This window comes from Actinocorallia aurea, from assembly GCF_054783995.1.
The window spans coordinates 673,740-727,418 of record NZ_BAAGPQ010000012.1; the positions used below are offsets into that span (position 1 = coordinate 673,740).

The 53,679-nt window shown below is 72.1% G+C and carries 56 protein-coding genes and 2 pseudogenes (2 of these 58 running past the window's edge); 28 read left to right on the forward strand and 30 right to left on the reverse strand.

Features of this window, described 5'->3' with window-relative positions:
* A protein-coding gene (locus ACYVOM_RS15660; RefSeq protein ID WP_460304087.1) for an NAD(P)/FAD-dependent oxidoreductase crosses the window boundary here: on the reverse strand, positions 1–155 show its start. Its footprint begins 814 nt before the window's first position; 155 of the gene's 969 nt are visible here — the first part of the coding sequence; it begins with the start codon at positions 153–155; the stop codon falls past the left edge of the window.
* Between the two features lie 398 nt (positions 156–553).
* Between ACYVOM_RS15660 and ACYVOM_RS15665 the strand changes: the two genes are divergently transcribed.
* Entirely contained in the window at positions 554–1,129 is a 576-nt protein-coding gene (locus ACYVOM_RS15665) for a recombinase family protein (RefSeq protein ID WP_460304088.1), read from the forward strand.
* A 130-nt stretch (positions 1,130–1,259) separates the two neighbouring features.
* Here the strand turns inward: ACYVOM_RS15665 and ACYVOM_RS15670 are convergent, their stop codons facing one another.
* From ACYVOM_RS15670 to ACYVOM_RS15685, 4 genes are all read right to left on the reverse strand, one after another.
* Positions 1,260–2,327, reverse strand: a complete 1,068-nt coding sequence (locus ACYVOM_RS15670) for an alkene reductase (RefSeq protein ID WP_460304089.1) — start codon at positions 2,325–2,327, stop codon at positions 1,260–1,262.
* Between the two features lie 126 nt (positions 2,328–2,453).
* Positions 2,454–3,458: an NADP-dependent oxidoreductase gene (locus ACYVOM_RS15675; protein ID WP_460304090.1), complete on the reverse strand. Its 1,005-nt coding sequence runs from the start codon at positions 3,456–3,458 to the stop codon at positions 2,454–2,456.
* Positions 3,459–3,568: 110 nt separating this feature from the next.
* Positions 3,569–4,624, reverse strand: coding sequence for an aldo/keto reductase (locus ACYVOM_RS15680; RefSeq protein WP_460304091.1), 1,056 nt, complete (start codon positions 4,622–4,624; stop codon positions 3,569–3,571).
* Between the two features lie 49 nt (positions 4,625–4,673).
* Positions 4,674–5,360 carry an SDR family oxidoreductase gene (locus ACYVOM_RS15685; protein ID WP_460304092.1) on the reverse strand — a complete coding sequence of 229 codons (687 nt, stop codon included), beginning with the start codon at positions 5,358–5,360 and terminating at the stop codon, positions 4,674–4,676.
* A gap of 112 nt (positions 5,361–5,472) precedes the next feature.
* Between ACYVOM_RS15685 and ACYVOM_RS15690 the strand changes: the two genes are divergently transcribed.
* Complete coding sequence (locus ACYVOM_RS15690; protein WP_460304093.1) at positions 5,473–6,033, forward strand: TetR/AcrR family transcriptional regulator; 561 nt, start codon at positions 5,473–5,475, stop codon at positions 6,031–6,033.
* Between the two features lie 387 nt (positions 6,034–6,420).
* On the opposite strand, the gene ACYVOM_RS15695 is transcribed toward ACYVOM_RS15690, so the two are convergent.
* The 3 genes from ACYVOM_RS15695 to ACYVOM_RS15705 form a co-directional block, all read right to left on the reverse strand.
* Entirely contained in the window at positions 6,421–7,692 is a 1,272-nt protein-coding gene (locus ACYVOM_RS15695) for a DUF4158 domain-containing protein (protein WP_460304094.1), read from the reverse strand.
* Between the two features lie 218 nt (positions 7,693–7,910).
* Positions 7,911–8,555 (reverse strand): response regulator transcription factor, encoded by a 645-nt coding sequence (locus tag ACYVOM_RS15700; RefSeq protein ID WP_460304095.1) that lies wholly within the window; start codon positions 8,553–8,555, stop codon positions 7,911–7,913.
* Positions 8,533–10,491 (reverse strand): histidine kinase, encoded by a 1,959-nt coding sequence (locus ACYVOM_RS15705; RefSeq protein ID WP_460304096.1) that lies wholly within the window; start codon positions 10,489–10,491, stop codon positions 8,533–8,535. The genes ACYVOM_RS15700 and ACYVOM_RS15705 overlap by 23 nt, the downstream gene beginning before the upstream one ends.
* 142 nt (positions 10,492–10,633) lie before the next feature.
* Between ACYVOM_RS15705 and ACYVOM_RS15710 the strand changes: the two genes are divergently transcribed.
* Entirely contained in the window at positions 10,634–10,933 is a 300-nt protein-coding gene (locus ACYVOM_RS15710; RefSeq protein ID WP_460304097.1) for a hypothetical protein, read from the forward strand.
* Positions 10,934–10,991: 58 nt separating this feature from the next.
* On the forward strand, positions 10,992–11,579 hold the full coding sequence (locus ACYVOM_RS15715) for a helix-turn-helix domain-containing protein (protein ID WP_460304098.1): 588 nt from the start codon (positions 10,992–10,994) through the stop codon (positions 11,577–11,579).
* Here the strand turns inward: ACYVOM_RS15715 and ACYVOM_RS15720 are convergent.
* Positions 11,576–11,827 carry a DUF6343 family protein gene (locus tag ACYVOM_RS15720; RefSeq protein ID WP_460304099.1) on the reverse strand — a complete coding sequence of 84 codons (252 nt, stop codon included), beginning with the start codon at positions 11,825–11,827 and terminating at the stop codon, positions 11,576–11,578. The genes ACYVOM_RS15715 and ACYVOM_RS15720 overlap by 4 nt on opposite strands.
* A 165-nt stretch (positions 11,828–11,992) precedes the next feature.
* On the opposite strand from ACYVOM_RS15720, the gene ACYVOM_RS15725 reads away from it, so the two are divergent.
* Positions 11,993–13,231, forward strand: a complete 1,239-nt coding sequence (locus ACYVOM_RS15725; protein ID WP_460304100.1) for a sensor histidine kinase — start codon at positions 11,993–11,995, stop codon at positions 13,229–13,231.
* Here ACYVOM_RS15725 and ACYVOM_RS15730 read toward each other — a convergent pair.
* Positions 13,228–14,253 carry a chitinase gene (locus ACYVOM_RS15730; RefSeq protein ID WP_460304101.1) on the reverse strand — a complete coding sequence of 342 codons (1,026 nt, stop codon included), beginning with the start codon at positions 14,251–14,253 and terminating at the stop codon, positions 13,228–13,230. The two genes, ACYVOM_RS15725 and ACYVOM_RS15730, sit on opposite strands and share 4 nt — an antisense overlap.
* Before the next feature lie 209 nt (positions 14,254–14,462).
* Between ACYVOM_RS15730 and ACYVOM_RS15735 the strand changes: the two genes are divergently transcribed.
* From ACYVOM_RS15735 to ACYVOM_RS15785, 11 genes are all read left to right on the forward strand, one after another.
* On the forward strand, positions 14,463–15,503 hold the full coding sequence (locus tag ACYVOM_RS15735) for an NAD-dependent epimerase/dehydratase family protein (RefSeq protein ID WP_460304102.1): 1,041 nt from the start codon (positions 14,463–14,465) through the stop codon (positions 15,501–15,503).
* Between the two features lie 112 nt (positions 15,504–15,615).
* Positions 15,616–15,864, forward strand: a complete 249-nt coding sequence (locus ACYVOM_RS15740) for a hypothetical protein (protein ID WP_460304103.1) — start codon at positions 15,616–15,618, stop codon at positions 15,862–15,864.
* The gene (locus ACYVOM_RS15745) at positions 15,824–16,288 is read left to right on the forward strand and encodes a DUF2795 domain-containing protein (RefSeq protein WP_460304104.1); all 465 of its coding nucleotides are present in this window, start codon (positions 15,824–15,826) and stop codon (positions 16,286–16,288) included. Before ACYVOM_RS15740 ends, ACYVOM_RS15745 begins: the two co-directional genes overlap by 41 nt.
* A gap of 6 nt (positions 16,289–16,294) precedes the next feature.
* The gene (locus tag ACYVOM_RS15750) at positions 16,295–16,531 is read left to right on the forward strand and encodes a hypothetical protein (protein WP_460304105.1); all 237 of its coding nucleotides are present in this window, start codon (positions 16,295–16,297) and stop codon (positions 16,529–16,531) included.
* A gap of 70 nt (positions 16,532–16,601) precedes the next feature.
* Positions 16,602–17,222: an HAD-IA family hydrolase gene (locus ACYVOM_RS15755; protein ID WP_460304106.1), complete on the forward strand. Its 621-nt coding sequence runs from the start codon at positions 16,602–16,604 to the stop codon at positions 17,220–17,222.
* Between the two features lie 114 nt (positions 17,223–17,336).
* Positions 17,337–17,762, forward strand: a complete 426-nt coding sequence (locus tag ACYVOM_RS15760) for a hypothetical protein (protein ID WP_460304107.1) — start codon at positions 17,337–17,339, stop codon at positions 17,760–17,762.
* A gap of 71 nt (positions 17,763–17,833) precedes the next feature.
* Positions 17,834–18,175, forward strand: a complete 342-nt coding sequence (locus ACYVOM_RS15765) for a YciI family protein (RefSeq protein WP_460304108.1) — start codon at positions 17,834–17,836, stop codon at positions 18,173–18,175.
* Between the two features lie 4 nt (positions 18,176–18,179).
* Positions 18,180–20,144: a DUF6596 domain-containing protein gene (locus ACYVOM_RS15770; RefSeq protein ID WP_460304109.1), complete on the forward strand. Its 1,965-nt coding sequence runs from the start codon at positions 18,180–18,182 to the stop codon at positions 20,142–20,144.
* A gap of 227 nt (positions 20,145–20,371) precedes the next feature.
* Entirely contained in the window at positions 20,372–21,019 is a 648-nt protein-coding gene (locus tag ACYVOM_RS15775; RefSeq protein ID WP_460304110.1) for a hypothetical protein, read from the forward strand.
* 148 nt (positions 21,020–21,167) lie between these two features.
* Positions 21,168–21,695 (forward strand): RNA polymerase sigma factor, encoded by a 528-nt coding sequence (locus ACYVOM_RS15780; RefSeq protein WP_460304111.1) that lies wholly within the window; start codon positions 21,168–21,170, stop codon positions 21,693–21,695.
* Positions 21,692–22,822, forward strand: coding sequence for a hypothetical protein (locus ACYVOM_RS15785; protein ID WP_460304112.1), 1,131 nt, complete (start codon positions 21,692–21,694; stop codon positions 22,820–22,822). Before ACYVOM_RS15780 ends, ACYVOM_RS15785 begins: the two co-directional genes overlap by 4 nt.
* Before the next feature lie 169 nt (positions 22,823–22,991).
* On the opposite strand, the gene ACYVOM_RS15790 is transcribed toward ACYVOM_RS15785, so the two are convergent.
* A complete protein-coding gene (locus tag ACYVOM_RS15790) occupies positions 22,992–23,441 on the reverse strand; it encodes a DNA-binding protein (RefSeq protein WP_460304113.1) in 450 nt (149 codons plus the stop codon).
* Positions 23,442–24,054: 613 nt separating this feature from the next.
* On the opposite strand from ACYVOM_RS15790, the gene ACYVOM_RS15795 reads away from it, so the two are divergent.
* Positions 24,055–24,825 carry an aldo/keto reductase gene (locus ACYVOM_RS15795; RefSeq protein WP_460304114.1) on the forward strand — a complete coding sequence of 257 codons (771 nt, stop codon included), beginning with the start codon at positions 24,055–24,057 and terminating at the stop codon, positions 24,823–24,825.
* Here the strand turns inward: ACYVOM_RS15795 and ACYVOM_RS15800 are convergent.
* The 3 genes from ACYVOM_RS15800 to ACYVOM_RS15810 all read right to left on the reverse strand — a co-directional run bounded on the left by ACYVOM_RS15800 (position 24,769) and on the right by ACYVOM_RS15810 (position 28,293).
* Positions 24,769–27,153, reverse strand: coding sequence for an FdhF/YdeP family oxidoreductase (locus ACYVOM_RS15800; protein ID WP_460304115.1), 2,385 nt, complete (start codon positions 27,151–27,153; stop codon positions 24,769–24,771). The genes ACYVOM_RS15795 and ACYVOM_RS15800 overlap by 57 nt on opposite strands.
* A 104-nt stretch (positions 27,154–27,257) precedes the next feature.
* Positions 27,258–27,980 (reverse strand): GNAT family N-acetyltransferase, encoded by a 723-nt coding sequence (locus tag ACYVOM_RS15805; RefSeq protein ID WP_460304116.1) that lies wholly within the window; start codon positions 27,978–27,980, stop codon positions 27,258–27,260.
* A gap of 49 nt (positions 27,981–28,029) precedes the next feature.
* On the reverse strand, positions 28,030–28,293 hold the full coding sequence (locus ACYVOM_RS15810; protein ID WP_460304117.1) for a helix-turn-helix domain-containing protein: 264 nt from the start codon (positions 28,291–28,293) through the stop codon (positions 28,030–28,032).
* A gap of 53 nt (positions 28,294–28,346) precedes the next feature.
* Here ACYVOM_RS15810 and map point away from each other — a divergent pair, with 53 nt between their 5' ends.
* The gene (gene map / locus ACYVOM_RS15815; RefSeq protein ID WP_460304118.1) at positions 28,347–29,114 is read left to right on the forward strand and encodes a type I methionyl aminopeptidase; all 768 of its coding nucleotides are present in this window, start codon (positions 28,347–28,349) and stop codon (positions 29,112–29,114) included.
* A 39-nt stretch (positions 29,115–29,153) separates the two neighbouring features.
* On the opposite strand, the gene ACYVOM_RS15820 is transcribed toward map, so the two are convergent.
* Complete coding sequence (locus ACYVOM_RS15820; protein ID WP_460304119.1) at positions 29,154–29,726, reverse strand: TMEM165/GDT1 family protein; 573 nt, start codon at positions 29,724–29,726, stop codon at positions 29,154–29,156.
* Positions 29,727–30,104: 378 nt separating this feature from the next.
* Between ACYVOM_RS15820 and ACYVOM_RS15825 the strand changes: the two genes are divergently transcribed.
* Positions 30,105–31,547: an MFS transporter gene (locus tag ACYVOM_RS15825; protein WP_460304120.1), complete on the forward strand. Its 1,443-nt coding sequence runs from the start codon at positions 30,105–30,107 to the stop codon at positions 31,545–31,547.
* 31 nt (positions 31,548–31,578) lie between these two features.
* Here the strand turns inward: ACYVOM_RS15825 and ACYVOM_RS15830 are convergent, their stop codons facing one another.
* Positions 31,579–31,884 (reverse strand): GNAT family N-acetyltransferase, encoded by a 306-nt coding sequence (locus ACYVOM_RS15830; protein ID WP_460304121.1) that lies wholly within the window; start codon positions 31,882–31,884, stop codon positions 31,579–31,581.
* Between the two features lie 186 nt (positions 31,885–32,070).
* Here ACYVOM_RS15830 and ACYVOM_RS15835 point away from each other — a divergent pair, with 186 nt between their 5' ends.
* Complete coding sequence (locus ACYVOM_RS15835; RefSeq protein ID WP_460304122.1) at positions 32,071–33,624, forward strand: long-chain-fatty-acid--CoA ligase; 1,554 nt, start codon at positions 32,071–32,073, stop codon at positions 33,622–33,624.
* Positions 33,625–33,883: 259 nt separating this feature from the next.
* On the opposite strand, the gene ACYVOM_RS15840 is transcribed toward ACYVOM_RS15835, so the two are convergent.
* From ACYVOM_RS15840 to ACYVOM_RS15850, 3 genes are all read right to left on the reverse strand, one after another.
* Positions 33,884–34,306, reverse strand: a complete 423-nt coding sequence (locus ACYVOM_RS15840; protein ID WP_460304123.1) for a nuclear transport factor 2 family protein — start codon at positions 34,304–34,306, stop codon at positions 33,884–33,886.
* 163 nt (positions 34,307–34,469) lie between these two features.
* Entirely contained in the window at positions 34,470–34,919 is a 450-nt protein-coding gene (locus ACYVOM_RS15845) for a nitroreductase family deazaflavin-dependent oxidoreductase (protein ID WP_460304124.1), read from the reverse strand.
* Positions 34,916–35,365, reverse strand: coding sequence for a DUF6069 family protein (locus ACYVOM_RS15850; RefSeq protein ID WP_460304125.1), 450 nt, complete (start codon positions 35,363–35,365; stop codon positions 34,916–34,918). The genes ACYVOM_RS15845 and ACYVOM_RS15850 overlap by 4 nt, the downstream gene beginning before the upstream one ends.
* A gap of 120 nt (positions 35,366–35,485) precedes the next feature.
* Here ACYVOM_RS15850 and ACYVOM_RS15855 point away from each other — a divergent pair, with 120 nt between their 5' ends.
* Positions 35,486–35,947, forward strand: a complete 462-nt coding sequence (locus tag ACYVOM_RS15855; RefSeq protein WP_460304126.1) for a MarR family winged helix-turn-helix transcriptional regulator — start codon at positions 35,486–35,488, stop codon at positions 35,945–35,947.
* A 248-nt stretch (positions 35,948–36,195) separates the two neighbouring features.
* Positions 36,196–37,136, forward strand: a pseudogene (locus ACYVOM_RS15860) (Tn3 family transposase).
* Positions 37,137–37,228: 92 nt separating this feature from the next.
* Here ACYVOM_RS15860 and ACYVOM_RS15865 read toward each other — a convergent pair.
* The 3 genes from ACYVOM_RS15865 to ACYVOM_RS15875 are packed head-to-tail and all read right to left on the reverse strand — an operon-like array spanning position 37,229 to position 38,437.
* Entirely contained in the window at positions 37,229–37,921 is a 693-nt protein-coding gene (locus ACYVOM_RS15865) for an NADPH-dependent F420 reductase (RefSeq protein WP_460304127.1), read from the reverse strand.
* Positions 37,922–37,953: 32 nt separating this feature from the next.
* Complete coding sequence (locus ACYVOM_RS15870; RefSeq protein WP_460304128.1) at positions 37,954–38,064, reverse strand: NAD(P)-binding domain-containing protein; 111 nt, start codon at positions 38,062–38,064, stop codon at positions 37,954–37,956.
* A gap of 10 nt (positions 38,065–38,074) precedes the next feature.
* Positions 38,075–38,437, reverse strand: a complete 363-nt coding sequence (locus tag ACYVOM_RS15875) for an ArsR/SmtB family transcription factor (RefSeq protein WP_460304129.1) — start codon at positions 38,435–38,437, stop codon at positions 38,075–38,077.
* Between the two features lie 191 nt (positions 38,438–38,628).
* Here ACYVOM_RS15875 and ACYVOM_RS15880 point away from each other — a divergent pair, with 191 nt between their 5' ends.
* Entirely contained in the window at positions 38,629–39,366 is a 738-nt protein-coding gene (locus ACYVOM_RS15880) for an NADPH-dependent F420 reductase (RefSeq protein WP_460304130.1), read from the forward strand.
* Positions 39,367–40,610: 1,244 nt separating this feature from the next.
* Here the strand turns inward: ACYVOM_RS15880 and ACYVOM_RS15885 are convergent.
* The 3 genes from ACYVOM_RS15885 to ACYVOM_RS15895 are packed head-to-tail and all read right to left on the reverse strand — an operon-like array spanning position 40,611 to position 43,967.
* Positions 40,611–41,456: an alpha/beta fold hydrolase gene (locus tag ACYVOM_RS15885; protein ID WP_460304131.1), complete on the reverse strand. Its 846-nt coding sequence runs from the start codon at positions 41,454–41,456 to the stop codon at positions 40,611–40,613.
* 31 nt (positions 41,457–41,487) lie between these two features.
* Positions 41,488–42,396, reverse strand: a complete 909-nt coding sequence (locus ACYVOM_RS15890; RefSeq protein ID WP_460304132.1) for a VOC family protein — start codon at positions 42,394–42,396, stop codon at positions 41,488–41,490.
* Between the two features lie 29 nt (positions 42,397–42,425).
* Positions 42,426–43,967, reverse strand: coding sequence for a bifunctional 3-(3-hydroxy-phenyl)propionate/3-hydroxycinnamic acid hydroxylase (locus tag ACYVOM_RS15895; protein ID WP_460304133.1), 1,542 nt, complete (start codon positions 43,965–43,967; stop codon positions 42,426–42,428).
* Positions 43,968–44,122: 155 nt separating this feature from the next.
* Between ACYVOM_RS15895 and ACYVOM_RS15900 the strand changes: the two genes are divergently transcribed.
* Positions 44,123–44,773, forward strand: a complete 651-nt coding sequence (locus ACYVOM_RS15900) for a TetR/AcrR family transcriptional regulator (protein ID WP_460304134.1) — start codon at positions 44,123–44,125, stop codon at positions 44,771–44,773.
* Between the two features lie 126 nt (positions 44,774–44,899).
* Here ACYVOM_RS15900 and ACYVOM_RS15905 read toward each other — a convergent pair whose 3' ends face one another.
* Both ACYVOM_RS15905 and ACYVOM_RS15910 read right to left on the reverse strand, forming a co-directional pair.
* Positions 44,900–45,652, reverse strand: coding sequence for an IS630 family transposase (locus ACYVOM_RS15905; RefSeq protein WP_460304135.1), 753 nt, complete (start codon positions 45,650–45,652; stop codon positions 44,900–44,902).
* 44 nt (positions 45,653–45,696) lie between these two features.
* Positions 45,697–45,924: pseudogene (locus ACYVOM_RS15910) on the reverse strand (Tn3 family transposase); the annotation flags it as partial.
* Positions 45,925–46,077: 153 nt separating this feature from the next.
* Here ACYVOM_RS15910 and ACYVOM_RS15915 point away from each other — a divergent pair.
* Positions 46,078–46,203, forward strand: a complete 126-nt coding sequence (locus ACYVOM_RS15915; protein ID WP_460304368.1) for a hypothetical protein — start codon at positions 46,078–46,080, stop codon at positions 46,201–46,203.
* Between the two features lie 4 nt (positions 46,204–46,207).
* Here ACYVOM_RS15915 and ACYVOM_RS15920 read toward each other — a convergent pair whose 3' ends face one another.
* Positions 46,208–47,800: a GMC family oxidoreductase gene (locus ACYVOM_RS15920; protein WP_460304136.1), complete on the reverse strand. Its 1,593-nt coding sequence runs from the start codon at positions 47,798–47,800 to the stop codon at positions 46,208–46,210.
* A 173-nt stretch (positions 47,801–47,973) separates the two neighbouring features.
* On the opposite strand from ACYVOM_RS15920, the gene ACYVOM_RS15925 reads away from it, so the two are divergent.
* Both ACYVOM_RS15925 and ACYVOM_RS15930 read left to right on the forward strand, forming a co-directional pair.
* On the forward strand, positions 47,974–49,398 hold the full coding sequence (locus ACYVOM_RS15925; protein ID WP_460304137.1) for a hypothetical protein: 1,425 nt from the start codon (positions 47,974–47,976) through the stop codon (positions 49,396–49,398).
* A gap of 188 nt (positions 49,399–49,586) precedes the next feature.
* A complete protein-coding gene (locus ACYVOM_RS15930; protein WP_460304138.1) occupies positions 49,587–50,099 on the forward strand; it encodes a DUF6790 family protein in 513 nt (170 codons plus the stop codon).
* Here ACYVOM_RS15930 and ACYVOM_RS15935 read toward each other — a convergent pair.
* On the reverse strand, positions 50,090–51,358 hold the full coding sequence (locus ACYVOM_RS15935; protein WP_460304139.1) for a metallophosphoesterase: 1,269 nt from the start codon (positions 51,356–51,358) through the stop codon (positions 50,090–50,092). The genes ACYVOM_RS15930 and ACYVOM_RS15935 overlap by 10 nt on opposite strands.
* 406 nt (positions 51,359–51,764) lie before the next feature.
* Here ACYVOM_RS15935 and ACYVOM_RS15940 point away from each other — a divergent pair, with 406 nt between their 5' ends.
* Positions 51,765–52,367, forward strand: a complete 603-nt coding sequence (locus ACYVOM_RS15940; RefSeq protein ID WP_460304140.1) for an SMP-30/gluconolactonase/LRE family protein — start codon at positions 51,765–51,767, stop codon at positions 52,365–52,367.
* Here the strand turns inward: ACYVOM_RS15940 and ACYVOM_RS15945 are convergent.
* Positions 52,360–53,679 carry the 3' portion of a heavy metal translocating P-type ATPase gene (locus ACYVOM_RS15945; protein WP_460304141.1) on the reverse strand. 918 nt of this gene lie beyond the right edge of the window, so the window shows 1,320 of its 2,238 coding nt (coding positions 919–2,238); its start codon lies off the right edge, out of view; it ends in the stop codon at positions 52,360–52,362. The genes ACYVOM_RS15940 and ACYVOM_RS15945 overlap by 8 nt on opposite strands.

Below are 53,679 nucleotides of genomic sequence, written 5' to 3' on the forward strand. Positions count from 1 at the left end.
GCCCCGGCCGGCGCGTTGCGCGGGGCCCCGCCGTCGATGACGGCGACGGACCGCCGTGCCCGTCCGAGCATCAGCCCGGCGCTGAGTCCCGCCGCTCCCCCGCCGACGACGACCACGTCATAGGCCGCGCCGAGGGTGTCGAAATGATCGTTCAAGTCGTGTGTCCGCATGCCCCCACTGTGCGCGACCCGCGCCGAAGCAGGCAAACTCCCTTGCCGAACCGGCAAATCTCAGGGAGACGGGGCTTGACGAACGTCGGAACGAAAAGTCCCGCTAAGCGGGCGGCGTTGGGCTCGTTAGCGTGACTTTTCGTTCCGACGTCGCTGGGGGCGGGATCGGTGCAGGTCGCGGTGGGGTGGTTGTCCGGAGGGGGCGGGCGGGGCGGGGTGTTCGTTTAACGGTCGTTTGATGAACACGAACACCTTTCCCCGCCGAACCCTGGCGGCGGTGTGCGGCGTCCGGTTCGGGCGTTCATTTTCCCGTTCATCTTCGTCGGATCCTGCTACCGTTCGGATTCCCCGCACGAGACGTTTGATGAACGGGAGGCCGTCGGGTGGCGCTCATCGGTTTGGTCCGGGTCAGCACCGACAAGCAGAAGACCCGGCGGCAGCACGACGCCCTCACCCCGATCTGTTGGAAGGTGTTCGAGGAGAAGACCAGCGGGAAGCTCGCGACCGCCGACCGGCCCGACCTCCTGGTCGCCCTGTCCTACGTCCGTGAGGGCGACATGCTCTGCGTCCAGGAGGTCGACCGGCTCGGACGCAACCTCCTGGAAGGACTCATCGTGTTGAACGACCTGTTTCAGCAGGGCATCGGCGTGAAGGTGCTAGAGGGCATCGCCGCCGGGGAGCACACGGAGCGGTCCTTCCTCCTCGACCTCGCGCTCGCCCTCGCCGAGGACCGGCGGCGCGACATCGTGAAGAAGACCCTCAACGGTCTGGAGGCCGCTAGGCGTCAGGGCAAGGTCGGCGGGCGCCGCCCTGTGGTCGACGATGACAAGCGCGCCGCGATCCTCGACCGCCACCGGCGCGGCGAATCCATCCGCACCATCGCCGCCGGCGTGAAGGTCTCCATCGGCGTCGTCCACAAGACCATCACCGAGGCCCGCGCCGCGGACCAGCCGACCTGACCCGCTCGTCACCGAACCGACATAGCCTCAGCCCTCTACCGCCATAATCCTTTCCGATCCTCCTCGCGGGCGTGGTGGCGGTGTTCCTCAGGTCCGTTCAGGGGAGCTTCGGGTGTCGTGTGTGCTGAGGTCAGGCGGCGTTGGTGGGGTAATCGGTGTAGCCGGCTTCGCCGCCGCCGTAGAAGGTGGCGGGGTCGGGGGTGTTGAGGGGTGCGCCGGTGCGGATGCGGTGGGGGAGGTCGGGGTTGGCCAGGGCCATGGTGCCGACGCTGATGATGTCGGCGAGGCCGTTGTCGATGTCCTTGGTGCGGGTGGCGATGTCGGTGCCGGCCCGGTTGAGGATCAGTGCGGTCGGCCACAGGTCGCGCAGGGTGGCCAGGAGTTCGTCGTCGCGGCCGTGGGCGAGGTGGAGGTAGGCCAGGTCGAGGGAGGCGAGGGCGCGCAGGAGGTGGGGGTAGAGCTCGTGGGGGTCGCTCTCGGTGAGGCCGTTGAGCTGGAAGGGGTTGCCGGGCGACAGGCGGATGCCGGTGCGGTCGGCGCCGATCTCGTCGGCGACGGCGGTGGCGACTTCCACGGCGAAGCGGATGCGGTTGTCCAGGGAGCCGCCGTAGCGGTCGGTGCGCTGGTTGGCGGCGGGGAAGAGGAACTGGTTGACCAGGTAGCCGTTGGCTGCGTGGATCTCGACGCCGTCGGCGCCGGCCGCGACGGCCGCCGCGGCGGCGTGCCGGAAGTCCTCGACGGTCGCGGCGACCTCCTGGGTGGACAGCTCCCGCGGCACCGGCATCTCGCGGGGGCCCGCGGCGGTGAAGATGGCGCCTTCGGGCCTGATCGCGGACGGTGCGACCGGCTGCCGGTGGTGGGGGGTGTTGTCGGGGTGGGCGATGCGCCCGGTGTGCATCAGCTGGATGACGATGCGCCCACCGGCCGCGTGGACGGCGTCGGTGACCTTGCGCCAGCCCGCGATGTGCTCCTCGGTGTGGATACCGGGGGTCGCCGGGTAGCCCTGGCCGTCGGCGGAAGGCTGGGTGCCCTCCGTGATGATGAGCGCGAGCGAGGCGCGCTGGGCGTAGTACTCGGTGCTCAACCCGGTCGGCACGCCGTCGGGTGTGGCCCGGCTGCGGGTCATGGGGCCCATGGCCAGCCGGTGCGGCAGGGAGATCGCTCCGGCGGCGGTGGGGGTCCACAGGACGTTGGACATGGGTGACTCCTCAATTCGTGGATGGTGAATGGTGGCTCGCCGCGAAGTGCGGCAGGACACGGGCAGGCGCGGGATCTTCCCGCAGGCCGGGAAGCTCGTCGCCTTGCGTTCGGTGAGGGCGTGGGCTCACGTCATCGAGACGATGACCTTGCCTGCCTTCGCGCGGCCTTTCTCGACGTGCTCGATGGCCTGCGGCGTTTCCTCGAACGGGAAGACGCGGTCGAGGACGGGGCGGATCGTGCCGTCGTCGATGAGGGGCGTGAGCGCGCGCAGCTGCTCCCCGCCGGCCTTGACGAACAGGAACGAGTAGGTCACGCCGCGGCGCTCGGCGCGGCGCCGGGTGGTGAAGCTCAGCGCGCTCATCACCGCGCGCAGCACGGGGCCCAGGCCGAGTTCGCGGGCGAAGGCCGCGTCGGGAGGGCCCGCGATGCCGATGGCCTTCCCGCCTGGCTTGAGCACCCGCAGGGACTTGTCGAGATTCTCGCCGCCGAGGGTGTCCAGGACGACGTCGTAGCCGTGCAGGACCGTCTCGAAGTCCTGGCGGGTGTAGTCGACGACGACGTCGGCGCCGAGTCGCCTCGCCAGGTCGACCTTGCCAGTGCTGACGGTGGTGGCCACGTGCGCGCCCAGATGCCTCGCGAGCTGGATCGCGACGTGTCCGACGCCGCCGGCGCCGGCGTGGATCAGGACCTTCTGGCCTGGCCGCACCTGTGCCCGCTCCACGAGCGCCTGCCACGCGGTCAGGGCCACCAGGGGAAGCGAGGCGGCCTCCTGCATCGTGAGCGACGCGGGCTTGGGCGCGGCGTCGTCCTGGTGGACGGCGATGAGCTCGGCGAAAGCACCGATACGGTCGGTGCCGGGCCGGGCGTACACCTCGTCCCCCACCGCGAAGCGGGTGACGGCCGATCCCACCTGGACGACCTCGCCCGCCAGGTCGTTGCCCAGGACGAGCGGGAGCCGGTACGGCAGGAAGGCCTTGAAGTCCCCATCGCGGAGCCTGAGGTCCAGCGGGTTGACGCTCGCCGCGCGGACCCGGACCAGGATGTCGCCCGCTCCCACCTGGGGGTCGGGCATCTCGGCGGCGTGGACCCCGTCCTTGTCGCCGTACCGGTCGATCACGAAGGCCTTCATCATCGTCTCCTTCCCGCCCCGTGGTGGGTGCGGGATCCGTGCCCGCCCCCGGAGCAGCCCAGGGGCAGGACTTCGTGCGGTGCGCCCGGTGGCGCCCGTTCTCCGGGGTGTCAGGCCACCGGCGGGGCCGGGGTGGCGAAGCGGTCGGCGGCGCCTCCCTGGATGCCGTTGAGGGTGAAGCCGATCCCCTCGTGCGGGATGCCGAGGGGCACCCGGCTGACCTCGGACAGGCGATCGAACTGCTCAGGAGCCAGGGCGACGTCCAGGGCGTCGAGATAGCCGTCGAGCTGGGCGAGGTTGCGGGGGCCGATGATCGGGACGAGGGCGGTCGCCGAGCGGGCGGCGCGCTCGCGCAGCCAGGCGATCGACACCTGGGCGGGCGTCGCCCCGGTCTCCTGGGCGACGGCCAGGACGGTGTCGACGACGGCGGTCTTCTGGCCGGTGTCCTCGGTGTGGATGACCGCGCCCAGGTCGCTCAGCCGCCCTTCGGCGCTGCTCCGGTACTTTCCGGTGAGCAGCCCGCCGCCGAGCGGGGACCACAGGGCGGCCCCGAGTCCCAGGCTCTCGGCCATCGGGAGCAGCTCGCGGTCGGCGGTCCGCTCCACCAGGCTGTACTCGACCTGAACGCCCACCAGGGGGGCCCAGTCCTTCAGGTCCGCGAGGGTCACCGCCCGTGCGACGCGCCAGGCGGGGAAGTTCGACAGGGCGGCGTGGTGGATCTTGCCGGAGGCCGTCAGATCGTCCAGGCCGCGCAGGATCTCCTCGATCGGGGTGAGCTGATCGGGGAAGTGCACCCACAGCAGGTCGATGTGGTCGGTGCCCAGCCGCTTCAGGCTGGCCTCCACCGAGGCGACCATGTTCTTGCGGCTGTTGCCCGTCCTGGACACGTCCGGATGCGGGGACGCGCCGAGGGAGAACTTGGTGCCCAGGACGAAGTGGTCCCGGTCGGCGGAGACGAACTCGCCCGTCAGCTGCTCGGACTCTCCCACCTGGTAGACGTCCGCGGTGTCCAGGAAGGTGCCGCCGGCTTCGGCGAACCGGTCGAAGATTCGGCGTGCCTCGTCCGGCTCGGCGCCCGCGCCCCAGCCGGTGCCGAAGTTCGCGGTGCCGAGCGCGTACTCGGACACGCGCAGCCCGGTCCGGCGCCCGAAAGTCGTATAACGCATCAGGATTCCTTGCCTCGGAAGATCGATGGGAGGAGATCGCGGAGCGGTCTCAGCCGACGTTCGGCGGGGCGCCCAGGCTCTGCTTGACCAGGCGGGTGATCTCGTCGGCGAGGATCTCCGGCAGCCCTGCCTCGATGCCGTCCAGGGCCTGCGCGGCGACGGCGGCGGGGGAGGTCTTCTGGTCGGCGGGGACCTCCGCGGCCATGTCGGTGTCCATGTAGCCGACGTGCAGTGCCGAAACGGCGATGCCGCGGGGCGCCAGCTCCTCCCGGGCGGCGTTGGTCAGCGCCCACCCGGCGGCCTTGGCGGCGGCGTAGGAGCCGAGGGCGCCGGGGTGCAGCCAGGACAGGACCGACAGGACGTTGAGGACGGCCCCGCCGCCGTTGCCCTCGATGACGGGAGCGAAGGCCCGGGTCACGTTGAGCGGGCCGAAGAAGTTGGTCTCCATCTCCAGGCGCACCTTCTCCAGGCCGCCGGAGATCAGGGCCGCGCCGGTGGAGATCCCCGCGTTGTTCACCAGCAGCGTCGCGTCGGAGGCGATGAGGGCAGCCTCGCGGATCGAGGCGGGGTCGGTCACGTCCAGCCGCAGGGCGACGGCGCCCGGCAGGTCGATCGTCTCGGGGCGGCGGGCCGCCGCGTACACCTTCGCCCCGCGCTCGAGGAGCTGCGCGGCCAGCTCCCGGCCGAGCCCCCGGTTCGCGCCCGTGACCACCGCGACCGCGTCCTTCAGTTCCATGCCCGCTCCCTGCGTCGTGGGCGCCGCCCACCGGCGCCCTCTTTAGATTACGACTAGCATCTAACCCGAAGAGTAGGATAGATGCCAACCGACATCCAAATGGAGGTGAACTATGGGCCGCGTATCGCAGGCACAGGCGGAGGAGAACCGCCGACGGGTCGTGGAGACCTCCTCCCGGCTTTTCCGGGAGCAGGGCACCCACGTCAGCGTGGCCGACCTCATGAAGGCGGCCGGCCTGACCCACGGCGGCTTCTACAAGCAGTTCCCCTCCAAGGAGGCGCTGATCGACGAGGCCACCGCCCACGCCTTCGGCGAGCTCACCCGGATCCACACCGACGGCCTGGAGCAGCACGAAGGGCAGCGCGACGCCGCCCAGCGGGCGCTGATCAGCACCTACCTGTCCACCGAGCACCGCGACGGCCCCGCGGACGGCTGCCCCGCCGCCGCGCTCGCCTCCGACATGGCCCGCGCCACGGGCGACCGCGAGGCCCGACGCGTCTACACCCAGGGAGTCCGCGACTTCGCCGCGTTCCTGGCCACCGACGACGAGGACGGCCTCACCCGGCTCAGCACGATGATCGGCGCACTCATCCTCGCCCGCGCCACCCAAGGCTCCCCCCTGTCCGAAGAGATCCTCACCACCGTGCGCACGGCCCTGACCACGACCGCCTGACCGCCCTCTCGCAGAAATGGCCACTTCCGCGAACCGCACACCGTCACCACAACTGCGGACGCCACCGGCCCGCGAAGCACGCCCGCCTGCAGACACCTCGCTGCCGACCCGCTAACGCCGTCCGTTCGGTTGCAGCTCAAGCCCCGAAGCCACCCAGATCGTGCTGAAGGCCGCCGGGCCAGCCCGGACCATGCCTTGCGGGTGTGGGTACTGATCCACAAGCAAGCCGAAGGCACCTGGGGCGCAGGAGGCACGATCATCCGCTTCGCCGACCTCAAGGCCCTGTCCAAAGCCTCCAAGGAGCCAGAACTCTGAGCCCCTCCACCGTGTCCTCCCCTCACGTGGGAGGACACGGAACATCACGCCGCTGACCGTTGCCCCGCAGCCTTAGTCCTCACCCTCATCATCCTGGCCGGGGTCGCGCAGCGGGCGGATCCCGGTGGGACCGAGGTCGGGCCGGGTGAAGGAGTAGGTGCCGTTGACGTTGATGTGCGCGCGGACGAACGGCGACAGCCGGGCCACATCTTCGTCGCGCACCGGGTAGCCCTGCCTCTTGAGCTCTGCGAGGGCGGTGTCGATGTAGAAGGTGTTCCACAGGGTGACGCAGTTCAGGACGAGGCCGAGCGCGCCGAGCTGGTCTTCCATGCCCTTGTAGTAGAGCTCGCCCTTCTTGCCGTGGAAGATCCTGCTCGCGAGGGCGTGGCGGCTCTCCTGGAGGTTGCGGATGCCCTTGATGTCGCGCCGGTAGGGCTCTTCGACGGCGTAGGTGAGGATGTGGAGGGTTTTGAAGATGCGGCCGTAGTGGGCGATGGCGTCTCCGAGCGGGGTGGGGGTGCCGTCGCGCTGGATCATGCGCAGGACGTCGTGGGCGCGGACTTCGCCGGTGTAGATCGACACGACCCTGCGGTACGGCACCTCCGGTGGCAGCACCAGCTGCCCCGCACCCACCGACAGGATCTCCCCCGCCCGCTCCAGTGCCTTCTCCATGTTCCGGCCCGACGGCACCGACAGGCCCCTGCGCCACCGCTCCAGATCAGAGGCCCGGCGGCCGTCCGGCACCTCCAGCAGCAGTTCCAGCACCGCCCGCTGCCGCGACGTCAGCACCCCGTAGAGCGCCTGGTGCAGCCGGTCGGTCGCCTCGTCCCGTACCCACGCCACCAGCCGCGCCAGCGTCGAGACCCCCGGCAGCAGGACCTTCCGCTCCCGCAGCCACACCACCCCTTCGTGGAACAGGAGCTTCTTGCCGTTGCCCGTCGTCCACGCCCGCGCGTCCACCCACGCGGTGAACTCGGCCTCCACCTCCCCGAACTCACGCAGCCCATAGGCCTGGCGGATCTTGTCCTGATGCTCGAACGGCGTTGCCCGCCGCTCGGCGTACCGCTGGAACAGCGAGACGTCCCCGATCCCCAGCTGCCCGGCCACATACGCCACGACCTCGGGCGGGACCTCCAGCGGATCGGTCAGGAACCGGCCCACGAACCGGGCCGTGCACACCTGCAACGCCCACCCCAAGCGGTTGGGCGCACCACGCCGCTCAGAGACCAGCGCCCGGTCCGCATCATCCAGGAAGAAGAACCGCTCCAGCTCCGCCCGCGACGGAACCCCCGAGAACCGGCCATACGCAGCCGCCTCGACATCACTCAAGAACTCAACAGGCATAAGCCCAGAAAGTAGAGCGCACCCGAGCACCCGCCCGGCCCGAAGATCGAACTGTTACGCACCCACCCGCCCCACCACACCCCACACGCCGCGAACGCCCAGCTCACAGCTATGAAAGCAACTCTGAAACGAGCTCCCAGCGACGACCGCCCTTAGCGGGACTTTTCGTTCCGATGTTCGTCATGCCCCGAGACGGCCCCGCTCAAGCCCCATGCCTCTCACGCCCCGTGCCGCTCGCCGGACAGGTAGGCCAGGACCGCTTGGACCCTGCGGTGGCCGGAGCCCTCGTCCAGGCCCAGTTTGGTGAGGATGGAGCGCATGTGGGTCTCCACCGTCCGCTCCGCCAGGTGGAGCCGCGCGGCCACTCCGGCGTTGGTGTGCCCTTCGGCGACCAGCCCCAGCACCTCCCGTTCCCGCGCCGACAGCGCGGCGAGGCCGCCGTGCGCGGGGGCCAGCAGCGCCGCGACGATCTCGGGGTCCAAGGCCGAGCCGCCGTCGGCGACCCGCCGGAGCGCGTCGAGGAAGTCCGCGACGCGCAGGACGCGGTCCTTCAGCAGGTAGCCGAACCCGCCGGTGGCCACGAGGGGAACGGTGTGGCGTGTCTCCACGTGCTGGGACAGCAGCACGATCGGCAGCCCGGGGTGGTCGGCGCGCAGCGCGGCCGCGGCGACGGCTCCGTCGTCGGTCATCGTCGGCGGCATCCGCACGTCGATCAGGGCGAGGTCCGGGAGGTGCTCGGCGACGGCGGCGTGCAGGGCGGGGGCGTCGCCGACGCCTGCGGCGACCTCGTGGCCCGCCTCGCGCAGGAGCCGGATCAGGCCCTCCCGGAACAGGACCGAGTCATCGGCCACGACCAGCCGCATCGGGGATCACCACCTTGACCGTCGTGCCGCCGCCGGGCGGGCTGTCCACCTCCATGGTGCCGCCCACCGAGGCGACGCGGTCGCGTACCGAGACGGGTCCGGTGCCGGCGCCGCCCGCGCCGTCGTCGCGGACCTCCACGCGGAGCGCCCCGTCGGCGTCCATCGCGACGCTGATCGCGACGCTGTCGGCGCGGGCGTGCTTGAGCACGTTGGCGTAGGACTCGGCGACGGCGAAGTAGACGGTCGTGGCCAGGACCTCGCTGACGGGCGGGTCGGCGACGCGCAGGGTGACGGGGAGGGGCGCGTCGGCGAGGAGGCCGTGCAGGGCGGCGGGCAGGCCGTCGTCGAGGCGGACGGGCCGGATGCCGTGGGCGAGGCGGCGGAGTTCGGCGATCGTCGCCTCCAGGGCGGCGACGATCTCGTCGACGTCGCCGTGGACGGAGTCCGGGAGCCTCCGCTGCAGGGAGCGCAGCCGCATTCCGACGGCGACGATCTGCTGCTGGGCTCCGTCGTGCAGGTCTCTTTCCAGGACGCGGCGCTCCTGGGCGGCGGCCTCGACGATGCGGGCGCGGCTGGCGCGCGCGTCCTCCAGCGCCTCGCGCGACTCCAGGCGCAGCCGCGCCACCTCGATGGGCAGGCGCGCCCAGCGGGCGGCGTCGGCGGCGCGGCGCAGAGCGCGCGCGCCGGTGTCGCCGCAGACGATCCAGCCGACGTCGGTGCCGCCTCCGCGCAGCGGCAGGACGCCGGGCCCGTGCGGGGCGGGGTGGTCGCCGGCGGGCTCGGCCGGGTCGCGGACCCGGCCGCCGGGCAGGGCGACGAGCAGGCGCAGGTCCGGGTCGTCCAGGGTGCGGGCGAGGACGTCGCGGACCTGTTCGGGTTCGGCGGCGCCGTCGCGCACGGCCGCGGTGAACCTGCCGATCTCGGCGCGCGTCACGTAGCGGTCGCGGTCGACGATCCTGCCGACCCGCGCGTCGATCCTGCGGTGCAGTGGGAGCAGGAGCAGGGCGGTGGCGAACGCGCCGCCCGCGGCGCCGCCCGGGCCGTCCGACCCGAGCAGCCGTCCCGCGGCCAGGACCACCGCCGTGAAGAGCGCCGCGGACACCGCGGTGGTCGCCAGCCAGGCCAGGGAACCGCTGAGGAGGCGGTCGATGTCGAACAGGTCGTGGCGCAGGACCGCGACGGCGACCGCGGCGGGCACAGCCACGAGGATCGCCAGCAGGAACCACGTGTAGGCGGCGACGGGAGGAGCGCCGAGTTCCTCGGCGTACCAGCCTCCCACGAGCAGGACGGGCACGCTGCCCGCGCCGAGGACCAGCCACCTCAGTTGGGCGCGCTCACGCGGCCCGGCGCGGCGGTGGCGCAGCGCCGGGCACAACGCGGCCGCGCCGACGACGAGGAGGAGCGGCCCGAACACCGCGGCCGACAGGAGCAGGGAGGCCGGGCCTTCGAGCCGCCCCTCGTGGCCGCGGAGCACGCCGACCAGGACGGTCTCGGCGACCGCGACGCAGGGCGCGGCCCGTGCCAGAAGCTGCCAGCGGCGTCCTGGCGGGAGGCCGTCGGGGAACACCAGGCACAGCGCGACGAATCCCGCGAGGTGCCAGATCCAGGAGCCGAGCGCCGCGGTGTGCAGGGGTGCGGGCAGCGGCCAGTGCGCGGGGCCGGACGCGGCGGCGTCCCAGTTCTCGAGGGCGGTGACCGCGACGGGGGCGGCGCCCACCCAGCACAGCGCGGGCCCGACCGGTGTGCGCGGGGCGCGCAGGGCGACGAGCACACCGAGGGCGAGCGGCAGGAAGGCGACCGCTGCGCCGACGGCGGTCTCGACGGCAGAGGCGGCACCGGCCAGGCTCGCGGCGGTCTGGATCGCGGCCGAGGCGGCCCACACCGCGACGGGGGCGATGACGGGAAGGCGCGGGGGCGGGGCCGCGGGGGTGGCCATGGCCCCATGATGGCGGCCGCCGGGCCCGGCCGGTATCCGTGCGGGCACGTAGCCGGGATCCGGTGGCAGCCGCGAAGCGCCGTCCGGCCCGCGGCCCGCACACTCGGGGGCACTCGCACCTTCGACAGAAAGCTGACCCCTCATGGAAGTCCTCCTGCTGCCGGTCGCCCTGCTGCTCGGCTTCGCCGTGCGCGACAGGACTGCCGCGTTCCTGTCCTACGTCGCCGTTCACGGTTTCGTGTTCACGTTCCAGACCATGACGCTGCTGCGGGCGTGGGTCGGCGGCGACCGCTCGGCGTTCCCCGCCGATCCCGACTCCCCCGCGTGGAGCTACGCCCTGGTCAACGCCGTGATCTACGGGGCAGGTCTCGGCCTGGTGTTCGCGGGCTCGCGGCTGCGTGCCCGCCGGGCGGCCCGGCGCGCGGCCGTCGATCTGGGCTGAGCCCTGGCGTGGCGCCCGGCACCGGTCGCGGTGCCGGGCGTAGGGCAGACTCGGGTGGGTGGACGAGGATCTGGACAGGGCGCTGGGGGCGGTGGGGCCTCGGTTGCGGGTGCTGCGGCGGGAGCGGGACAAGACGCTGTCGGAGGTGGCGGCCGAGACGGGGGTGTCGGTGAGCACCCTGTCGCGGTTGGAGTCGGGGGCGCGCAAGCCGACGCTGGAGTTGCTGCTGCCGCTGGCGCGGGCCTACGGCGTCACCCTGGACGAGCTGGTGGACGCGCCCGAGACGGGTGATCCGCGGGTCCATCTGCGGCCGGTGTCGCGGAACGGGATGACGATGCTGCCGCTGACGCGCCGGGCCGACGGCATCCAGGCCTTCAAGCTGGTGATCGCGGGCGGGGCGCGGGGCGAGCCCGATCCGCAGACCCACGAGGGCTATGAGTGGCTGTACGTCCTGAGCGGGCGGCTGCGGGTCGTGCTGGGCGAGCACGACCTGGTGCTGGCGCCGGGCGAGGCCGCCGAGTTCGACACGCGCGTCCCGCACTGGTTCGGCGCGGCGGGGTCCGAGCCCGTGGAGATCCTCTCCCTGTTCGGCCGCCAGGGCGAGCGGGCGCATCTGCGCGCCAGGCCGAGGTCGCGGCCGTCCTAGCCGCGCATGCGCCGGCCGATCACCACGAGGTCGATCGCGGCGACGAGGGCGGTGGCGGCCGTGATGGCGGCGATCACCCAGGGGGCCGCGCCGGGGCCGTCGCCGTGCATGGCGCGCAGGGCGAAGACGACGGTGGCGACGACCGAGGCGACCAGCGCGATCGAGGACAGGACGGCGCGCAGCCGCAGGGGGCTGCGGGCGGTGACGGGTTCGGTGCCCGCCCGCCGCGGAGTGTCCTTTCTGCCCATACCGGTCCGGTTTCCCGTGGTGGGCGGGTGAAACCGGCCGACCGGGCCCGGCGCCGAGCGGGCTTGGTCCCGACGCGGGTCCGTCTTGACGCGGCGGTGGCCTGGAAGTGGGGAGGTCTCCAGGGGCGGACGGGTGCGCACCCGTCCCGGGGAGGGGAAGGGGCCATGGACGGGGTCGATGTGGAGGGGGTCGATTTCGCCGCGGTCTTCGACGCCATGCCGATCCCCACGACCGTGCTGGCGCCCGACGGGACGTTCCTCGCCGTCAACCGCGCGTTCGAGAAGTCCTCGGGCCGCACCCGGGCGGACCTGATCGGCGCGAAGATCTTCCAGCGGTTCCCCGGAGGCCCGGCCGACCAGGGCGTGGACAGGCTGCGGGCGTCGCTGGAGCGGACCGTCGCCGAGCGCCGCGTCGATGTGATGCCGCTGCTGCGCTACGACGTGGAGTCTCCCGAGGGGGTCGTGGAGGAGCGGTACTGGAGCTGCATGAACGCGCCCGTGATCGGTGAGGGCGGCGAGGTGAGGTACGTGATCCACCGGGTCGAGGAGGCGACCGCGTTCGTCGACCAGGTGCGCAGGCGGGCCGCGGTGGCGGCGGGCGGCACCCTGTTCGGCCTGGAGGCGCGCATGCAGGTCATCGAGGCCGACCTGTTCGCCCGCACCGCCGAGCTCCAGGCCGACAACCTGCGGCTGCACGGCGCCCGCGAGCGCGACACGCAGGACGCGGAGCGGCTGCGCACCCAGATGGAGGAGCAGCGCAAGGCCGTCGCCGACACCTCCCATGACCTGCGCGGCCCGATCACCGGCCTGCAGACCCGGTTGCAGGTGGCGCTGGAGGATCCGCTGGCCGATCCGCAGGACATCCTGCGGGCGGCGCTGCTGGACGCCGAGCGGCTGGGCGACATCGTGGCGGATCTGCTGGAGCTGGCGCGGTTGGACGCGCGGGCGCCGACGAAGACCGCGCCGGTGGACCTGGCCGAGGTCGTGCGGGGCTGCCTGGGGCGCCGGGGCGCCGACGGACCGCGGATCGAGGCGCGCCTGGCGGAGGGCCTCGTGGTGACGGGGTCGGAGGTGCGGTTGGCGCGGATCGTCGACAACCTCGTGGCGAACGCGGTGCGGCACGCGCGGTCGCGGATCGACGTGGAGGGGCTGGCCGAGGACGGGCACGCGGTGCTGCGGGTGCGCGACGACGGCCCGGGGATCCCGGAGGAGGACCGGGAGGCGGTGTTCACGCGGTTCTTCCGGCGGGCCGACGCGCGCAAGGCCGATCCGGCGGGGACGGGGCTGGGGCTGCCGATCTGCCGGGAGATCGCGCACGCGCACGGCGGTTCGGTCCGGGTGGCCGACAGCGAGGCCGGCGCGCTGCTGGAGGTCCGGATCCCGCTGGCGGACGCGGCCCGCTAGAACCCTGCGGTGATCTTGGTGAACTGCCAGGGCTGCTGGCCGGTTCCGCTGCAGTTCGTGACGGGGTCGCCGCCCTTGGCGCAGGGGCGGTCGCGGTTGAGCGACCAGAACGACAGCCGGCCGAGGCCGCGCTGGGACGCCCAGTCGCGGATGCGGGTCCAGGTGGCGGGGGTGGTGACCTCCTTGTCGTCGGTGATCCCGCCCATGCCGGAGATGCCGGACCTGCGGTAGGCGGTGGCGGCGTTCCAGCCGTTCGCCTTCATCAGCCGCTTCCTGAGGTCCTCGGCGGCGGCGACGGTGTCGGTGTACATGTCCTTGCTGCCGCCGAAGTTGAACGGCATGACGGTGTAGTTGTCGACGGGCGCCTTCAGGGCGGCGGCGCGGTCCAGGAGGCGCTGCCCCCACTGGTCGAGCCCCTTCTTGCCGGTGCTCGTGGTGAGGATGAGCGCGACCTTGGGGTTGTCCGCCTTGATGATCTTCATGGCCCTGAGGATGCGGTCCTGGACCGCGGCGTTCTGCAACTCGTCCCGGTTCTCGATGTCGAAGTCCAGCGCGGTGGGCGCCAGCGCGTCGATGACCTTCTGCACGGCCTTCGCGTACGCCTCGGGCGTGGTGCAGCGGGGGCCGAGCTTGCGGCCGGACCAGCCGCCGAACGACACGTGGACCTGCCCGCCCGCGGCCCTGATCGCCCGGGCGGTCCTGTCCTCGGCACCGCCCTTGAGGCGGCGGCCTCCGTCGAACGCGGGCGCGCACTTGCCGTCGGACAGGGCGAAGGACAGGGTGAAGGCGGTGATGCCGGTCGCGGCCATGACCTCGCGGACCTTGGGCGGACTGCCCCAGCCCAGGTGCAGGTAGGGCGCGGAGGCGATGATCGGGCCGCCGGATCCCGCGACGCGCACGGCCTCCTCGCTCGCCGACGGCGCCGGACGGGGCCCGTCCCCGCCGGAGGCGGCGCAGCCGACGCACAGCACCCCCGCGGTGAGGCCGGAGGCGATCCCGATGCCCAGGTGCACGCCCTTCATGCGCTTGACTCCTCCGCCTGCCGCAGCGGCGTGCCCGGTGCCGTCGGGGCGGTCCCCGTCGCGTCCTCGGGGCGCGCCCACGCCCAAAGCCTAGAGGGCTCCCGGCCCGGCGGGCACCGGGGATGCGTCCCGGTTCGCCGCGTTTCCCGATCACGGAGGCGGGGAGAGAGCTCATAATTACTCTCAGTAACGAAACGGAGGGGGTCGGGATGCGGGTCGTCGTCATCGGCGCCACGGGCAACCTCGGGCTGGCCACCATGCGGGCGCTGGCCGCCGAACCCGGCGTGACCTCCCTGCTCGGCGTCGCACGGCGCCGACCCGACCTGGAGATCGAGGGCGCGGGCTGGGCGCGCGCCGACATCACCTCCGACCGGCTGGACGGCCTGCTGGCGGGCGCGGGCGCCGTCGTCCACCTCGGATGGGCGTTCCATCCGGCGCGCGACCCTGTGGCGACGTGGCGCACGAACGTCCTGGGCACGACCCGCGTGCTCCAGGCGGCGGCCCGCGCGGGCGTCGGCGCGGTCGTGTACGCCTCGTCCGTCGCGGCCTACGCGCCGGGCCCGCCCGAGCGGCGGGTGGCCGAGGACTGGCCGACGTTCGGCTACCCGACCTCGGCCTACAGCCGCGAGAAGGCCTATGTGGAGCGGCTGCTGGACACCTTCGAGGCCGATCAGCCGGGCATCCGGGTGGTGCGGCTGCGGCCGGGCCTGGTGTTCAGCCGCGGGGCCGCGTCCGCGCAGCGGCGGATCTTCGCCGGGCCGCTGCTGCCGACGGTGCTGCTCAGGCCCGGCCGCGTCCCGGTGGTCCCGGACGTGCCCGGCCTGCGGTTCCAGGCATTGCACTCCGACGACGCCGGGCGGGCGTTCGCCCTGGCGGCGCTGCGGCCGGTGCGGGGCCCGTTCAACCTCGCGGCCGAGCCCGTCCTGGACGGCCCCGCCATCGCGGCGGTCCTGGGCGCGCGCACGGTCCGGATGAGCGCCGGGGCCGTGCGGGCGGTCCTGGCGGCGGCCTACCGGCTGCGCCTGGCGCCGATCGGCCCTGAGCTGTTCGACGTGGTCATGCGCCTGCCGCTCATGGACACCGGGCGGGCACGGGCGGAGCTGCACTGGACGGCGCTGCGGTCGGCGGCCTCGGCCCTGCCCGAGCTGATCGAGGGCCTCCACGAGGGGGCGGGCGACCGGACGCCGGTCCTGCACCCGTCGTCGGCGGCGTCCCGGGCGCGGGAGCTGTGGTCGGGCGCGCGGGGCTGAGGGCCCGCCAGGTCACGGCCGAGCCCTCGCCGGGGCCAAGTTCTGTGTTCGGGCTTGGCGGGGGCCGGTAGATCTCCCGTTGGGGGCGGGATTCGCGGGGTAGGGCTGAGATATGGATGAGTCGGACAAGCGATGGGAGCCGGAGGAGACCCACGACAAGTTCTTCGCCCCCGTCACCCGCGGCGGGGACGCACGCGGCCGCACGGTCCCCTCCGAACGCGACAAACCAGGGGTGAGCGGCACCGGGGTGCCCGGTGTCACCCGGCCGGCCCCCGATTCCGGTACCGCCGACGAGGCGGGCGTGCGCGCGGCCGAGGAGCATGACGCGTCCCGCCGCCACCGCCCTCGCGCCGCCCCCTGACCCAGAAAGGCAGCAGACCATGGACAAAAGCGGCAACAAGCACGGTGCCCGGCTGGACGAGGAGATGCGCCGCGAGAGCGAGGGCCTGACCCGCAGCGGCGGCCCCGTGCGCGCACGCCCCTGGGACGACCCCGAGCCGATCGACACCGACACCGGCCGCGACCCCACCGCGACCCTCGACGACCGGCGCGGCGCCCCGCCCGGGCTGACCCCGCGCGAGGTCGAGGAGCGCAGCGAGTTCGCCGCGGCGCTCGCGGGCGTCCAGTACCCGGCGAGCCCGGGGACGCTGGCCGAGCACGCGCGCGGGTCCGGCGCCCCGGACGGCGCGGTGGACCGGCTGGCGCACCTGCCGGACCGGTCCTACCAGGCGCTCCCGGAGGTCGTGCGGGACCTCGGCATCGGCCACGAAGACCGCCGCGTCTAGGCCGCCATGGACCACGGACCCGACCGCGAACCCGGCGCCGGCGGCGAACCCGACGTCGCACCCGACGTCGCACCGGACAATCGGACGATGGCCGACCGGCGCGCCGCGCTGGGCCTGCCGCAGGAGGAGGACGAGCCGGACTTCGCCGAGGAGCACGCGCCCGGCCCGTCCTTCCCGCCCATCGCGCCCGCCGACGGCCGCGGCGGGCAGGACGAGGGCTACGAACCGCAGACCCGCGTCTGACCGGACCCGCGTCCGACTCTGGCGCCGCCTTGCGGGCGGGGCGGCGCCGCCGGTTCGTAGACTCGGGTCCATGGACCTGGCGACGATCGACGCGATCCTGTTCGACATGGACGGCACCCTCGTGGACTCCGACGCCTCGGTGGAGCGGTCGTGGGCGGTGTGGTCGGCCGAGCAAGGCGTCTCGGTGGAGCGGGTGCTGGAGGTGGCGCACGGCAGCCCGTCGGAGGTGACGATCCGGGGCCTGTTCCCCGGCTGGGACGCCGAGGCGGTCTCGGTGGCGGCCGCCCGCCAGTTGGCGCTGCAGTACGACGACCTGCACGATGTGGTCCCGACGCCCGGGGCGCTGGACCTCCTGGCCCGTCTGGGCGAGATCGCCATGCCGTGGGCGGTGGTCACCAGCGCCGACCAGCGGCTGGCCAAGGCCCGCCTCGGCGCGTGCGGGATCGTCCCTCCCCTGCTGGTGACCACCGATGAGATCAGCCGGGGCAAGCCGGATCCCGAGGGGTTCCTGCGCGCCGCCGCCGACCTCGGCCTGTCTCCCGCCCGCTGCCTGGTCGTCGAGGACTCCGCGCCGGGCATCGCCGCCGGCCGGGCCGCGGGCTGTCCCGTCGCGGCGCTGAAGGGCCTGCGCGCCGATCTTGATCTTCCGGGCGGGCTCCCGGATCTCCTGGCGCTGCTGCCGTCGTGCTGACGCCGCTTGGGGGCGTGTTGGGCGGACCGTTCCGCTCGCGTGGCGCGAGCCGGGGTATGCGCGGAGGTGAGACGCGGATTTCCGGGAGGGGACTGCCATGCGCAGGGGTGTGCGGTGAAGGCGGGGCACGTGCCGGGGCGGATCGCCGCGGGGGCCTACATTCTGCATTCGGGGCTGGGCAAGTGGAGCGGCGGCGAGCAGGAGGCGGCCGGGGTGCACGGGATGGCCGCCAGCGCCTACCCCTTCCTGGGCAAGGTGCCGCCGCGCAAGTTCCTGAAGGCCGTCGCGGCGGCGGAGATCGCGACGGGGACGCTGCTGCTGACGCCGTTCGTGCCCGCTCTAGTCGCCGGGTCGGCGCTGTCGAAGTTCTCGGCGTCGCTGCTCGGCATGTACTGGCGGACCCCCGGCATGCACAAGCCGGGCAGCATCTGGCCGACCCAGGAGGGCATGGCCGTCAGCAAGGACGTGTGGCTGCTGGGCATCGGCCTGGGCCTGGTCGTCGACGGCCTCGCCGGCTGCCGGGCCCGATCCCGTTCCTGAGGGGTACGATCCGGGTTCCCCCGGGCGCGTTCCCTGTCACATCGCGGTGGCGTCGTCCGAGTGAAAGACACATGACGACGAAGGGAAACACCCCGATGCGCTACCTGATGCTGTCCGAGGCCGGAAGCAACGCCCCCGACGAGAAGCTGTTCGCCGAGATGGGCGCGTTCGTCGAGGAGATGACGGCCAAGGGCGTCCTGCTCGCGACCGGCGGCCTGGCCCCCGCCCCGACGGTGGTGTCGTCGCTCGGCGAGGAGATCACCGTGACCGACGGGCCGTTCGCCGAGTCCAAGGAGGGCGCGGTCGGGTTCGCCCTCGTCGAGGTGTCCTCCCACGAGGAGGCACTGGAGCTGGCGCGCCGGTTCCGCCTGATCGTGGGCGACGGCCGCAGCACCGTCCACCAGGTCTTCTGACCCGGTGGACGGGGTCCGGGCCCGGCTGGACGCGGTCTGGAAGCTGGAGTCCGCGACGATCGTCGCCGCCGCGGCGGCGATCGTCCGGGACGTCGGTGCGGCCGAGGACTGCGCCCAGGAGGCGCTGCTCGCGGCGCTGAACACCTGGCCGGAGTCCGGAGTTCCGGACAATCCCGGCGCGTGGCTGACCGCGGTCGCCAAGCGCCGGGCCCTGGACCACCTGCGGCGGCTGCGCCGCGCCGAGCCCGACAGCGACCGGGTCGCCCTCGCCGGCGACGCCGCGGCGTCCCAGGTCGTGCACGAGGGCGACCCGGACGAAGGCGACGAGGTGCTGCGGCTGATGCTGCTCACCTGCCATCCGGTGCTGCCGACCCGGGAGCGGGTCGCGCTCACTCTCCGGCTGGTCGGCGGTCTTTCGGCGGCGCAGATCGCGCGGGCGTTCCTCACCACCGAACCCGAGGTCGTCCACCGGATCGCGGCCGCCCGCACGGCGCTGGCCCGCGCCGGGGTCGGGTTCGACCGGCCGGAAGGCGCGGAGTTCACCGCGCGCCTGCGCTCGGTGCTGGGCGTGGTGTACCTGGTGTTCAACGAGGGGTACTCCGCGACGTCCGGCGGGGATCTGATGCGACCGGACCTGGTGCACGAGGCGCTGCGGCTCGGCCGGACCCTGGCGCTGCTCGCCCCGGGCGAGAGCGAGGCGCACGGCCTGATCGCGCTGATGGAGCTGCAGGCGTCGCGGTCGGCGGCGCGGGTCGGCCCGGACGGCGCGCCGGTGCCGCTGCACGAGCAGGACCGCGGCCGGTGGGATCCGCTGCTCGTCCGGCGGGGCTTCACCGCGATGCTGAAGGCCCGCGACCTGGGCGGGCCCCCGGGCCCGTACCTGGTGCAGGCGGCGATCGCGGTGTGCCACGCGCAGGCGTCCGGGGAGGCCGACACCGACTGGCGGAAGATCGCGTCGCTGTACGGGATGCTGGAGGCGCTGCTGCCTTCGCCGGTCGTGCGGCTGAACCGGGCCGTGGCCGTCGGCCGGGCCGACGGCCCTGAGGCGGGGCTGGCGATCCTGGACGGGCTCGCGGCCGATCCTGCGCTGCAGGACTACCATCCGCTGCCCGCGGTGACGGCCGACCTGCTGGAGCGGGCGGGCCGCACGGACGAGGCGGCCGTGCAGTACGAGCGGGCGGCGGCGCTGACGGGCAACGGCCCGGAGCGGGCGTTCCTGGAACGCAGGGCGGCCGCGTGCCGGGCCGCCGCACCGCCGCCGTCCGGACCGCTGCTGGGCGACGCGGCGGCGGCGTTCCTTTCCGGGCTGGAGGGCGCGACGGCGCGCTCCTACGGGCAGACGCTGGCGCGCCTGTGCCGGACGCTCGGCGAGGCGCTCGCGCTGGACCGCCTCGACGCCGAGGCGGTCGCGCGGGTGATGGCGACGGCGTGGGGCGGGGCCGCGCCCCGGACGTGGAACCGGCACAGGGCGGCGCTGCGGTCGTTCGCGGCGTGGGCGGACCGGCCGGATCTCGCGGCGGGCCTGGTGCGGCGTCCGGCCGCCCGGGGCAGGGCCGCGCCGTTGGCGGGCGCGGTGGTGGCGCGGCTGGCGGACCTGCCGGGCGCCTCGGTGCGGGAGCGGACGCTGTGGCTGCTGCTGCACGAGTCGGGCGCGCAGGTCGGGGCGGTGCTGGCGCTGAACGTGGAGGACCTCGACGCCCACGCGCGGCGGGCGGGCGCGATCACCTGGTCGTCGGGGACGGCGCGGCTGCTGCCCGGGCTGGTCGGGGCGCGTGCGCGCGGTCCGCTGTTCCTGACGGACCGGCGGCCGGGCCCGGCCCGCACCCCGTCCGATCCGCGGGACCTGTGCCCGGAGTCGGGGCGGTCGCGCCTGTCGTATGAGCGCGCCGAGTACCTGTTCAAGCGGGCGACGCGTCCTTTGGACCCGTCCGGTGAGGGTTTCACGCTGCGGCTGCTGCGCCCGTCCTGATCCGGCCCGAGGTGAGACGACTCCGTTCTCTGGGGACGGGGCCGCCCTTTTTTGATTTTTCAACGGATTCCATGGAGTGGAGCGTTCCGCCGAAGGAAATGCGCAAGAAACATATGCGCCAGGGGTTGCCCGGATCTGCGGACACCGGCATGATCACACGTTGTCTTCGCAACAGTCATCGCACCAGTAGACAGAAAACATTTTCGCCCACTGGAAGGACCGAACGAATGACCGCAACACCCGAGACCCCGCTGTGGCTGCGGGGCCGTGAGGCAGTGATCGCCGCGACGCCCGCCGAGCACTGGCGCGACGGGGAGGCGCCCGACTACCACCTGTCACACGAGCTGATGCCCGGCCAGCGCACCGCGATCCCCGCCCCGGACTCGCTGGAGGCCGTGGTCGAGAGCATCGTCCAGGTCTTCGAGATGGAGGTGTCCTACAAGAAGGACCCCGCCACGTGGGTGTCCATGGTGACCGAGCAGTTCCGCACCAACGTCAACGGCGGCGCGTGGGCCGACGCGGCGGCGATCGCCGACGAGGGAAGCTACAACATCCTCATCGGCGACAGCCCCTTCTATGCCGCCGAAACGTTCGAGTCGTCCCACGACGTATTCCACACCGCTTTTCCGACGGGCTTTTTCTGGGAGATCCTCGAAGTCCTCTCGCCGCCCCCGGTCGTCGCTTTCAAATGGCGCCATTGGGGCGCTTTCACCGGCGAATACAAAGGCCACGCCCCCACCGGCGCCACCATCGAGATGTTCGGCATGAGCGTCGCCCGCGTCAGCGACGACCTCCGCCTCCTCGAAGTCGAGCACTACTACGACCCCAACTCCTTCCTCGGCAACCTCACCAACGGCTGCCCCCTCACCCCCTGACCCCCGCGCGGGCGGCCCCCGCCGCCCGCGCCTCGTCCCGAGTGCGGCGAGGTGGGCGGGGCGCCCCAGGGTGTGTGGTGGCTGAAGTCCTCTCGCGAAAGATGGGCGAGGGAGGCAGCAAACGCGTGGGGGTGGGGGTCTTCTTTGTGTGGAGAGTGAACGGGTGGTCCGGTGGGCGGCCGCGGTGCCGGAGCGCGAGAGGCTGCCCGCGTTCTACCGCGAGCAGCAGACGGGGCTCGTGCGCCTGGCGATGATGCTCGTCGGCGACGAGGTCACCGCCGAGGACGTCGTGCAGGACGTGTTCGTGCGGCTGCACCGCAGCGCGCCCGTCCTGCGGGACGAGGCGAAGCTGCTGGCGTACGTGCGGGCGGCGGTGCTCAACGGGTGCCGGTCGGTGCTGCGGCGGCGCAGGCTCGCGCGCAGGCACGCCGAGTGGTACGAACCGCCGGTCTGGTCGGCGGAGTCCGAGGCGATGCTCGGCGAGGACCACCGCGCGGTGATGCGCGCGCTGCACCGGCTGCCGCGGCGCAAGCGCGAGGTGCTGGTACTGCGCTTCTACGCCGACCTCTCCGATGAGGAGATCGCGGTGGCGTTGCGCGTTCGCCCTTCCACGGTCCGGTCCACCCTGTCGCGGGCGCTGTCGGCGCTCGAACGAGAACTGCGGGATGCCCCATGAACGTTGAGGACAGGCTCAGGGCCGCGCTGCGCGGGACGGCGGACCTCGTCGAGGACCGCCCCCGGCCGCTGCCCGCCGCACGCCGCCGGATCGGGAGGCGGTTCGTCGTCCCGGCGTGGTCGGCGCTCGCCGCCGCCGTCGTGATGCTCACGCCGTCCGCGCTGCCGGACCACCCCGGCGGCCCTGGCGGCCCTGACGCGGTGGCCTCGGCTGACGGCGGCATCGGTGCGGCCCCGCAGTTCTTCGTGGCGATCTACCCCGCGACGGAGTTCCGGGAGGCACGCTGGGAGTCGCGCAGAACGGCCTCGGGCGAGGTGCTCGGCGGCGCGCCGGCCGGCCCCGGCGAGATGTACGTCTCGGTCACCGGCGTCCCCGAGCACCGGGCGGCCGCCGCCCGGTCCTTCCTCCTCCTGACCCGGACGGGCGAAGGCTCTCGTCCGGGCTGCGCGCGCTACCGCGTCTACGCGATCCACCTCGACGACGACGGGCGGTTCCTGTCCTGGAACCCCGAAGACGTCGACTTCGAGGCGGCCGACGGCGCCCCTGCCCATCTGGCCACCACGGCGAAGGGCGACGAGATCGCGTACTCCTACCGCGAATGCGGAGTCCCGGGCGGGCAGCGCATCGCCCACCACTGGAACGGCACCACGACCACCTGGGACGCCGGCGGCTCGGTGCTGAGCCTCGCCTACACACCCGACGGGCAGGGCGTCGTGGTGTTCCAGCGCGGCGACGACGGCGGTGAACTGCTGGTCAGCCGCACCTACGACCCGTCCGACACCACGGTTCTGCTGCGCGAGCACGCCAAGGCGCTCGGGGATCATGCCGGCGACCTGCTCAGCGCCGGGCTCACCCCCGACGGCGAGCGGATCACCGCGGTGCTCGGCGCCCCTGCCGGCGGCGTCTCGGTCCTGCGGGTCGCGGAGCTGCGCAAGAACGGCGACCTGCTCGGCGTCACCTACCGCGAACCGGCCGTCGAGACGCCGCGGGACGGTGCCGTCCAGGTCGACCAGCATCGAGGCGGGCCCGAGCTGCTCGTCCAGGCGGGGGGCACCATCCTGCTCCCGGGCTCCGTCTCGAAGGCCGTGGTCCTGGACGACCCGCCGCCCACCGATCTCGCCTGGTGACCTGCCCCCCGTCGATCCTGCCCCACCCCACCCGGCGGGCTTCCGCGCGCCCGGGGAGGAACGCATGGCATCCGCAGTGCCGGACCGGCCGACGGCCACCCGGGACCGCACGCACCGGCTCCTCGTCCAACGACGGCCAGCCGTGCCCGACGTGTCGGACTCGTCCCGCCTACCGTTCAACGATGGGATCAGAGGCAGCGCGTTCGGCGAGCCGTTCGGAGCGTTGGCGGGCAGCCTGCGGAGTGCCCAAGCCGAGGCCGAAGGCGATCTCCTGCCAGGTCATACCGCGCCCCCGGGCCATCATGAGCAGACTGGCCTCCAGTTCGTCGAACTCGGCGCGCACGCGTGGCAGCAGGGTCAGCGCGGCCACCAGGTCGCTGTGGTCCACTTCCGGTTCATCGTCGTTGAGCGTGGCCGCGCCCGACAGTAGGAAGGCGACGAGCCGCACGGCCTCATGCGGGCCAGGGACATCCGAATGTGCCTGGCGAGCGCGCATCCGGGCGTCGCCCGCATGCCTGTCCCGGATGCGGAACAGGGCCGCGACCTCACGGTGGGCGCGGGTCCGGCCGGGATCGGGTGTCGTGAAGAGATCGTCAGGAGACTGCTCCGTGGAAGCCATGCGCCCATCCTGATGTCCAAACATCTCGTTGTCAACGGATTGCATTGAACAGTTCGTTCAAACGTATTCGTTGGGGCCGGGCACCAAGTGGAGGCCACAGCGACGGCGCGAACCGACCGACCGGTGCCTCCGTTGCGGGCGACTCGACCGACCCCGGGAACCACTCATCCCGCCGTCCGGACATGCGGACCGGAACCGTCTGGCCGCCCCCGTCGGGTAGAACACCTGCTCCCGATCCGCCTGCGACGGCACCCCGGCGTACCGGCCATGAGCCGCCTCATCGATCACTCGCGGTGAGCGGCAGCCGAACGGCCAGCGTGTCCCCGAGCCGGTAGACCGCGTTGACGGTCCCTCCGGAGGCCACCCTCACGACCGGGCAGAACCGCCAGCTGCGGGAGCTGGTCCCGGATCAGTCGCTCGACGAGGTCGGCGTGGATGTCGGCGTGGATGTCGGCCTCGTCGCCATGCATCTTCACCACGCGTCCACGCGAACCGCTGGCGCGGGGTCTGGGGTGGGGGTGACACTCGGCGGATGGGGCTTGAGTCGTGTGGCGGGGCGCGTGGCGCGCGGTTCGGGGTGTTGTGTCCGGGGGGTGGGCCGGCTCTGACCCGGATGGGATGTGGCGCGGTCGTGCCGTCCTCGGCGGGCTCGGCGGGTGGGGCGCGGACGCTGCTGCGCCGGGCGCTGCGGCTCGGGATCACCTACGTTGAGGTGGGGGCCGCCGCGGGCCTGGTGCGGGAGGCGCTGCGCCCGTACCCGCGGGACGTCGTCCTGGCCGCGACGGTGGGGGCGGAGCCGGGGGGTGTGCGGGCCGAGGTGGAAGGGCTGCTGCGCGTCCTGGGCACCGATCGGATCGGTCTGGTGTACCTGGCGGGCGGCGCGCCGCTGGAGTCGTTCGGGGTGCTCGCCGAGCTGCGGCGGGCGGGCCTGATCGGGCGGCTCGGCCTGTGCGGCGCCGACGTGGCGCGGGTCGCGGACGCCTCGGCGCTGGGGCCGGTGGCAGCGGTCCGGGCCGCGTTCGACCTGGCAGCGGGCGACGATGACGTCCTGCGGCTGTGCGAGAACGAGGGGATCGCCTTCGTGGCCTCCCGGCCGCTGCCCGCCGACGGCGCCCTGCCGGCCCGCGCGCTGGCCGTCGTGGACGACGTCGCGGCCCGCGCCGAGGCCACCCGGCTGCAGGTCGCGCTGGCCTGGCTGCTGTGCCGCTCCCGCACGACCCTGGCCGCGCCCCCGCTCCTGAGCGCCGACGGGCTGCGCGAGACCGCCGGGGCCGGCCTTCTCCTGGACCCCGCCGACCTCGCTCTCCTCGACGGCCTGCGACGGCCGTCAGCGCTCGACGGCGAGGTCCTCGACGGCGGCGGGCCGCACCGTCTGAGGGCGTGACGGCGCCACGGTGATCAGCAGGTGCTTCATCAGCGGCTGGTCGCTCTGCGAGCTGTAGTCGCCCGCCGCGCACAGCACGTTCAGCTCGGGCATGTAGCCGACGGCGCTGCCGCGCGGCAGGTCGTAGGGCAGGGCCGTGTAGCCGTGGACGGTGCGGCGGGTGCCGTCGCGGGCGATGGAGGTGATGTCGATGAGGGAGTGCGGGGCGAGGTTCTGCTCGGCCATGTCGGCGCGGTTGAGGAACAGGACGGTCCGCAGGTTCGCCAGGCCCCGGTAGCGGTCGTCGTCGGTGTAGATGGTGGTGTTCCACTGGTCGTGGGAGCGGACCGTCGCCAGGACGAGGTGGCCCGCGGGCGGCGTCGACGGCGACAGCGGCGCGTCGGAGAACTCGGCGCGTCCGCTCGGGGTGCGCCAGACGCGTTCGCGGGCGGGCTGGGCGAGCCGGAACCCGTGGGGGCGGCGTACCCGCCGGTTGAAGTCCTCGAACCCGTACAGGACGCGGGCCATGGTGTCGCGGATGCGGTCGTAGTCGTCGGCGTAGGCCTCCCACGGGGTGGCGCTGTGCGGGAGGGTCGCGCGGGCCATGCCGGCGAGGATGGCCGGTTCGGAGCGCAGGTCGGGTGAGGCGGGGACGCGTTTGCCGATCGACAGGTGGACCATGCTCATGGAGTCCTCGACGGTGACGCCCTGCGGGCCGCCGGGCCGCTGGTCGCGCTCGGCGCGGCCCAGGCACGGCAGGATGAGGGCGCGCCTGCCGTGTTCGAGGTGGCTGCGGTTGAGTTTGGTGCTGACCTGGACGGTCAGATCAAGGCCGCGCAGCCATTCGGCGGTGCGGACGGTGTCGGGGACGGCGAGGGCGAAGTTCCCGCCGAGCGCGACGAAGGCCTTGAGGCGGCCCTCGCGCATGGCGGCCAGGGTGCCGACGACGTCCAGGCCGGGGCGGCGGGGCGGGGTGATGGCGCAGACCTGGGCGAGCCGGTCGAGGAAGTCGTCGCCGGGGTGGTGGTCGATGCCGCAGGTCCGGTTGCCCTGGACGTTGCTGTGCCCGCGGATCGGGCAGGCGCCGGCGCCCTCGGTGCCGATGTTGCCGCGCAGCAGCAGCACGTTGGCGATCTCGCGGATGGTGGCGACGCCGTGCTCCTGCTGGGTGATGCCGAGGCACCAGGCGATGATGGTCCGCCGCGAGCGCCGGTAGACGCGGGCGGCGGCGCGGATGACGGCTTCGGGCACGCCGGACTCGTCGGCGAGCAGCGTCCACGGGGTGGCCTCGACGACGCGCCGGTAGGCGGCGAGGCCGTCGGTGTGGCGGGCGAGGAACTCGGTGTCGAGCGCGCCGGGGTCGGTCTCGGCCATCTCGAAGAGGGTTTTGGCGATGCCGCGCAGGAACGCCTGGTCGCCGCCGATGCGCGGCTGGACCGTCATCGTGGCGGTCGGGGTGGCGTGCAGGGTGCCCATGGCGACGAACTCGTGCGGCACGATCGTCTTGCGGGAGGCCGCCTCGACCATGGGGTTGACGTGCACGAGCTGCGCGCCGTTCCGGTAGGCCTTGGCCAGGGCGGTGAGCATCCGAGGCGCGTTGGAGGCGGCGTTGACGCCGATGACGAAGATGGCCTCGGCCTTGTCGAAGTCGTCGAGGTCGACGGTGCCCTTGTTGCTGCCGATGGAGGCTTGCAGGGCCTCGCCGCTGGCCTCGTGGCACATGTTGGAGCAGTCGGGCAGGTTGTTGGTGCCGTATTCGCGCACCCACAGCTGGTAGAGGAACGACGCCTCGTTCGACAGGCGTCCGGAGGTGTAGAACGCGGCCTCGTCCGGGGAGGCGAGGCCGCGCAGGGTGTCGCCGACGACGGCGAAGGCCTCGTCCCAGCCGATCGGGACGTACCGGTCGGTGACGGGGTCGTAGGCCATGGGCTCGGTGAGGCGGCCGGCCGCTTCCAGGGCGTGGTCGCTCCAGGTGCGCAGTTCGGTGACGGTGTGGGCGGCGAAGAACTCAGGTCCGGCCCGGTGGTGGGTCATCTCCCAGGTGGCGTGCTTGATGCCGTTCTCGCAGATGTCGAGCTTCAGGCCGTGCTGGTCGTCGGGCCAGGCGCAGCCGGGGCAGTCGAACCCGCCGTCCTCGTGGTTCATCTTGAGGATCGCGCGGCTGCCTGCGAGAGGTTCGCGGGTGCGGAAGAGGACCTCGGCGACGCTGCGGGCGGCGCCCCATCCGGCGGTGGGGTGGGTGTCGGGCCGGAAGGTGAATCCGCCGCCGCGGTTCGGGCCGCGCCCGCGGTTGCGCTCCCCTGCCTTCCCGATCCCGAACTCATCGCGCATGCCCGGCTCGTCGCTCATATCCGGTTCCCTCGCCGGGGTCCCCCCGCGCTACACCCGGCCCCCGCCAAGATCTCCGCCAAGATCTCCGCAAGCACGGATCGTCGGATGAGCGGCTTGGTGGATCAGACTGTGGCGGGCGGGGGGCGCAGGGCGGTGAGGGGGTGGAGCTGGTGGCCGTCAGGGGTGAAGTTGTCGGGGGCGAGCCAGGTGGTGAAGGCGCGCTTGAGGGTGGGCCATTCGGTGTCGGTGATGGAGTACCAGGCGGTGTCGCGGTTGCGGCCCTTGTAGACGACGGCCTGGCGGAAGACGCCTTCGAAGGTGAAGCCGAGGCGCTGGGCGGCGGCGCGTGAGGGGGCGTTGAGGCTGTCGCACTTCCACTCGTACCTGCGGTAGCCGAGGTCGTCGAAGACGTGGGCCATGAGCAGGAACTGCGCTTCGGTCGACAGGGCCGAGCGGCGCATCAGGGGCGAGAACGCGACACTGCCGACCTCGATGACGCCGTGGGCCGGGTCCTGCCGCATCAGCGCGAGGGTGCCGACGGGACCGCCGGTGCCCTGGTCGACGACCGTGTAGTGGCGCGGGTCGGGGCCGAGGGCGGCGGTCTCGGCCCAGGCCCGGTAATCGGCGGGGTCCTCGAACGGGCCGACGGTCATGTACGTCCAGTCGCGGCCGTCGGGCGCGGCGCGGTAGGCCTCGAACAGGCCTGCGGCGTGCCGGGCGGCGTCGAGCGGCTCCAGGCGGCAGCGGGCGCCGTGCAGGACGACGGGCCCGGGCAGCGGGCGCGGCGTCCAGCCGGGCACCGGCTCGCCGATCGGCTGGCCGAGATCGTTGACGCGCGGCGGCATCGCTCCCCCTTCGTGCGGGTCCCGGGACAGGGTACGGGCCGCGGCGGGGTCAGGACGCGCGGGGCTGCGCGGTGTCGCAGGTGATCTCGGCGATCCGGTCGAGGGACAGGTCGAGGGCTCCGGCGATCGCCGAGATGGTGAAGAAGGCGGGGGTGGGGGCGCGGCCCGTCTCGATCTTGCGCAGGGTCTCGGGTGAGATGCCGGCGCGGGCGGCGATCTCGGTCATGGGCCGTTCGCCGCGGGCTCGGCGCAGGAGCTCGCCGAGGAGTTCGCCGCGCATCCGCTCTTGCGGGGTCAGGGGAGGTCGCACCATGGACGTGATACTAATACCGGTATAACTATTGGTCCAGTCTGCGGGGAGCCGACATGGTGGAGTTGAAGAGCAGAGCCGATCTGTCCGGCATGCGCGAGGCCGGGCGCGTCGTCGCCCTGGCCCTGGCCGCGGCGAAGGACGCCGCCGCGGTGGGCGTGTCACTGCTGGAACTCGACGAGGCGGCCCGCGCCGTCCTCGACAAGGCGGGCGCGTCCTCGCCGTTCCTGGGCTACCGGCCGTCGTTCGCGCCGACCCCGTTCCCCGCCGTCCTCTGCACCTCGGTCAACGACGCGATCGTGCACGGCATCCCGACCGCCTACCGGCTGCGCGACGGCGACCTCGTCAGCGTCGACTGCGGCGCCCACCTGGACGGCTGGACGGGAGACGCCGCCCTCACCTTCACCGTCGGGCGACCGCGCCCGCAGGACCTGGAGCTGATCGCCCGCACCGAGGAGGCCCTGCACGCAGGGATCGCCGCGGCGGGCGCGGGCGGCCGGATGGGCGACATCTCCGCCGCGATCGGCGCCGTCGCCGAAAGCGCGGGCTGCGGCATGCCCCGGGACTTCGGCGGGCACGGCATCGGCCGCACCATGCACGAGGACCCGCACGTGCCCAACCGGGGCAAGGCAGGCCGCGGCTACCCGCTGAAGCCGGGCCTGACCCTCGCGATCGAGCCGATGCTGATGGCGGGCAGCTCCGACCGCTACGTCACCGATCCCGACGGCTGGACCCTGCGCACCGCCGACGGCTCCCGGGCCGCCCACGTGGAGCACACCATCGCCGTCACCGAGGAGGGCCCGCAGATCCTCACCCTGCCGTGAGCGCAACCGGGCGGCCCGCAGGCCGCCCGCCACGCCACCTCAGACGAACGCCTCGATGAGGGTCCACACGCACAGGCCGAGCATGCACACGCCGCCGATCCGCTGCACGGTCTGCAACGGCACCCGCTTGGCGATGAACCTGCCGACGACCAGCGCCAGCGCCGACACGCTCATCAGAGCCGCGGCGGCGCCGATCGCGGTGGGCAGCGCCGGGTTGGTGGCCGCGAGGTTGGCGGTGGTGATCTGGGTGAGATCGCCCCACTCGCTGATGAACACCGCCATGAACGCCGTCGTGTACACCGGCCAGAACCCGGTGACGACCTTGCCGCCGCCCGCCTCGTCGGCGTCGTCGCCCTCACCGTCGCCGCGCAGCAGCAGGAACGCGCCGAACCCGAACAGCGCGGCCGACACCAGCTTCACCAGGAGGTCGGGCAGAAGGCCCAGCAGGCTGCCCGCGCCGATCGCGAGCGCCACGTGCACGATGAACGCCGTGGACGTGCCGAACCACACATAAAGGGGCCTCATCCGCGTGCCCATCGCCAGGGACGCGAACATCGTCTTGTCGGGGAGCTCGGCGAGGAAGATCAACCCGAAGGCCGTGATCAACGCCACGAAATCGAAGGACAAATGCGCCGTCATTTCCGCAGGTGCCGGGCCGGGCGGCCATCCTCCGGGGGAGACGACACCGTTCGGCCCGGCACGACGAAGACGCCCGTCGGACGGCGGGCGCCGGTCATGCCTTGCCGAAGGTCTCGTCCACCACCCGAATCCGGGTGGCCCGATGGCCGGGCCGCTCAACGCGGCCAGTATGTCGACGCACCGGTGTTCCGGGACTACTCCCCTTCGCGGCCCCCAGTGTAGGGGAGAAGGGCCGTGCGTTTCGACCCCGCACCCCCTCGGCCCCCACCCCCGCCCCGCCCGAAGGACCGGATGTGCATAGTGCATAGGATGGCGCGGTCCGCGTGATCCCCCCACTCGTGGAGCACAACCTTGAGCGAGCCCACCACCGCGGCGCGGCCGCAGGTCGTCGTCGCCGTCCTGGCCGGAGCGGGGATCACCGTCTCCCTCATGCAGACGCTGATCGTGCCGATCCTGCCGGAACTGCCCCGCATCCTCCAGACCAGCGCCGCCAACGCCTCCTGGGCCATCACCGCGACGCTCCTCGCCGGCGCGGTCGCCACCCCCGTCGCCGGCCGCCTCGGCGACCTCTACGGCAAACGCCGCGTCCTGCTCGCCTGCACGGTCCTGCTCACCGCGGGATCGCTGGTGTGCGCGATCGGCGCCTCCCTGTGGCCCATCGTCATCGGCCGCGCCCTCCAGGGCCTCGGCCTGCCCGTCATCGGCCTCGGCATCTCCGTCATGCGCGACGTCCTGCCGGCCGAGCGGCTCGGCACCTCGATGGCGCTGATGAGCAGCTCCCTGGGCGTCGGCGGCGCGCTCGGCCTGCCCGTCGCGTCCGTCATCGCCGAGCACACCGGCTGGCAGGCCCTGTTCTGGGTGTCGGCCGGCGCGGGCGCCCTCATGACGGTGCTGATCGCCCTCCTCGTGCCCGAATCGCCGCTGCGCGCGGGAGGCCGCTTCGACCTGCCCGGCGCACTCGGCCTCACCGCGGGCCTCCTGCCGCTGCTGCTGGCGATCTCCAAGGGCGGCGACTGGGGTTGGAGCGCTCCGCTGACCCTCGCCCTGCTCGCGTTCTCCGCCCTCGCCTTCGCCGTGTTCGCCTGGTGGGAGCTGCGGGTGCCCGCCCCCGTCGTCGACCTGCGCGCCACGGCCCGCCGCCAGGTCCTGGTGACGAACCTCGCCTCGGTCCTCATCGGCTTCACCATGTACGGGATGTCGCTGATCACCCCGCAGATCCTCCAGCTCCCCTCGGAGACCGGCTACGGGCTCGGCCTGTCGATGACGGAGGCCGGCCTGTGGATGGCGCCCGGCGGCCTCGGCATGATGGCCGTCTCGCCCTTCGCGGCCCGCCTGTCGCGCCGCCGCGGCGCGCGCACGTCCCTGCTCGTCGGATCGCTGATCATCAGCGGCGGCTACCTGCTCGCGCTGCCGCTGATGGCGTGGGCGTGGGGCGTCGTGGTGTTCTCCCTGGTGATCAGCATCGGGGTGGGCTTCGCGTTCGCCTCGATGCCCGCGCTCATCATGGCGGCCGTCCCGCTGTCGGAGACCGCCGCGGCCAACGGCCTGAACTCCCTGGCCCGATCCCTCGGCACCTCGACGTGCTCGGCCGTCGTCGGCGTCATCCTGGCCCACATGACGACCCGCCTCGGGCCGCTGTCCGTGCCGTCCGAGCAGGGCCTGCGCACCGTCCTGATCATGGCCGCCTGCACGGGCGCCGCCGCGGCCCTCACCGTCCTGGCGATCCCGCGCGCGCCCAAGCCGGAGGCCGAGGCGGTCATCGCCCCGGCCGCGGCCGTCCCGGCCGAGGGCTGAGCGGCCGGCCGCGCGCCGGACGGCGCGCGGCTCAGTCGGCGACCGTGCTGCGGGCCTGGTAGTGCAGGTCGCCGTACTCCGGGACGCGCACCATGTAGGCGGCGATGAACGGGCAGGTCGGCAGGACCTTCAGGCCGCGCGCCCGGGCGTCGTCCAGGACGGCGCGGGCCAGGGCCGAGCCGAGGCCGCGGCCCTCGTACTCGCGGTGCACGACGGTGTGCGGGTAGACGACGAGGGACGGGCCGCGCATGTACTCGGCGAACCCGGCCAGGGCGCCGTCGAGATGGATCTCGAACCGTTCGCGTTCGGGGGCGTCGGTGATGACGGGGTCGGCCATGGGGGCTCCTAGGGAAGATCGCGAACAAGGCTTGCCAGGACATTTTGCCTGTTCTGCGGGCACCTCGCATTTCCGCCGCGCACCACTGGGGTGCATGATGCACGTAAGCACTTACCGACCCGATACAACGCGAACGACCGCACCCCCTGACGCCCGCACCCGTCAGCACACGAAAGGGAGACGTAAATGACCTCCACCGCGCAGCGCCCCGACTGGGCCGGAACGCACTGGGTCGACAGCGTCGCCCGCCACGCCCACGGCCGCCCCGACCGGATCGCCCTGCGCTACGAAGGCACCTCCCTCACCTACGGCGACCTCCACACCCGCACCACCGCCCTCGCCGGAGCCCTCGCCGCCCGCGGCGTCACCCAGGGCGACCGCGTCGCGATCCTCATGACGAACCGCCCCGAATTCGTCGAAGCCCTCATCGCCATCAGCCGGCTCGGCGCCATCGGCGTCCCCGTCAACTTCCGCCTCACCGCCCCCGAAGTCGTCCACATCATCACCGACTCCGGCGCCAAGGCCCTCATCACCGAATCCGCCCTCGCCCCCCTGGCCGCCGACGCCCGCCGCGCCGCGCCCCTCGCCGCCCTCGTCGTCTCCGGCCCCACCGACGTGCCCGACACCCTCGACTACGCCGCCCTCATCACCGAAGGCGCCCAACCGCCCGCCGTGCGCATCGCCGACAGCGACATCGCCCTCATCATGTACACCTCCGGCACCACCGGAGCCCCCAAGGGGGCGATGCTCACCCACCTCAACATGCTCATGCAGTCGTTCACCGTCATCCGCCACTGGCGGCTGTTCGGCGACGACGAGGTCGGCCTCGTCTCCTCGCCCATGTTCCACATCGCCGCCGTCGGCTGCATCGCCCCCCACCTGCTCATCGGCGCCGCCACCGTCATCGTCCCCACCGGCCAGTTCAGCGCCGCCCAGACCCTCGACCTCATCGACGGCGAAGGCGTCACCAACGCCTTCTTCGTGCCCGCCCAGTGGCAGGTCCTCTGCGACGACCCCACCGCCGCCGGACGCGCCAAGAGCCTCCGCATCATCAGCTGGGGCGCCGCCCCCGCCACCGTCACGCTCCTGGAGCGGATGGCCGCCACCTTCCCCCAGGCCGAGAACGTCGCGGTCTTCGGCCAGACCGAGATGTCCCCGGTCACCTGCGCCCTCGACGCCGCCGACGCCATCCGCAAGATCGGCTCCATCGGCAGGCCCATCCCCACCGTCTCCGCCCGCATCGTCGACGACGCCATGAACGACGTCGCCCCCGGCGAGGTCGGCGAGATCGTCTACCGCGGCCCCTCCACCATGACCGGCTACTGGAACAACCCCAAGGCCACCGAGGACGCCTTCACCGGCGGCTGGTTCCACTCCGGCGACCTCGTCCGCGCCGACGACGAGGGCTTCCTCTACGTCGTCGACCGCAAGAAGGACATGATCATCTCCGGCGGCGAGAACATCTACTGCGCCGAAGTCGAGAACGTCCTGGCCGCCCACCCCGGCGTCGGCGAGGTCTCCGTCATCGGCGTCCCCCACCCCAAGTGGGGCGAGACCCCGCTCGCCGTCGTCGTCACCCGCGCCGGCGCCGACGCGCCGACCCTGGAGAGCCTCACCGACTTCTGCCGCGACCGCCTGGCCTCCTACAAGAAGCCGACCGCGCTCGTCATCGTCGACGCCCTGCCCCGCAACGCCTCCGGCAAGGTCCTCAAGCACGAACTGCGCGCCGCCCACTCCTGACCCCCTCCGGTGTGCCCGCCCGCCCCGGCCGGCGGGCACACCGGACCCACCCGCCCATTCCCGGCCCGGGCACCCCACCAGCACGGGTAAGATCGCTTACTCTCGGTGATCAACAAGAAAGAACGACCCCTCGTGCGCTCCCGGACCGCGAGGAGGATCGGGACGGCTTGGCGGCGGCTTCGGGTACGGCAGGCCCGGGAGCGGTGCGGCCTACCGTGCCCGGGCAAGAATCGTCGGGAGCCGGTGGTCTGTCTTGTCCTTAGTTGTGCAGCGGTGATTCGCCGATGGGGGTGTTCTGTGCCGCTGCGAGCCACCATCGCCCGGCGCGTTCGACCAGGACGTACAGTGCCATCTCGGAGAATCCGCCGGTGTCGGCTGCCTGCCGGCGGATGTGTGTCACCACCACGCCGGGTGCGGGGGTGCGTGCGGTGACCACCTCGAACCGTGACGGTGGTGCGGCGTTCGCCGCCATGAGCCGTCGGTGGATGGCGTTCAGTTCGCTGTAGCCGGCCACGGTCGCTCCGTAGGGGCTGCCCCACAGCACGTCTGCCGCGAAGGCGGAGTCGTAGAGGTCGGCGTCGCGGGTCTCGCCGGCCCGCTGCAATATCGCGGCGAAGTCGGCTGCCACCGTCTGCGCGTTCACGGGATGTTGGTGGTCGCTCAGGGCGGGTCGCGTCTTCATGGTTCCTCTCTTTGTTTCCGTCTTGGTTCGGTGCGTGATCGAAGGGGTGCCGCAGTTCGGTCCGGAAGGGCGCCTTCGGTGGAAACGGCGCGCGCTCGCCGGGGCGGCGGCGGTCGTGTCGGGGGTTCTCCTGGGTTGCTGCGGGTGGCTCGGTCCGGTCCGGTTACCCGGGCGGGGCCTGCGGAGTGAGGATCACCAGGGGCAGTTCGCGTGCTGATTCCTCTTGGTACTTGGCGTATTGGGGGAACAGTTCGGTCATGATCTGCCACAGCCGGGGTTTGTCGGTGGCGGTGGCGGTGCGGGCGGTCGCGGTGAAGTGGTCCGGTCCGACCTGCAGCGACACCGTCGGGGTGTCGGTGAGGTTGAGGTACCAGGCCGGGTGGCGGTCCGCGCCGCCGTTGGAGGCGACCAGCAGGTAGCGACCCTGGTCGCGGCCGTAGATCAGCGCGGTGCGGCGGAGTTTGCCGGACCTGCGGCCGCGGGTGGTGAGCAGCAGCGTTGGCCAGTCCTGGTAGAGGTGCCCCTGGACGCCGCCGGTGTCGAGGTAGGCGCGGATGTGATCGGCGACCCAGGGAGTGGGGCTGTCGAAGATCTCGTTTTCGCGCGCTGTCATCGCCCGCTCCTGGTGCCGGCGGCACGGGAAGTGGCCGTCCGGCAGAAGACGGGAATGAGAACGGCTGCGACGGCGAGGTGGGTGAGGGCGAGCACAGCTTTGTCAGCGCCGGAGGCCTGCACGCCGATGATGGGCAGGAACGACACCGCGAGCAGGATCAGGGCGGCGGCCGTCCAGATCCGGGCCGCCAGTGGCGTCACCCGCTCCAGCGCGGCCAGCAGCGCCCAGCCGAGCAGCGAGGGGGCCAGGGCGAAAACGCCGATCGCGCCCGCCCCAAGGTCCCGCGGCTGTTGACCTTTCTGCTGGACGACCAGTTCATGGCCCAGCAGCGGTTCCCCGACCGCCCAGACCGCCAGTGCAGCTCCGGTTGCACACGCCACGCCGAGCGCCCGTGCCCGTCCTGGACTCCTCGGACCAGCACGCCGACCCGTGCTCACTTGCGCCATCACCACATCTCCTTCAGTAACTCAATAGTTGAGTTTCTTAAGTACTTGTCCGGAGCATAGCAACATTTACTTCATGAGCTCAACAGTTCACCTGATTAAGCAGCGGCTATGCTGGGGCGCATGAGCACCGACATCGACCCCGGTACCGGCACGGATGAGGTCGTAGCCGAGCTGAGCGCCCTGGTCTTCGAGGTCACCGGGCGGCTGCGCGCGCAGTTCAACGCCGCCGCGGCGGAGCTCGACCTCCCCCCGGCCCAGGCGCTCGTCCTGACCAACCTGTCCGCCCCCGCCCCGATGCGTCAGCTGGCCGACTGGCTGTCGTGCGAGCCGTCCAACGTCACCGGCATCGTCGACGGCCTGGAACGCCGCGGCCTGGTGACCCGCCGGCCCGCCCCGGGCGACCGCCGTGTCAAGCACGTGGTGCTCACCGAAGCCGGCGAACGCAAACGCCGGGAGTTGCGCACCAGCGCCGATGCGCTGGCCCGGACCTTCTTCGAACTTCCCGGCTCCGACCAGCAGCACCTCCGTGACCTACTGGCACGCGTCCTGGCCGGCCCATCCCTTCCTGCCAGACTGGTGTGACACAAGAGGCCAAACGGACCTTAAGCACCCCGGACTGGATCCATCCCGTCACCCTCTACTGCGTCACGTGCCTCGCGGAGCACCAGGTCGGCCCGCGAGGAGGATCGGAACGGATTTTGGCGCTAGATCGGTGATCTTGGCGTCGGTTCGGTGACGGCCGTGTTGAGCAAGGCTGGGGGCTTTTAGCGTTCTGGGACCGCACCCAGCTGGCCGCGGAGTTCACCCACATCTCCGGCGCCGACACCTCGATGGAGGACTTCGCGGTCAGCCTGTGCGGCCTCATCGTCGCCGAGGCGTGCAACGTCGGGCTCGTGCCGATCGAGAAGCCGAACGTCCCCGCCCTCACCCGGGCCCGGCTCCAGCAGGTCGACCAGGGCTACCTGCGCGCCGAGACCCTGTCGGCCACCAACGCCCGGCTTATCACCGCCCAGAGCGGGATCGACCTCGTCGGCTCGTGGGGCGGTGGACAGATCGCGTCGGCCGACGGGCTTCGGTTCACGGTGCCGGTCGCGAACCTCTCGACCGGCCACAACCCGATCTACTTCGGCCGCCAGCGCGCTGCGGCTACCAGTTCTCCCCGCGCATCGCCGACCTGGGCGACACCCGCCTGTGGCGCACCAACGCCCGCGCCGTCTACGGGCCCTCGACAGCATGTCGCGGCACACGATCCGCCTGGACAAGGTCCGCGCGCATTGGGCCGACATGCTGCGCGTCGCCGGCTCTTTGACGACGGGGTCGGTGCGGGCCTACGACCTGATCCGGATGCTCCAGCGCGACGGGCGGCCGACCGGGCTGGGTGAGGCGTTCGCGCACTACGGGCGCATCTTCAAGACGCTGCACCTGCTCCAGTTCATCTCCGATGAGGGCTACCGGCGGATGATCGGCACCCAGCTGAACGTGCAGGAGGCCCGCCACCGGCTCGCCCGCCGCATCGCCTTCGGCCAGCGCTACCGCGAAGGGATGGAGGACCAGTTCGGCGCCCTCGGACTGGCGTTGAACGCGGTCGTGTGGTGGAACACCCTCTACCTGGATGCCGCGGTCAAGAAGGTCCGGGCGGACGGGTTCGGTCACGGGCGAGATGTGCGGCAGGTTGTCGCCGATCGCGTTCGAGCACATCAACTTCCTGGGCCGCTACGCCTTCACCCGCGCCGATGCGGGGGTTGGTCTGCGGCCGTTCCACGAGGCCTGAGACGGTCCGCTGTCCCGCCGCGCGGCCCGGGTACCGGTCGGGCTGCGGCGTTCCAGCAGGGCGTCGCGTCGGCGGCCGTGGTGGCCGACGCGCTAGCAACTGCCGATGCTCAGGCACCGGGCGCGCTGGTGGTCAGCGAGGCCGGCGGTCTCGGGGTCCCCTGGAGGGGAGGGTCCAAGGTGCCGGCGGCCTCGCGCGAAGCGGGCGGGTCGGGCCATGAGCTGCCGCATGTAGTCGTTCGCCGCGGCGAACTGCTCGGCCGTGATCGAGTCCCGGGCCGCGTGGTAGCTCTCGATGTCGCTCTGAACGGTTTCTGCCAGGCCTGCGCGGAACTGCTCGGCGTTCATGTCCAGGCAGTATGTCGGGGTGCCGGGCTGCAACCGCCAGGAGTCCTCGAGGGAGCCCGCGTCGACCGGGTCGAAGCCGATCTGGTCGACCAGCGCCATCACCCGCTGCTTGTCCTGGCCGTCAGGACCGGCGATCGTGAGGCCGAGGCGCCGAGCGGCGTCGTCGGTCGCCTTGTTCTTGAAGCTCGGGGCGCCGATGTTGTTGAAGACCTTGTAGACGGGGCGGCCCAGGCGGGCGGCGACCCAGGCGCTGTCGGGAGCCCCCTGGTCCAGCTCATCGATGTCGCCGTCGCGAACCGGGTAGTAGTTGCCCGTGTCGATCACGACCGGCACGGACGCGAGCGCGGTGATCACCTCCTGCGGGAACGCCTCGACGGCCTTCACCGGGACGCTCACGATCGCGATGTCCGCGCCGGTGACGGCGTCCGCGGCCCACATCGGCCGGATCGAGTCGTCGCCGACGAACTCGGTCAGGTCTGCGGCCCGCGGGAGTTGGCGATCCGGACACGGTGGCCCACAGCCGCGAGCTTCCTTGCGAGCGTGCCTCCGATGAACCCTGCTCCGATGATGCCGATCTCCACGTTGCTCTCCTTATGTCTGTGGTCTGTCCGTGGCGGGTCGGTGCCCGGCGGATCCTGCCTCGGGCTGGTCCAGGACGAGTGCCAGCAGGCCCGGGAAGCGCCGGTCGATCTCCTCACGGCGCAGCCAGTTGCGGTGCCTGGTGCCGTCGACCTCCTGCCGGATGAGCCCCGCCTCCCGCAGCACGCGCCAGTGCCTGGTCAGCGTCGACTTGGAGACCCCGAAGTCCGAGGTGCTGCACGCACCACCCGGTGCAGCGGCGATGTGGTGCACGATCGCCCGCCGGACGGGGTCGATCAGCGCCGACATGACCTCATAGAGGTCGATGTCGTCCTCGTCTGGGATCGTGAGCGGCCGAGCCAGCCGACTCGCCATGACAACCTCCTATGTACCGGGCTCAGCGTACATACATGTACCCTATCCAGCGTACATGCGCCTTCGGCCTGGGATGAGCCCTCCGCTCCTCGCCAGGCCGTCGGGCAGATCGCCTGGATGGGCAGCTGCCGAGCGCCTTCCACGCAGCCCCGGGGTGCCCGCGCAGCGGCACGACCCGGAAAGGACGAATCATGAAGATCACGGTTATCGGCGCAGGCGCGATCGGGGGGAACCTGGCCCGCAAGCTCAGCGAAGCCGGTCACCAGGTGCAGGTCGCCGACGCCCGTGGCCCCGAGGCCGTCGCGGTCGACGTACTGGAGGCCGGCGCCCGCGCCGTCGCCCTGGAGGAGGCCGCCGTGCGGGACAGGGACGCGATCATCCTGTCGATTCCGTTCGACCGGGTCCCGGAACTGGCCGGACTGCTGTCCTCGGCACCCGAGCAGACGGTCGTCATCGACACCTCCAACTACTACCCGCAATTCAGCGGCCGCATCGAGGCCATCGAGGACGGGCAGGTGGAGAGCGTGCACAACGCCGAGCTGCTGGGCCGGCCGCTGGTCAAGGCATGGAACGCAGCCCTGGCCGAGACCCAGCGGACCAAGGGCGTCCCGGCCGGAACCCCGGGCCGCATCGCCATCCCCGTCGCAGCCGACTCGCCGCAGGCGCGGCAAACGGCGATGCAGCTGGTGGACGACACCGGTTTCGACCCCTTCGACGCCGGCTCGCTTGCCGACTCCTGGCGCCAGCAGCCCATGGGCCCGGCCTACTGCACCGAGCTCACCTGGGAGCAGATGGGGCCGGCGCTGGCCGCCGCCGAACGGGACAAGGACACGCGCGTGCGCGACAGCATGCCAGAGCGCTTCGCCGCCCTCGGCGACGCGCCCACACGGCAGGACGTCGTGGAGATGAACCGCGCCGCCCACCGCTGACACCGCCGCCGCGCCCGGTCGCCCGGGACCTGCCCTGACGACCGGGCGCGACGCCGCCGACAGCCTTCAGCACATCCGAACAGCGCAGGACACCCCGAGTGCGGAGCGGGTGGCGGCCGATGCGCCGGCCACGCATGTCCGCGGCAGAAAAGGACACGTGAGACCCATGAAATCGTGGCGATTCCACGGAACGGCCGACCGCTCACCCTGGAGGACGTCGAGGAACCCCACGCCGGTCCGGGCGAGGTCGTCGTCGACATCAAGGCCGCCGGCCTGTGCCACTCCGACGTCGGCACGCTCCACGACCCGCAGTGGATCGTCGTTCCCGCGCCTGCCCATGACGCTCGGGCACGAGAACGCCGGCATCATCGACCGGCACCGCCGCGGGGAATCCCATCCGCACCATCACCCTGTGCCCGCAATCGGCCTCCCTGGTCATTTGTGAGGTCTGCCAAGTGACCGCGGTCGGTTCCGGCATCGGCGGCCGCTTGGCCCCCGGCAAGACCCGCGCCGCCGAGGGCGACCTGTGAGCGGGCCCGGCACTCGGCTGCCGTACCCCACGCCTTCAACGGGGTGCAGCCCACATAAGCCCAAACCCACAATGGGGTGATCTTGGGCGCCGGAGTGGGGATGGCAGGCCCCCCACGCAGGACCCGCTACCGGAACCCTCACACCCGCACCCCGAGGACCACGTCGCGCTGCTCACCTGGGAGCCCGGCCCGCTCGACAGGATCGTCACCCGCGCGATCGGCGCCGCCGACGCGCTCTCCCACACCGACCCAGCCAGCCGAACCACCACGCGGAGGAGGACCGGTGAAGCTCACCCGGCAGCAGGCCCACGCGCACGCCCTGGCCGACGCCCTCGTCGCGACGGGCAGAGCCCTCGCCGACGATAAGCAGGAGTTCACTGGCACCAGGCCACCACCGTCACGCACGTCCTCGACGGAGCCTTCGTCACGCCGCTCGGCCTCGCCCGCGACCTTGCTGTCGAAGTCGAGGGCGACCGAGTCCTCGACCTCGGCGCCGGCATCGGCACACTGGCCTGGGCCGTCCGCAAGTTCGGTCGTCGCCGTGCCGCCGCACCGCCGGAGCTGGTGTGCGTGGAGCGCAACCCGGCCGAGAAGCCTGAAGAGCAGGGCGCAGGGGTGCGTTCGGCTGAGGGCCGCGCGGCCGTGGCCTCGGCCTTAGGCCGCGGCCGCGCGGCGGCACCTCCATCGCGCCCTGGTCGGGAGGGGCCTGCCCCTTCAGGTGCCGTTGACGAAGTCCGTGACTATCCGGTTGAACTCCTCGGCATGCTCGATCATCGCCCAGTGGCCGCAGCGGTTGAGCAGCAGGAGCCGCGAGTCCGGGACGTTGGCGACGAGGGTCAGTGAGTGCTCGAAGGAGACGACGCGGTCATCACGGCCGTGGATGAACAGCGACGGAGCCTCGATCCTGGCAAGGTCCTCGGGCCGCACCCACGTAGGGACGGGCGCCCCGTGGGGCAGGCCGTCAACGTAGTTGGCCAGGTGATCGGGGCGGGTTAGCGCGGCCTCGGACCGGGCCGCGCACAGTTCGGGCGTGGCGAAGCGGGCCTTGTCGTAGACCATGATTTCGACGAGTCGCCGCATGTTCTCCGGACTGGCGTCCCGGTATGCCTCGACGAGGACCTTGAGCCCCTCGGACGGCCCGTCGCCCGGCCCGAACAGTTTCGGCGCCATGTTGAGCGGTGGCCCCATGGTGACGAGGTGGGAGATGCGGTCGGGATGCTGGACGGCGAGCCGCAGCGACGTCTGCCCGCCCATGGAGTTGCCGATGAACGCGGCCTTCGCGATGCCGAGCGCGTCCATGAACTGGATGGCGGCGTCGACGTGGTCGAGCCGGTCGACGGTGCAGGCGTCGGAGTCGCCCCAGCCGGGCATGTCGACGGCGTAGACGTGGAAGTTCTCGGCGAGGGATTCGATGTTGCCGGAGAAGTTGCTCCAGCCGGTGGCGCCGGGGCCGCTGCCGTGCAGCAGGATCACGGGGTGGCCGGAGCCCGCCTCGTAGTAGCGGAGCTTCCAGTCCTTGGTCTGGACGGTGCGGGCGGCGTCCGCCTTGGTCAGTGCCATCGGTCTTCCTTTCGAAGGTGTCGGGCCTGAGTCACGGCTGCCGGAGCAGTTCGCTGACGACGCCCGGCGGGCGGTGGCCCCAGGAGCTGAGCTCGTCGAAGTGCTGGACCTCCCAGGTGGCTTCGTCGATGACAAGGCCGCCCCAGCCGAACTCGACGTTGAAGCCCGACGGGGTGCGGACGTAGAAGCTGAACATCCGGTCGTTGGGGTGCATCCCGAGCGTCATCTCGAAAGGCTGCCCGGCGTCCATGCAGCGGTCGTAGGCCCGGCCGACGTCGAGGATGTTGGTGGCCTCGATCATGAAGTGGTGGATCCGCTTGGGGAACGGCATCCCGGCGAAGGCGAGGGAGTGGTGGCGCTCGTTGCAGTGCAGGAACACGACGCTGGCGACGATGCCGGGGGCGACCTCCTCGTCGATGAAGTCGCTGACGCGGAAGCCCAGCAGTTCGGTGTAGAAGGACAGGAGCCTTTCGCGCTCAACCTCCTGCTCGGTGAGGACCGAGTGGCCGGCGCCGCCCGCGCCGGTGACGAATCCGCCGAGCAGCCGTTCGGAGGCGAACGGGGTCGGGGCGTCGGCGAGTCCGACGACGAGTTCGATCCGGTTGCCCAGTGGGTCTTCCGTGACGGCGACGCGCTCGACCTTACGGTCCGCGGCGAGGGCGGCACCGCCTTCGGTGACCTGGACCCCAGCGGCGCGCAGCCGGGAGAGGAGTTCTTCCAGGGCGGCCTGGTCGGCGACCGCGTATCCGGTGGCGGCGAGGTCGTCGGCCGGGCCCTGGACGCAGATCCAGCGGTGAGCCTTGTCGTCCATGCGGAGGGTCAGCGTGTCGGCGGTCTTCTCGCCGATCTGCATGCCGAGCAGGTCGACGGCGAAGTGCTCCCAGTCAGTGAGGCTGCCGACCTCGTAGACGGTGTAGGCGAGTTCTTTCACCCGTGCCATGGAACGTTCCTTTCCTCGGGGTGGGGCAGTCAGGCGGGGACGGCGAGGCCGTGCGTGTCGCACGCGGCGACGAAGCGGTCGGGGCGGAGCGCGACGGCGCGGACGCCGAAGTCGCCCATCCAGCGGCACAGGACGCCGTCGATGTCGACGATCTCCTCGTCGGTCTCGGTGCCCTTGTCGACCGGGCGGACCGTGAGATAGCGGGCGCCCAGCGCGTCCCAGGCGGCGCGTTCGCCGGCGGTGAGCAGGGTGCGGGGGTCGACGTCGGCGCCGAGCAGCACGAATCCGTCCCCGAGCAGGTCGTCGAGCCGCCCGATGCGGCCGCGCGGGTCGGCGGCCGACGGCTGGGGGACCATCCGCCCGACGACGCCCTCGCCGACGGGGCCGTGCAGCCAGCCGGCGGTCAGCACGGGCGGCTGGATCAGCGGCGGCTCGGGCGCGGGCTCACCCTCCGGCGGGGCCGCGGACATGGCGGCCATCTCCTTCTCGTCCAGCTCCAGCCGGACGATCCGGCCCAGCTCCTCGGACATCTCGATGAACGCTGCGACGTTCGGGCGGCGCTCGGCCTCGTAGGTGTCGAGGAACGACTCGGGCAGATCGCCGCGCAGCACCCGGGCGAGCTTCCAGGAGATGTCGTAGGCGTCGCGCATCCCCGACTGCATGCCGGAGCCGGCCCAGGGCGCCATGAGGTGGGCGGCGTCCCCGACGAGGAAGACCCGGCCGGTGCGCCAGCGGTCCACCATCCGCGAGTGGTGCCTGTAGAAGGCGTGCTGGTGGATCTCGACGTCGTCCTCGGTGATCCCCATGCCTTCGAGCAGGGGCCACACCTGGGCGGAGGTGGGGAAGTCGGCGGGCGACTCCTCGGCGCGCAGCGGCAGCTCCCAGCGGTGGTTCCCCCGCGCGAGCGCGATGTCGACGACGGGCCGTTCAGGATCGCACCAGAACGAGAGGAGGTTCCGGTCGGGCCACCAGCGTTTGACACGGCAGTCGACGACGAGCCACGTGGTGTCGAGTGTGCCGCCGTCCAGGTTCGCACCGATCAGGGAGCGGGTGGGGCTGCTGCCGCCGTCACACGCCAGCGCGTAGCGGACGCGGACGGAGCTCTCCTCGCCGGTCGCGGTGTCCCGGGAGACGACGGTGACTCCGTCGCCGTCCTGGTCGACGCCGACGACCTCGGCGCCGTAGCGGACGAAGACGCGGTCGGCGAAGCGCTCGGCGTGCCTGCGCAGCGACGCCTCCATGACCGGCTGGTAGATGCTGTAGAAGCGGGTGCCGCAGCCCAGCGTCGAGGGCGGGAAGCCGACGTGGAGCAGTTCGGTGCCGTCGTAGGTGATCCAGCGCAGGGCGCGCATGGCGTCCATGTCCTGTTTCAGGGCCTCGTCCAGGCCGAGGGCCTGGAAGATCCGCATGGTCCAGTCGTTGACGGTGACGGCCCGGGCGCGCGGGTAGATGTCGCGGTCGCGCTCGAACGCGATGGCGGAGACGCCGTGGGCGCCGAGGGCGTTGGCGGCGACGACGCCGCTGGGCCCGTATCCGATGATCGCGACGTCCGCGTCGAAGTTCTCGGTCATTGCTGTGCTGCTCTCTCGGGGTGGGAGGGCCGCGGCCGGGTTCTGCGGGAGGGGCGGCCGTCGGCTGGTTTTGTACCGAACGACCGGTACAAAACTTTGTGGCACAGCTAACGTCCGGTGAGCGGTCCTTGTCAAGCCCTGGCTAGAATCAGCGGGTGGAAAGCCCCAGACACACCCTCAACAAGCGGGGCCGCCGCTCGCGGGAGGACATCCTCGACGCCGCCACCCGGATGATGTCCGTCCGCGGATACGCCGCCACCAGCCTCGCCGACCTCGGCAGGGAGGCCGGGCTGCCCAAGAGCGCGATCTACCACCACTTCGACTCCAAGGCCGGCCTGCTCGCCGCCGTCATGGAAAGCGGTGCCAAAGCCTTCTTCGGCGACCTGGAGCGCGGTCATGCCGAACTTCCGCCCGGCGGGACGCCACGCGAGAGGCTCGGCTGGTACCTGCGCCGCACCGGCCGGGTCTTCACCTCGCGTGAGGAGTTCCTGCGGCTGTTCATCCTCCTGCGGCTGAGCGAGGAGGCCCCGGAGGTCGCCGAGATCATCACGAATGTGCGATTGGAGGGCCTGGTCCATATGCGGAACATGATCAGGTCGGCGTTCGCTCCCGAGGGCGAGGAGATCGCCGCCGCCGTCGCCGAGGACCTCGCCGGCTTCGGCGTCTCCTCCTTCGACGGCGCCTTCATCGCCGTGCACACCGATCCCGGACGCACCACGGACGCCGAGATGGATCTCCTCACCGAGGCCATGGCCGCCCTGGGCGAAGCCCGCGCCGCCGCCCTCCGCGCCAAGACGAACAACTGAGCCCCGGCTGAACAGGCGCACCTCCACGCCGCCGTTGAATCACGACGGGTACCGCACCGCTCTCACCATGGTCGAGTCGTGTCTTCATCGAAATTCGCGCTGAAGTTGAGTTCGATGATCAGTTTCTTATGCGTGGGCGAGGTGTGGGTCGTCGAAGAATCCGAGGAGGATTCGTGGTGTCATCTGGAGTCTGCGGAGGGCGGTCCGTGCGGCTCGTTCGAGTTCGGAGAAGTTCGGTACGCCGCGGCGTGCGATCAGGCTGTTCTTGACGTTGTTCCATACCCACTCGTCGGGGTTGAGCTCGAGTGAGCAGGGAGGAAGGAAGAAGAGTTCGAGGCGTCCCTCGGTCTCGTTCTGCGTGAATGCTCTGACGGCCTTGGAGGTGTGCACCGAGCCGTTGTCGACGATGAGGAATATCTTGCCGTCGATGTCGCGGAGGAGGCGCTTGCAGAAGGCGATGAAGTCCGAAAATCTGAATCCTCCCTCGTGGAGGTGGAAACGCAGCAAGCCGCATGTGCTCATGGCGGAGATCATCATCAGCGTCCGCTTCTCTCCTGCGGAGGTGACGACGGGCGTTCTGCCGACCTGCCCCCACGTCGTTCCGGCGTAGTGGTCGGTGCGGATGGATGCTTCATCTGCGAGAAGAACCACCGCGCCCTCTTCGGCCGCACGCCGGCGGATCTGCGGGAAAACCTCCTCGCGCCAGGCCGCGACTTTCTCGGAGTCCTGCTGATGAGCCCGATACCGGGGCCGCTGGGGAGAAAGACCGAGACCCCGCATGATCTTCCCGACGTGCTGGATCGGCATGCGCACACCGAACCGATCCGAGATCAAACGCTGAACCAGCTCCCGCGTCCACAACGCGAACTCGAACCCCAAATCTCGAGGCGGAACGGATTTTGGCGCTAGATCGGTGATCTTGGGGACACGACGATCTCCGGCAGTTCCCCGCCGTCCAGGCCGAACAGGACGTCGACCATGTGCAGGGAGTCGCGCACGGTCCCGGACACGACCTTCGCGCCCCGCCCCACACCCTGGTCGTTCATGGCGTTCAGCCAGGTCATGCCGCGTTTGGAGCCGAAGTACTTGCGGTTGGGGCGGGCGAAGACGGCCGGGACGGGGACGACGAACCGCATCCCGTCGACCGCGGCCTGCCCTACACCTCTGCCGAGTTCGCCGAAGCCGTCCACACGACCCTCAACGACGTCCGCGGCTGGGGACACCGCTTCGTCCGTGTCTCCGAAGGCTCCGAAGGGCCCGTCGACCTGCGCGTCTCCCTCATCAGCCACGAGGTCGGACACGGCCTGGGCCACGGGCACACCACCTGCCCGGGACCCGGCCGCCCCGCCCCCGTCATGGTCCAGCAGACCAAATCGCTCTACGGCTGCGACCCCAACCCCTGGCCGAACCCCCGCCGCACCGACCGGTAGCGCGCTACCCCCGGATCATCTCGGCCGCATGCCACGCCACCGCCATGATCGGCCCGTTCAGGTTGCCCGCGACCATCGTCGGCAGCACCGAGCAGTCCACCACCCGCACCCCCTCGACCCCCCGCAGCCGCAACTGCGGATCGACCACCGCCTCCTCCGCCACGCCCATCGCCGCGGTCCCGACCGCGTGGTACCCGCAGTACCCCCGGTCCAGCGCCGCCTCCACGATCTCCTCGTCCGACCGCACCCGCTCGCCCGGCAACGTCTCGAACGCGATCCGCGACGCGATCGGCTCGGCCTCGAAGAACTCCCGCATCCGCCGGAACACCGCAGCCCCGGTGACCCGGTCCCGCGCGTCGCCGAAGTAGTTCGGATCGACCAGCAACGGGGAGTCCGGGTCCGCCGAGGTGATCGCGACCCGGCCCGTCGCCTCAGGCCGCAGCACCACACCCACACAGCTCAGCCCCGGCTCGCTCTCCACCCCGACCTTCTCGCCCGCCTCGAACGTGCGGGGCGACATCGGCCCGAGCAGCAGCTGCCCGTCCGGGCGCTCCTGCGACGGGTCGGACTTCACGAACGCGATCACGTCATAGGCCGGCGTGGCCAGCGGACCCCGGCGCGTCGCCAGGTACCGCACACCCGTCACCGCCTGACGCAGCGCGGACGACAGGTGCCGGTTGTAGCCGACGTCATCGCGCAGCCGGTACTTGGCCACCAGGCACCGGTGCTCGCGCAGCCCCGCCCCGACCAGCTCCCGCGCCAGCCGCACCTCCACCCCGGCGTCCCTCAGCACCGCCGCCGGACCGATCCCCGACTGCTGCAGCAGCCTCGGGGTGTTCAGGCTCCCCAGCGACAGCACCACCTCGCGCCGCGCCCGCAGCTCCCGCACCGCCCCCTTGCGGTCGCGCACCTCCACCCCGACCGCCCGCTCGCCCTCCAGCAGCAGCCGCGTCGCCATCAGGCCCGTCGCGACCGTCAGGTTCGACCGCCCCATCGCCGGGCGCAGGAACGCGCGCGCCGCGCTCACCCGCCGGCCGTCGCGGATCGTCGCGACCGAGTAGCCGATGCGCTCGTCGTCGAAGTCGTTGGCGTCGTCGGTCACCCGCAGTCCCAGCGCCGCACCCGCCGCGATCATCTCCTCGCACAGCGGCTCCGGACCCGCCGGGCCGCCCACCCTCAGCGGACCGCCCTCACCGCGCGTGTCCGAGCCGCCGAGCGCGTGGTCCTCCATCGCCCGGAACGCCGCGAGGACGGTGTCCCAGCCGAATTCCTTGTTCCCCAGGTCCGCCAGCGCGTCCCAGTCGGCCCGCTGGCCGCGGTTGTACACCATGCCGTTGATCGCGCTCGACCCGCCCAGCACCCGCCCCCGGGGCCAGATCTCGTTGCCGCCGCGCGGCCCGAACGGCGTCGTCGGGTACAGCCACGCCGCCTTCGGGTCGGTCATCGCCAGGCCGAAGCCCTTGGGGATGTGGAACATCGGATTGCGGTCCGAGCCGCCGGCCTCCACCAGCAGCACGCTCGTCCTCGGGTCCTCCGACAGCCGCGCCGCCAGCACGCATCCCGCCGATCCCGCGCCCACCACCACATAGTCGAACATCCGGTAGATCCTTCCGCTCAGTGACGATCCCGTCACGCTAGCGCAGGAACCCCCTCCACTTCCGGTAAACCGGAACACATCGTCCCCTACGGCAAAGAAACCCAACTAGATCAGTCGGCAAAGTATGGCTTATGATCATGCGCGGCCCACCCGACGATCATCGGAGAAGACCCATGCGCCCCCTCCGCACCCGCGCCGCCGCACTCACCCTCACCGCCCTCCTCACCGCCACCGCCACACCCGCCGCCGCAGCCGGCCCCTTCGACCCCCAACCCCCCGCCAACCCCTACGCCGGCCCCCGCGGCACCGCCACCATGCACGGCGACACCGCCTCCTCCAAGACCAGCCCCCACGCAGGACCCGCCACCGGAACCCTCACCTCCACCCGCGCCGCCCTCGCCTCCGCCTGCCCCACCGTCCTCGTCGGCTCCGACGGATTCCCCGTCACCCTCTGCACCGAGATCTTCGGACAGAACCCCACAGTCCACCTCCTCAACCCCGCCGACGGCCAATCCCTCACCGAACTCGGCCTCACCAAGGGCTCCCTCCTCGGCGGCGTCTACGCCTACCTCGACAACCTCGACCGCCTCGTCGTCGTCGACGGCAGCCGCGACCTCCTGCGCGTCGGCCACCGCAAGAACGCCTCCGGAAACTGGGAGCTCTACATCGCCTCCCGCCTGCCCCTCGACTCCGTCATCGCCGAAGACGACTCCGTCATCGGCCTTTCACCCGACTGGCAGGGCCGCGTCTGGTTCGCCACCAGCAAAGGCGTCGTAGGCACCGCCGACGACACCACCGGCACCATCAAGACCACCACCCTCCCCACCGGCGAGAAGATCGCCAACAGCATCTCCACCATCCCCGACGGCACCGCCATCGTCACCACCCACGCCACCTACCTCCTGCGCGCCACCGCCGACGGCACCCCCGCCATCGCCTGGCGCCAACCCTACGACCGCGGCCCCGGCCGCAAACCCGGCCAGCTCAGCTGGGGCTCCGGCTCCACCCCCACCTTCTTCGGCCCCAACGGCACCGACTACGTCACCATCGTCGACAACGCCAACCCCAAAGTGAACCTCCTCGTCTACAACGCCGCCACCGGCGCCCAGATCTGCAAACTCCCCGTCCTGTCCGCAGGCGGCAGCGGCAGCGAGAACTCACCCCTCGCCTCCGGCAGCGCGGTCTTCCTCGCCAGCACCTACGGCTACCCCTACCCCGCCCTCCCCGACGACGCCGGCACCAGCGTCCCCGCCTCCGCCGACTTCCCCGGCGGCCTCACCCGCGTCGACGTCACCGCCACCGGCTGCACCGTCGCCTGGGACATCGTCCTCCGCTCCGCCGCCGTCCCCCGACTCTCCCTCGCCGACGGCCTCCTGCGCACCGTCATCCGCAAACCCGTCATCTCCGGCTCCACCTCCACCGGCATCTTCGACACCTTCGCCTACACCGAGATCAACCCCGCCACCGGCGCCACCGTCCGCACCCACAACCTCGGCGTCGGCTTCATCTACGACTCCCTCCAAATGGCCGGCACCATCACCCCCGGCGTCTACTGGCAGGGCACCACCACCGGCGTCCTCCGCATCACCAAGAACTGACCCCGCCCCGCGTGGGGCACCACATCGCGCAACACCTGCGCTTCGCCCGGGCGAAGCGCAGGCCTGCCGCAGACACCCCAGCCGCGCACACCCCGACCAGACGAACCCTGACCAGACGAACCCTGACCAGACGAACCCTGACCACAAAAAGTAGAGTGATCACTACTTTAAGCACTCAGGGGGACCCCATGCAACTCGTCGCCATCGCCGCCATCGCGCTCCTCGGCGCCGCGCTCCACTGGGCCCGCAAACGCCGCCACCACACCCACCCCGCCGAAGCCGCCGACACCTTCCTCGTCTGGTGGCTCGCCGTCGCCGTCGGCATCGGCGGCGTCCTCGGCGCCTGCGCCCACCTCTTCGACGGACCCGCCACCGCCGAAATGATCGGCTACACCCGCGGGAACGGCGGCTTCCAGTTCGAGAACGCCATGGGCGACCTCGCCATCGGCATCGCCGGAATCCTCTGCGTCTGGTTCCGCGGCAACTTCTGGCTCGCCGTCATCATCGTCCTGTCCATCCAGTACCTCGGCGACGCCGCAGGCCACCTCTACTACTGGATCGCCGAAGACAACACCAAGCCCGGCAACATCGGCCCCCCGCTCTACCTCGACATCCTCACCCCGATCCTCGCCTGGATCCTCTACCTGCTGTCCCGCGCCCACGGCGGCCACGCCCTCCAGCCCGCCCGGCGTCACGTCTGAAGCGACGCCAACTCCACCACCGTCACATCCGAAGGCGCGCCCACCCGGGTGGGCGGACCCCAGGCGCCCGCGCCCCGCGACACGTACAACCGGGTGTCCCCATGACGCTCCAGCCCCGCCACCGTCGGATTCGCCCACCCCGCCACGTAGTTCACCGGCCACAACTGACCGCCGTGCGTGTGCCCCGACAACTGCAGGTCCACCCCGTGCGCCACCGCCTCGTCCACGAACACCGGCTGATGCGCCAGCAGCACCGACGTCCGCGCCGGATCCCGGCCCGCCAGCGCAGCCGCCAGGTCAGGACCGTCCCCGTAGCCCTCGCCGGCCAGGTCGTTCACCCCCGCCAGATCGAACCCGGGCAGCTCCACCCGCTCGTTCGCCAGCAGCTTCAGCCCCAGCTCCCGCACATGGTCCACCCACGCGTCCGCGCCAGAGAAATACTCATGATTGCCCGTCACGAAGAACGCCCCATGACGTGCCCGCAACCCGCCGACCGGCTCCACCGCCGACCTCAGGTCCTCGACCGAGCCGTCCACCAGGTCGCCGACCACCGCGATCAGATCCGGCCGCGTCCCGTTCACCGTCGCCACGACCCGCTCGGCGAACCCGCGCCCCAGGATCGGGCCGAGGTGGATGTCGCTCACCACCGCGATCCGGAACCCGTGCGCCGACCGCGGCAGCTTCGCCAGCGGCACCGTCACCCGCTTCACCCGCGGCCCGCGCAGCACCCCGTACGTCCCGTACCCAGCGGTGCCGACAGCCACCGCGGCCGCCGTCCCGCCCACGACCCGCGCCACGAACACCCGCCGCGTGGTCTCCTCGGCGGGTTCCACCGCCTGCGGCCCGCCGTCGTGCGCCTCTCCCGGCGCATCGGCGGCCGAGGCGCCCTCGGGCACCGAGACCGGGGCCTCGATCCGCGCGACGTCCTTCGCGGCCCGGCGCCGCAGCCACCACCGCAGCACGGGCCGGGCAACCTCGCCGACGAGGACGCCGAGCAGCAGGTACAGCGCGATGGCGATCCACAGGTACCCCGGCCAGGCGAGGATCCTGACCAGCCAGAACGGCAGCCCCGCGCGCCCTCCGATGAAAACCGCGAGCATGAGCAGGGGACCCGCCACGAACACGACGGTGCCGATCCGCCGCCACGGCGACCCCGCCGTCGTCGTCTCCCTGACCACCCGGTGCCACACATACCTGTGCAGCCCGCCGAACACCCCCAGCACCACCACCAGCAGAACCAGGATCAGCACGATTCCCACGGCGCAGCAGCCTCCCCGACATCCGGCGCGCGGCTCCACGGGGCGAACCACACCGTTTCCCCAAGCCGCGTGCAGTATCCCGCACCCCGAGACCACCCGACGAACCCACCCACAGCGATGAAACCGTCACGCCCGCCTTCTGTTTTAACCGATGATGAGTCTTTAGTCCTTTGTGTTTGGAGTGGGTTCTCGGGGCTTGACCTGACCGGCGCCTTTACGCAGTAAGGTTACTCTAGGTGCTTACCCGAGCGACGGTGCGGCGGAACTGCGCCACCGCGCGGTCGTGCGACGATCGCGGAAGGATCCTGTGCGGGGTCGAAGGCGGCGCGGTGCTGCGGCTCGATCCCGTCGAGGGAACGCAGGAAGAAGTCGGCGACACCCGCGGACGTCCGCCTTCGCGCACTACATGGGCGCCATCCTCGAACACCGCCCCTCGGGCCGCATCCTGCGCCGCTCCCCCACCGGCGAGGTCGACGTCGTCCTCGACTCCCTGTACTTCGCCAACGGCCTCGCCCTCACCCCCGACGGTGCGGCGCTCCTCCTCGCCGAGACCACCGGCCCGACCCTCAGCCGCGTCCCCCTCACCGGCCCGCGCGCCGGCACCCGCGAGGTCGTCGCCGCCAACCTCCCCGGCTACCCCGACAACCTCTCCCGCTTCACCGGCGGCCGCGCCTGGGTCGCCCTCACCAACCCGCACGACCCCGCCCTCGACCGCCTCGCCACCGCCCCCGCCTGGGCCGCCCGCGCCCTGTGGGCGCTGCCCGACAGGCTGCGGCCCTCCGGCACGAAGACCACCTGGGTCCTGCCGTCGACGCCAACGGCACAGTCCTCGCCGACCTCCAGACCCCCGACGCCGCCTACCCCATGGTCACCGGCGTCGCCGAACACGACGGCGACCTCTACCTCGCCGGGCTCCCCCACACCTCCCTCCTGCGCGTCCACCCGTCCGGGACATGACGCGGCCCCCGCCTTCACCGGAAGGCGGGGGCCACATCGGCGCGCTACTTGAACGACCGGAGCCGCAGGCTGTTCGTCACCACGAAGACGCTGGAGAACGCCATCGCCGCACCCGCGATCATCGGGTTCAGCAGGCCCGCCGCCGCCAGCGGCAGCGCCGCCACGTTGTAGGCGAAGGCCCAGAACAGGTTCCCCTTGATCGTCCGCAGCGTCCGGCGGGACAGCCGCAGCGCGTCGGCCGCCGCCCGCAGATCCCCCCGCACCAGGGTCAGATCGGACGCCTCGATCGCCGCGTCCGTCCCGGTGCCCATCGCCAGGCCGAGGTCCGCGCGGGCCAGCGCCGCGGCGTCGTTGACGCCGTCGCCGACCATCGCCACGACCCTGCCGTCCTCCTGGAGACGGGCCACCTCGGCGACCTTGTCCTGCGGGAGCACGTCCGCGATCACCCGGTCGATCCCGACCTCCCGCGCGACCGACTTGGCGACGGCCTCGTTGTCGCCCGTCAGCAGCACCGGCGTCAGGCCGAGCTCACGGAACCGGACCACGGCCTCGGCCGAGGTCGGCTTGACCGTGTCGGCGACGACGAGAACGGCCCTCGCCGCCCCGTCCCAGCCGACCGCCACAGCGGTCCGGCCACCCGCCTGAGCCCGCTCCAGCGCGTCCTGAAGGCCCGCGGGGAGCCGCTGCGACCACTCCTCGAGCAGCCGCGGCCGGCCCACGAGCACCGCGTGCCCGGCGACGATCCCCTGGACGCCGAGGCCCTCCACGTTCGCGAAGTCCTCCGGCACGGGCAGCTCCCCCACCCGCTCGGCCGCGCCACGTGCCACGGCCTGCGCGATCGGGTGCTCCGAGGCGTGCTCCAGCGCGCCCGACAGGCGCAGCACCTCCTCGGCGCTCTCCCCTTCGGCGGTGTGCACCTCCACCAGGGTCATCCGGCCCTCGGTGACGGTGCCCGTCTTGTCCAGCACGATCGTGTCGACCGCCCGGGTCGACTCCAGCACCTCCGGACCCTTGATCAGGATGCCGAGCTGCGCGCCCCTGCCGGTGCCGACCAGCAGCGCGGTCGGCGTCGCCAGGCCCAGCGCGCACGGGCAGGCGATGATCAGCACCGCCACCGCCGCGGTGAACGCCGCGGTCGCCCCCGCGCCCGAGCCCAGCCAGAACCCGAGCGTGCCCAGCGCCAGCGCGATCACGATCGGCACGAACACCCCGGAGATCCGGTCGGCGAGCCGCTGGACCTCGGCCTTGCCCGTCTGCGCCTCCTCCACCAGCCGCGCCATCTGCGCGAGCTGCGTGTCGGCGCCCACCCGGGTCGCCCGGACCACGAGCCTTCCGCCCGCGTTCACCGTCGCGCCCGTCACCCC

What these genes read in the sequence shown, in the direction of transcription:
- ACYVOM_RS15890 (WP_460304132.1), bottom strand. Translation starts at nt 42,396, where the DNA reads ATGGCACGGGTGAAAGAACTCGCCTACACCGTCTACGAGGTCGGCAGC.
- ACYVOM_RS15690 (WP_460304093.1), top strand. Translation starts at nt 5,473, where the DNA reads ATGGGCCGCGTATCGCAGGCACAGGCGGAGGAGAACCGCCGACGGGTC.
- ACYVOM_RS15920 (WP_460304136.1), bottom strand. Translation starts at nt 47,800, where the DNA reads ATGTTCGACTATGTGGTGGTGGGCGCGGGATCGGCGGGATGCGTGCTG.
- ACYVOM_RS15700 (WP_460304095.1), bottom strand. Translation starts at nt 8,555, where the DNA reads ATGCGGCTGGTCGTGGCCGATGACTCGGTCCTGTTCCGGGAGGGCCTG.
- ACYVOM_RS15940 (WP_460304140.1), top strand. Translation starts at nt 51,765, where the DNA reads ATGGGCGCCATCCTCGAACACCGCCCCTCGGGCCGCATCCTGCGCCGC.
- ACYVOM_RS15895 (WP_460304133.1), bottom strand. Translation starts at nt 43,967, where the DNA reads ATGACCGAGAACTTCGACGCGGACGTCGCGATCATCGGATACGGGCCC.
- ACYVOM_RS15675 (WP_460304090.1), bottom strand. Translation starts at nt 3,458, where the DNA reads ATGAAGGCCTTCGTGATCGACCGGTACGGCGACAAGGACGGGGTCCAC.
- ACYVOM_RS15855 (WP_460304126.1), top strand. Translation starts at nt 35,486, where the DNA reads ATGAGCACCGACATCGACCCCGGTACCGGCACGGATGAGGTCGTAGCC.
- ACYVOM_RS15885 (WP_460304131.1), bottom strand. Translation starts at nt 41,456, where the DNA reads ATGGCACTGACCAAGGCGGACGCCGCCCGCACCGTCCAGACCAAGGAC.
- ACYVOM_RS15710 (WP_460304097.1), top strand. Translation starts at nt 10,634, where the DNA reads ATGGAAGTCCTCCTGCTGCCGGTCGCCCTGCTGCTCGGCTTCGCCGTG.
- ACYVOM_RS15790 (WP_460304113.1), bottom strand. Translation starts at nt 23,441, where the DNA reads ATGGCTTCCACGGAGCAGTCTCCTGACGATCTCTTCACGACACCCGAT.
- ACYVOM_RS15730 (WP_460304101.1), bottom strand. Translation starts at nt 14,253, where the DNA reads ATGAAGGGCGTGCACCTGGGCATCGGGATCGCCTCCGGCCTCACCGCG.
- ACYVOM_RS15685 (WP_460304092.1), bottom strand. Translation starts at nt 5,360, where the DNA reads ATGGAACTGAAGGACGCGGTCGCGGTGGTCACGGGCGCGAACCGGGGG.
- ACYVOM_RS15735 (WP_460304102.1), top strand. Translation starts at nt 14,463, where the DNA reads ATGCGGGTCGTCGTCATCGGCGCCACGGGCAACCTCGGGCTGGCCACC.
- ACYVOM_RS15785 (WP_460304112.1), top strand. Translation starts at nt 21,692, where the DNA reads ATGAACGTTGAGGACAGGCTCAGGGCCGCGCTGCGCGGGACGGCGGAC.
- ACYVOM_RS15930 (WP_460304138.1), top strand. Translation starts at nt 49,587, where the DNA reads ATGCAACTCGTCGCCATCGCCGCCATCGCGCTCCTCGGCGCCGCGCTC.
- ACYVOM_RS15755 (WP_460304106.1), top strand. Translation starts at nt 16,602, where the DNA reads ATGGACCTGGCGACGATCGACGCGATCCTGTTCGACATGGACGGCACC.
- ACYVOM_RS15695 (WP_460304094.1), bottom strand. Translation starts at nt 7,692, where the DNA reads ATGCCTGTTGAGTTCTTGAGTGATGTCGAGGCGGCTGCGTATGGCCGG.
- ACYVOM_RS15765 (WP_460304108.1), top strand. Translation starts at nt 17,834, where the DNA reads ATGACGACGAAGGGAAACACCCCGATGCGCTACCTGATGCTGTCCGAG.
- ACYVOM_RS15775 (WP_460304110.1), top strand. Translation starts at nt 20,372, where the DNA reads ATGACCGCAACACCCGAGACCCCGCTGTGGCTGCGGGGCCGTGAGGCA.
- ACYVOM_RS15740 (WP_460304103.1), top strand. Translation starts at nt 15,616, where the DNA reads ATGGATGAGTCGGACAAGCGATGGGAGCCGGAGGAGACCCACGACAAG.
- ACYVOM_RS15880 (WP_460304130.1), top strand. Translation starts at nt 38,629, where the DNA reads ATGAAGATCACGGTTATCGGCGCAGGCGCGATCGGGGGGAACCTGGCC.
- ACYVOM_RS15795 (WP_460304114.1), top strand. Translation starts at nt 24,055, where the DNA reads ATGGGATGTGGCGCGGTCGTGCCGTCCTCGGCGGGCTCGGCGGGTGGG.
- ACYVOM_RS15835 (WP_460304122.1), top strand. Translation starts at nt 32,071, where the DNA reads ATGACCTCCACCGCGCAGCGCCCCGACTGGGCCGGAACGCACTGGGTC.
- ACYVOM_RS15925 (WP_460304137.1), top strand. Translation starts at nt 47,974, where the DNA reads ATGCGCCCCCTCCGCACCCGCGCCGCCGCACTCACCCTCACCGCCCTC.
- ACYVOM_RS15800 (WP_460304115.1), bottom strand. Translation starts at nt 27,153, where the DNA reads ATGAGCGACGAGCCGGGCATGCGCGATGAGTTCGGGATCGGGAAGGCA.
- ACYVOM_RS15810 (WP_460304117.1), bottom strand. Translation starts at nt 28,293, where the DNA reads ATGGTGCGACCTCCCCTGACCCCGCAAGAGCGGATGCGCGGCGAACTC.
- ACYVOM_RS15840 (WP_460304123.1), bottom strand. Translation starts at nt 34,306, where the DNA reads ATGAAGACGCGACCCGCCCTGAGCGACCACCAACATCCCGTGAACGCG.
- ACYVOM_RS15720 (WP_460304099.1), bottom strand. Translation starts at nt 11,827, where the DNA reads ATGGGCAGAAAGGACACTCCGCGGCGGGCGGGCACCGAACCCGTCACC.
- ACYVOM_RS15830 (WP_460304121.1), bottom strand. Translation starts at nt 31,884, where the DNA reads ATGGCCGACCCCGTCATCACCGACGCCCCCGAACGCGAACGGTTCGAG.
- ACYVOM_RS15745 (WP_460304104.1), top strand. Translation starts at nt 15,824, where the DNA reads ATGACGCGTCCCGCCGCCACCGCCCTCGCGCCGCCCCCTGACCCAGAA.
- ACYVOM_RS15845 (WP_460304124.1), bottom strand. Translation starts at nt 34,919, where the DNA reads ATGACAGCGCGCGAAAACGAGATCTTCGACAGCCCCACTCCCTGGGTC.
- map (WP_460304118.1), top strand. Translation starts at nt 28,347, where the DNA reads ATGGTGGAGTTGAAGAGCAGAGCCGATCTGTCCGGCATGCGCGAGGCC.
- ACYVOM_RS15705 (WP_460304096.1), bottom strand. Translation starts at nt 10,491, where the DNA reads ATGGCCACCCCCGCGGCCCCGCCCCCGCGCCTTCCCGTCATCGCCCCC.
- ACYVOM_RS15680 (WP_460304091.1), bottom strand. Translation starts at nt 4,624, where the DNA reads ATGCGTTATACGACTTTCGGGCGCCGGACCGGGCTGCGCGTGTCCGAG.
- ACYVOM_RS15805 (WP_460304116.1), bottom strand. Translation starts at nt 27,980, where the DNA reads ATGCCGCCGCGCGTCAACGATCTCGGCCAGCCGATCGGCGAGCCGGTG.
- ACYVOM_RS15670 (WP_460304089.1), bottom strand. Translation starts at nt 2,327, where the DNA reads ATGTCCAACGTCCTGTGGACCCCCACCGCCGCCGGAGCGATCTCCCTG.
- ACYVOM_RS15875 (WP_460304129.1), bottom strand. Translation starts at nt 38,437, where the DNA reads ATGGCGAGTCGGCTGGCTCGGCCGCTCACGATCCCAGACGAGGACGAC.
- ACYVOM_RS15850 (WP_460304125.1), bottom strand. Translation starts at nt 35,365, where the DNA reads ATGGCGCAAGTGAGCACGGGTCGGCGTGCTGGTCCGAGGAGTCCAGGA.
- ACYVOM_RS15725 (WP_460304100.1), top strand. Translation starts at nt 11,993, where the DNA reads ATGGACGGGGTCGATGTGGAGGGGGTCGATTTCGCCGCGGTCTTCGAC.
- ACYVOM_RS15750 (WP_460304105.1), top strand. Translation starts at nt 16,295, where the DNA reads ATGGACCACGGACCCGACCGCGAACCCGGCGCCGGCGGCGAACCCGAC.
- ACYVOM_RS15865 (WP_460304127.1), bottom strand. Translation starts at nt 37,921, where the DNA reads ATGTGGGCCGCGGACGCCGTCACCGGCGCGGACATCGCGATCGTGAGC.